This window comes from Haloferula sargassicola (assembly GCF_040362925.1).
Classification (GTDB): domain Bacteria; phylum Verrucomicrobiota; class Verrucomicrobiia; order Verrucomicrobiales; family Akkermansiaceae; genus Haloferula; species Haloferula sargassicola.
In genome coordinates this window covers 1-55,651 of record NZ_BAABRI010000005.1, presented here as the reverse complement: position 1 = coordinate 55,651, position 55,651 = coordinate 1, and the positions used below count along the sequence as shown (strand labels likewise).

The 55,651-nt window shown below is 64.8% G+C and carries 53 protein-coding genes, 1 tRNA gene and 1 pseudogene (1 of these 55 cut by a window edge); 20 read left to right on the top strand and 35 right to left on the bottom strand.

Annotated features, from left to right (window positions below):
- The 4 genes from ispE to ABXH26_RS05270 all read right to left on the bottom strand — a co-directional run.
- Positions 1–127 carry the 5' portion of a 4-(cytidine 5'-diphospho)-2-C-methyl-D-erythritol kinase gene (ispE, locus tag ABXH26_RS05285; protein WP_353566002.1) on the bottom strand. Its footprint begins 707 nt before the window's first position, so the window shows 127 of its 834 coding nt (coding positions 1–127); its start codon is at positions 125–127; its stop codon lies off the left edge, out of view.
- 7 nt (positions 128–134) lie between these two features.
- The gene (locus ABXH26_RS05280) at positions 135–740 is read right to left on the bottom strand and encodes a purine nucleoside phosphorylase YfiH/LACC1 family protein (protein WP_353566001.1); all 606 of its coding nucleotides are present in this window, start codon (positions 738–740) and stop codon (positions 135–137) included.
- Positions 741–875: 135 nt separating this feature from the next.
- Entirely contained in the window at positions 876–1,334 is a 459-nt protein-coding gene (locus ABXH26_RS05275; protein WP_353566000.1) for a MarR family winged helix-turn-helix transcriptional regulator, read from the bottom strand.
- Positions 1,335–1,470: 136 nt separating this feature from the next.
- Positions 1,471–1,866 (bottom strand): hypothetical protein, encoded by a 396-nt coding sequence (locus tag ABXH26_RS05270; RefSeq protein WP_353565999.1) that lies wholly within the window; start codon positions 1,864–1,866, stop codon positions 1,471–1,473.
- Between the two features lie 120 nt (positions 1,867–1,986).
- Between ABXH26_RS05270 and ABXH26_RS05265 the strand changes: the two genes are divergently transcribed.
- A tRNA-Ser gene (locus tag ABXH26_RS05265) sits at positions 1,987–2,077 on the top strand.
- Positions 2,078–2,233: 156 nt separating this feature from the next.
- Here the strand turns inward: ABXH26_RS05265 and ykgO are convergent.
- Positions 2,234–2,398 (bottom strand): type B 50S ribosomal protein L36, encoded by a 165-nt coding sequence (gene ykgO, locus ABXH26_RS05260; protein WP_353565998.1) that lies wholly within the window; start codon positions 2,396–2,398, stop codon positions 2,234–2,236.
- 168 nt (positions 2,399–2,566) lie between these two features.
- Between ykgO and ABXH26_RS05255 the strand changes: the two genes are divergently transcribed.
- Entirely contained in the window at positions 2,567–3,673 is a 1,107-nt protein-coding gene (locus ABXH26_RS05255; protein ID WP_353565997.1) for an aldose epimerase family protein, read from the top strand.
- 115 nt (positions 3,674–3,788) lie between these two features.
- On the opposite strand, the gene ABXH26_RS05250 is transcribed toward ABXH26_RS05255, so the two are convergent.
- The 4 genes from ABXH26_RS05250 to ABXH26_RS05235 form a co-directional block, all read right to left on the bottom strand.
- Positions 3,789–4,457, bottom strand: coding sequence for a response regulator transcription factor (locus ABXH26_RS05250; RefSeq protein WP_353565996.1), 669 nt, complete (start codon positions 4,455–4,457; stop codon positions 3,789–3,791).
- Complete coding sequence (locus tag ABXH26_RS05245; RefSeq protein WP_353565995.1) at positions 4,454–5,920, bottom strand: sensor histidine kinase; 1,467 nt, start codon at positions 5,918–5,920, stop codon at positions 4,454–4,456. Before ABXH26_RS05245 ends, ABXH26_RS05250 begins: the two co-directional genes overlap by 4 nt.
- 31 nt (positions 5,921–5,951) lie before the next feature.
- A complete protein-coding gene (locus ABXH26_RS05240) occupies positions 5,952–7,358 on the bottom strand; it encodes a hypothetical protein (RefSeq protein WP_353565994.1) in 1,407 nt (468 codons plus the stop codon).
- Between the two features lie 136 nt (positions 7,359–7,494).
- Positions 7,495–8,469, bottom strand: coding sequence for a helix-turn-helix transcriptional regulator (locus ABXH26_RS05235; protein ID WP_353565993.1), 975 nt, complete (start codon positions 8,467–8,469; stop codon positions 7,495–7,497).
- Positions 8,470–8,522: 53 nt separating this feature from the next.
- On the opposite strand from ABXH26_RS05235, the gene ABXH26_RS05230 reads away from it, so the two are divergent.
- Positions 8,523–8,894: a WYL domain-containing protein gene (locus ABXH26_RS05230; protein ID WP_353565992.1), complete on the top strand. Its 372-nt coding sequence runs from the start codon at positions 8,523–8,525 to the stop codon at positions 8,892–8,894.
- An 8-nt stretch (positions 8,895–8,902) separates the two neighbouring features.
- Here the strand turns inward: ABXH26_RS05230 and recF are convergent, their stop codons facing one another.
- Positions 8,903–9,970 carry a DNA replication/repair protein RecF gene (gene recF, locus ABXH26_RS05225; RefSeq protein WP_353565991.1) on the bottom strand — a complete coding sequence of 356 codons (1,068 nt, stop codon included), beginning with the start codon at positions 9,968–9,970 and terminating at the stop codon, positions 8,903–8,905.
- Between the two features lie 245 nt (positions 9,971–10,215).
- On the opposite strand from recF, the gene hisS reads away from it, so the two are divergent.
- From hisS to aspS, 3 genes are all read left to right on the top strand, one after another.
- Complete coding sequence (gene hisS / locus ABXH26_RS05220) at positions 10,216–11,544, top strand: histidine--tRNA ligase (RefSeq protein ID WP_353565990.1); 1,329 nt, start codon at positions 10,216–10,218, stop codon at positions 11,542–11,544.
- A 51-nt stretch (positions 11,545–11,595) separates the two neighbouring features.
- Positions 11,596–11,970, top strand: a complete 375-nt coding sequence (locus ABXH26_RS05215; RefSeq protein WP_353565989.1) for a GxxExxY protein — start codon at positions 11,596–11,598, stop codon at positions 11,968–11,970.
- A gap of 66 nt (positions 11,971–12,036) precedes the next feature.
- On the top strand, positions 12,037–13,842 hold the full coding sequence (aspS, locus tag ABXH26_RS05210; protein WP_353565988.1) for an aspartate--tRNA ligase: 1,806 nt from the start codon (positions 12,037–12,039) through the stop codon (positions 13,840–13,842).
- 157 nt (positions 13,843–13,999) lie between these two features.
- Here aspS and ABXH26_RS05205 read toward each other — a convergent pair whose 3' ends face one another.
- Complete coding sequence (locus ABXH26_RS05205) at positions 14,000–15,979, bottom strand: DNA gyrase/topoisomerase IV subunit A (RefSeq protein ID WP_353565987.1); 1,980 nt, start codon at positions 15,977–15,979, stop codon at positions 14,000–14,002.
- Between the two features lie 119 nt (positions 15,980–16,098).
- On the opposite strand from ABXH26_RS05205, the gene ABXH26_RS05200 reads away from it, so the two are divergent.
- On the top strand, positions 16,099–18,420 hold the full coding sequence (locus ABXH26_RS05200) for a glycosyl hydrolase (protein ID WP_353565986.1): 2,322 nt from the start codon (positions 16,099–16,101) through the stop codon (positions 18,418–18,420).
- A gap of 49 nt (positions 18,421–18,469) precedes the next feature.
- Entirely contained in the window at positions 18,470–19,942 is a 1,473-nt protein-coding gene (locus ABXH26_RS05195) for an SGNH/GDSL hydrolase family protein (RefSeq protein WP_353565985.1), read from the top strand.
- A 427-nt stretch (positions 19,943–20,369) separates the two neighbouring features.
- Here ABXH26_RS05195 and ABXH26_RS05190 read toward each other — a convergent pair whose 3' ends face one another.
- From ABXH26_RS05190 to modA, 3 genes are read right to left on the bottom strand one after another with little or no spacing between them, the layout of a single operon-like run.
- Positions 20,370–21,452, bottom strand: coding sequence for an ABC transporter ATP-binding protein (locus ABXH26_RS05190; RefSeq protein ID WP_353565984.1), 1,083 nt, complete (start codon positions 21,450–21,452; stop codon positions 20,370–20,372).
- Positions 21,449–22,117, bottom strand: a complete 669-nt coding sequence (gene modB, locus ABXH26_RS05185) for a molybdate ABC transporter permease subunit (protein ID WP_353565983.1) — start codon at positions 22,115–22,117, stop codon at positions 21,449–21,451. The genes ABXH26_RS05190 and modB overlap by 4 nt, the downstream gene beginning before the upstream one ends.
- Positions 22,114–22,863 carry a molybdate ABC transporter substrate-binding protein gene (gene modA, locus ABXH26_RS05180; protein WP_353565982.1) on the bottom strand — a complete coding sequence of 250 codons (750 nt, stop codon included), beginning with the start codon at positions 22,861–22,863 and terminating at the stop codon, positions 22,114–22,116. Before modA ends, modB begins: the two co-directional genes overlap by 4 nt.
- 24 nt (positions 22,864–22,887) lie before the next feature.
- On the opposite strand from modA, the gene ABXH26_RS05175 reads away from it, so the two are divergent.
- Positions 22,888–23,346, top strand: coding sequence for a GNAT family N-acetyltransferase (locus ABXH26_RS05175; protein WP_353565981.1), 459 nt, complete (start codon positions 22,888–22,890; stop codon positions 23,344–23,346).
- Here the strand turns inward: ABXH26_RS05175 and ABXH26_RS05170 are convergent.
- Positions 23,343–23,822: a hypothetical protein gene (locus ABXH26_RS05170; protein WP_353565980.1), complete on the bottom strand. Its 480-nt coding sequence runs from the start codon at positions 23,820–23,822 to the stop codon at positions 23,343–23,345. The two genes, ABXH26_RS05175 and ABXH26_RS05170, sit on opposite strands and share 4 nt — an antisense overlap.
- 54 nt (positions 23,823–23,876) lie before the next feature.
- On the opposite strand from ABXH26_RS05170, the gene ABXH26_RS05165 reads away from it, so the two are divergent.
- Positions 23,877–24,104 carry a hypothetical protein gene (locus ABXH26_RS05165; RefSeq protein ID WP_353565979.1) on the top strand — a complete coding sequence of 76 codons (228 nt, stop codon included), beginning with the start codon at positions 23,877–23,879 and terminating at the stop codon, positions 24,102–24,104.
- A gap of 2 nt (positions 24,105–24,106) precedes the next feature.
- Here the strand turns inward: ABXH26_RS05165 and ABXH26_RS05160 are convergent, their stop codons facing one another.
- The 17 genes from ABXH26_RS05160 to ABXH26_RS05080 form a co-directional block, all read right to left on the bottom strand.
- Positions 24,107–24,328, bottom strand: coding sequence for a TOBE domain-containing protein (locus tag ABXH26_RS05160; RefSeq protein WP_353565978.1), 222 nt, complete (start codon positions 24,326–24,328; stop codon positions 24,107–24,109).
- 6 nt (positions 24,329–24,334) lie between these two features.
- Entirely contained in the window at positions 24,335–25,486 is a 1,152-nt protein-coding gene (locus tag ABXH26_RS05155) for a hydroxymethylglutaryl-CoA lyase-like TIM-barrel protein (protein ID WP_353565977.1), read from the bottom strand.
- Between the two features lie 5 nt (positions 25,487–25,491).
- Positions 25,492–25,797, bottom strand: a complete 306-nt coding sequence (locus tag ABXH26_RS05150; RefSeq protein WP_353565976.1) for a (2Fe-2S) ferredoxin domain-containing protein — start codon at positions 25,795–25,797, stop codon at positions 25,492–25,494.
- A gap of 20 nt (positions 25,798–25,817) precedes the next feature.
- Positions 25,818–26,309 (bottom strand): ferritin, encoded by a 492-nt coding sequence (locus ABXH26_RS05145; RefSeq protein WP_353565975.1) that lies wholly within the window; start codon positions 26,307–26,309, stop codon positions 25,818–25,820.
- A 43-nt stretch (positions 26,310–26,352) separates the two neighbouring features.
- The gene (gene nifB / locus ABXH26_RS05140) at positions 26,353–27,645 is read right to left on the bottom strand and encodes a nitrogenase cofactor biosynthesis protein NifB (RefSeq protein WP_353565974.1); all 1,293 of its coding nucleotides are present in this window, start codon (positions 27,643–27,645) and stop codon (positions 26,353–26,355) included.
- Entirely contained in the window at positions 27,642–29,036 is a 1,395-nt protein-coding gene (locus ABXH26_RS05135) for a nitrogenase component 1 (protein ID WP_353565973.1), read from the bottom strand. The genes nifB and ABXH26_RS05135 overlap by 4 nt, the downstream gene beginning before the upstream one ends.
- Positions 29,033–30,418, bottom strand: coding sequence for a nitrogenase iron-molybdenum cofactor biosynthesis protein NifE (gene nifE / locus ABXH26_RS05130; protein WP_353565972.1), 1,386 nt, complete (start codon positions 30,416–30,418; stop codon positions 29,033–29,035). Before nifE ends, ABXH26_RS05135 begins: the two co-directional genes overlap by 4 nt.
- 46 nt (positions 30,419–30,464) lie before the next feature.
- Positions 30,465–31,838 (bottom strand): nitrogenase molybdenum-iron protein subunit beta, encoded by a 1,374-nt coding sequence (nifK, locus tag ABXH26_RS05125; RefSeq protein ID WP_353565971.1) that lies wholly within the window; start codon positions 31,836–31,838, stop codon positions 30,465–30,467.
- A 30-nt stretch (positions 31,839–31,868) separates the two neighbouring features.
- Complete coding sequence (nifD, locus tag ABXH26_RS05120; protein WP_353565970.1) at positions 31,869–33,536, bottom strand: nitrogenase molybdenum-iron protein alpha chain; 1,668 nt, start codon at positions 33,534–33,536, stop codon at positions 31,869–31,871.
- Between the two features lie 37 nt (positions 33,537–33,573).
- Positions 33,574–34,398, bottom strand: a complete 825-nt coding sequence (gene nifH / locus ABXH26_RS05115) for a nitrogenase iron protein (protein ID WP_353565969.1) — start codon at positions 34,396–34,398, stop codon at positions 33,574–33,576.
- 336 nt (positions 34,399–34,734) lie between these two features.
- Positions 34,735–35,655 (bottom strand): ADP-ribosylglycohydrolase family protein, encoded by a 921-nt coding sequence (locus tag ABXH26_RS05110; RefSeq protein WP_353565968.1) that lies wholly within the window; start codon positions 35,653–35,655, stop codon positions 34,735–34,737.
- Positions 35,655–36,419: an NAD(+)--dinitrogen-reductase ADP-D-ribosyltransferase gene (locus ABXH26_RS05105; protein ID WP_353565967.1), complete on the bottom strand. Its 765-nt coding sequence runs from the start codon at positions 36,417–36,419 to the stop codon at positions 35,655–35,657. Before ABXH26_RS05105 ends, ABXH26_RS05110 begins: the two co-directional genes overlap by 1 nt.
- A gap of 41 nt (positions 36,420–36,460) precedes the next feature.
- Positions 36,461–38,125: a sigma 54-interacting transcriptional regulator gene (locus ABXH26_RS05100; protein ID WP_353565966.1), complete on the bottom strand. Its 1,665-nt coding sequence runs from the start codon at positions 38,123–38,125 to the stop codon at positions 36,461–36,463.
- Between the two features lie 224 nt (positions 38,126–38,349).
- A complete protein-coding gene (locus ABXH26_RS05095; RefSeq protein WP_353565965.1) occupies positions 38,350–39,585 on the bottom strand; it encodes an NnrS family protein in 1,236 nt (411 codons plus the stop codon).
- Positions 39,586–39,887: 302 nt separating this feature from the next.
- Positions 39,888–41,105, bottom strand: a complete 1,218-nt coding sequence (locus ABXH26_RS05090) for a radical SAM protein (RefSeq protein WP_353565964.1) — start codon at positions 41,103–41,105, stop codon at positions 39,888–39,890.
- Positions 41,102–42,169, bottom strand: a complete 1,068-nt coding sequence (locus ABXH26_RS05085) for a radical SAM protein (RefSeq protein WP_353565963.1) — start codon at positions 42,167–42,169, stop codon at positions 41,102–41,104. Before ABXH26_RS05085 ends, ABXH26_RS05090 begins: the two co-directional genes overlap by 4 nt.
- Before the next feature lie 90 nt (positions 42,170–42,259).
- Positions 42,260–42,940, bottom strand: a complete 681-nt coding sequence (locus ABXH26_RS05080; protein ID WP_353565962.1) for a prepilin-type N-terminal cleavage/methylation domain-containing protein — start codon at positions 42,938–42,940, stop codon at positions 42,260–42,262.
- A gap of 192 nt (positions 42,941–43,132) precedes the next feature.
- Between ABXH26_RS05080 and ABXH26_RS05075 the strand changes: the two genes are divergently transcribed.
- The 9 genes from ABXH26_RS05075 to ABXH26_RS05035 all read left to right on the top strand — a co-directional run bounded on the left by ABXH26_RS05075 (position 43,133) and on the right by ABXH26_RS05035 (position 51,431).
- Positions 43,133–44,620: a prenyltransferase/squalene oxidase repeat-containing protein gene (locus ABXH26_RS05075; protein ID WP_353565961.1), complete on the top strand. Its 1,488-nt coding sequence runs from the start codon at positions 43,133–43,135 to the stop codon at positions 44,618–44,620.
- Positions 44,621–44,789: 169 nt separating this feature from the next.
- The gene (tal, locus tag ABXH26_RS05070) at positions 44,790–45,749 is read left to right on the top strand and encodes a transaldolase (RefSeq protein WP_353565960.1); all 960 of its coding nucleotides are present in this window, start codon (positions 44,790–44,792) and stop codon (positions 45,747–45,749) included.
- Between the two features lie 92 nt (positions 45,750–45,841).
- The gene (locus ABXH26_RS05065; protein ID WP_353565959.1) at positions 45,842–46,327 is read left to right on the top strand and encodes a hypothetical protein; all 486 of its coding nucleotides are present in this window, start codon (positions 45,842–45,844) and stop codon (positions 46,325–46,327) included.
- 8 nt (positions 46,328–46,335) lie between these two features.
- Positions 46,336–47,358 carry a M23 family metallopeptidase gene (locus ABXH26_RS05060; RefSeq protein WP_353565958.1) on the top strand — a complete coding sequence of 341 codons (1,023 nt, stop codon included), beginning with the start codon at positions 46,336–46,338 and terminating at the stop codon, positions 47,356–47,358.
- Positions 47,359–47,375: 17 nt separating this feature from the next.
- Positions 47,376–47,834 (top strand): RidA family protein, encoded by a 459-nt coding sequence (locus ABXH26_RS05055; RefSeq protein ID WP_353565957.1) that lies wholly within the window; start codon positions 47,376–47,378, stop codon positions 47,832–47,834.
- Positions 47,831–48,619 carry a TatD family hydrolase gene (locus ABXH26_RS05050; protein WP_353565956.1) on the top strand — a complete coding sequence of 263 codons (789 nt, stop codon included), beginning with the start codon at positions 47,831–47,833 and terminating at the stop codon, positions 48,617–48,619. Before ABXH26_RS05055 ends, ABXH26_RS05050 begins: the two co-directional genes overlap by 4 nt.
- Positions 48,620–48,679: 60 nt before the next feature.
- Complete coding sequence (locus tag ABXH26_RS05045; RefSeq protein WP_353565955.1) at positions 48,680–49,879, top strand: RimK family alpha-L-glutamate ligase; 1,200 nt, start codon at positions 48,680–48,682, stop codon at positions 49,877–49,879.
- Positions 49,876–50,982, top strand: a complete 1,107-nt coding sequence (locus ABXH26_RS05040; protein ID WP_353565954.1) for a succinylglutamate desuccinylase/aspartoacylase family protein — start codon at positions 49,876–49,878, stop codon at positions 50,980–50,982. The genes ABXH26_RS05045 and ABXH26_RS05040 overlap by 4 nt, the downstream gene beginning before the upstream one ends.
- Positions 50,979–51,431 (top strand): ATP-dependent zinc protease family protein, encoded by a 453-nt coding sequence (locus ABXH26_RS05035; protein ID WP_353565953.1) that lies wholly within the window; start codon positions 50,979–50,981, stop codon positions 51,429–51,431. Before ABXH26_RS05040 ends, ABXH26_RS05035 begins: the two co-directional genes overlap by 4 nt.
- 164 nt (positions 51,432–51,595) lie before the next feature.
- Here the strand turns inward: ABXH26_RS05035 and ABXH26_RS05030 are convergent, their stop codons facing one another.
- Entirely contained in the window at positions 51,596–52,993 is a 1,398-nt protein-coding gene (locus ABXH26_RS05030) for a peroxiredoxin family protein (protein ID WP_353565952.1), read from the bottom strand.
- Between the two features lie 346 nt (positions 52,994–53,339).
- A complete protein-coding gene (locus tag ABXH26_RS05025) occupies positions 53,340–53,882 on the bottom strand; it encodes a hypothetical protein (RefSeq protein ID WP_353565951.1) in 543 nt (180 codons plus the stop codon).
- Between the two features lie 350 nt (positions 53,883–54,232).
- Between ABXH26_RS05025 and ABXH26_RS05020 the strand changes: the two are divergent.
- Positions 54,233–54,820 (top strand): annotated as a pseudogene (locus ABXH26_RS05020) (IS110 family transposase); the annotation flags it as partial.
- Positions 54,821–55,157: 337 nt separating this feature from the next.
- Here ABXH26_RS05020 and ABXH26_RS05015 read toward each other — a convergent pair.
- Positions 55,158–55,370: a hypothetical protein gene (locus ABXH26_RS05015; protein WP_353565950.1), complete on the bottom strand. Its 213-nt coding sequence runs from the start codon at positions 55,368–55,370 to the stop codon at positions 55,158–55,160.
- Between the last annotated feature and the right edge of the window lie 281 nt (positions 55,371–55,651).

Here is a 55,651-nt window from a genome sequence, read left to right as displayed (position 1 = left end):
CGATTTCCAACCGATCGGCGAGACCATCAAGACGCACCATCAGGGACTCCAGCTCGTGAAAACCGTCATCGCGGCGTCCGAGGACCCTGAGGGAAAGATTGAGCTTGGCGGACGCTTCGAGGATCACCGCGTCATCATGCGAGGCTTCCGCAGCGGATCAATGCCAACATCCGCCCGGTCATGCCCTTTTCCATCCGGTAGCTGTAAAACCGCCCCGGATCGCTGGCGGTATCGCACCCGACATCACGGAACTCGCCGATGCCCGCCTTTTCCGCCTGGCGGACGATCTGTTCGGCGAAATCGATCTCATAATGGGGCGGGCGGATGCATGGCGACAAGACGCCCACCAAATCGGCCGGATCCGTGCCGAACCGCTCCCTCATCGCCGCTACGGCTGTCGCAAGAATGCCAAGTTCCGTGCCCTTCTTGCCGGAGTGCAGCAGCCCCACCGCGCCGCTCCGCCGGTCGGCCAGCCAGATCGCACCGCAGTCGGCCACATAGATGCCCAGCAGTTCCCCTTTGGCTTGGGTGATCAAGCCATCCACCCCGGGCACCACCGGCAGACCATCGCCTGCGGGCTTGGTCTCGGCCCCCGGCACCCAGGCCACGCGCGCACCGTGAACCTGCTCCGCGCGCCACCAGAAGGGTGCACCGAACCGGCGGGCGACCTCCGCCTTGTGGGCGGGCAGCAAACGGGCCAAGGCGACATCGCGGTCCACGACCACATCAATGCCGGGCACGCGCTCGATCCAAGCCGCCTCCACGCCGGGGGCCTTGGTCAAGGGATCGAGAAAAGAAAAATCAGCCTCCGCCACGGGCAAACCGTAGCGGAGGCTGTGAAAACCGACAAACGGGGGGTATGTCAGCGCGGGATGTCAGGCGCGTTCGCGGCTCTTGAGCGCACGCTTGGTGTGCTCGACCGCTTCGGCCTGGTCTTCGTCCATCTCCGAAAGGACACCGGCGAGATCTTTCGCGATTTCCTTGCGCATGGTGGACACGAGTTCGACACCCTTTTGCGTAATGCGGACCATAATCTTGCGACGATCCTCGGCCGCGTGGACACGCTCGACGTAGCCGAGCTTTTCCAAACGATCGACGAGACCGGTCGCTGCCGCGGTCGAATGACCCATCTTCTTGGCAATATCCGACATGGTCAGATATTCCTCGCTCGCGAGGTAAGCCAACAAGAAGAACTGCGGGAACGACACGTTACCCTTGTTGAGGCTGTTCGAGAGATTGAGGATGCAGCTACGCTGCGTGAAGAGGACGAAGTCGGCTAGGCGGTCAGCATCGGCATTTAGGGATGGGCTGTCGCCCGGGGTGCTCAGTTTCATGGCTGGTTGTAGTGTTCATGGTTCGGGACAAGTAAGGGAGCACAGCCTTTGCGGTGCGGAGACTAGCAACGCCTGCCAACGATAAGCAAGGTTTAATTATAAAAAAACAGGTGCTTTGACCGCCTTCCTGCAAAAATTAGCGGTCCGGCGTCGGCAGCGGGGGAATGGACGCTTCCGGCGTGGGTGTGTAGTCCCGCTCCACCTCCAGCGTCGGACGGGCGTAGACCGCGTCGCCCGCCTTGACGTCACCGGCCTTGATGTCTGCCGCCGCGAACCTCCCCAGATGCTCGCCGCTGACCGTGAGGGAGGCGGAGCGACCCGCCTCCCCTTGCGTCGTGAGCAAAAGGTCGCGCCCCAGCACGGTGTCGCCGTAAGTCTCGATGAGCACGAAACCTTCGCTGGCATGAAGCGACGCCACTTTGCCCACCAGGCGGGGTGCGGTGGGCGAAACAGGCTCCGATTCCGGTTCGTCGGTCCCGCAAGACCACAAGGCGAAGGAGAGAAGAAACAGCCATCCGAAGCGACGCATCATTGCCCTTCACCCCACACCAGCACCGGGAGATTCGCAAGTCATCCGCCGAAGCGGAAAAACTTCATCGACCCCATTGACGGAACTCCTCCGCTGTGATTCAAACCCCGCGACCCCAACTACGGATCGGTGGCTGAGTGGTCGAAAGCACACCTTTGCTAAAGGTGCGTACCTCAAAAGGGTACCGAGGGTTCGAATCCCTCCCGGTCCGCCACGCCCCCTGTCCAATTCGTTGGACAGGGGGCGTGGCGTTTTGAGCGACTTCCAGGCAACACGCTGGCTCGCCCGGCCCCAGAGTCCGGTGAGGGGATGCGGGCACGAAAAAGGCGGCCCGCGGGCCGCCTTTCGAATCAAGTTCGGAGGTTTCCGATCACTTCACGCCCTTCTTGGAGAGGCGGGTGCCCTTGGTCGCGCCCTGGCGTGCCTTGAACTTCGGGTTCGTCTTGCAGATCACATACGTCGTGCCCTTGCGGGAAACCACCTGGCAATCGGCGTGGCGGCGCTTGGCGGAGGAGAGCGAGGAAAGAACTTTCATGGTCGGAAAATGACAGGAGTGGGTCCCTACAGGGGCAACGAGCCCGGCGCGGGGCCGCGGAAAATAGGATTTAGCCCTTCCTTGTAAAGCCCATTCTTCGGAAATACCAAGGTTTGGCATGGAAACGCCTTGGCAGGCCCGGCATTGTCACGAATTCTCCGGGAGTCCATGAGTTCGACCGGCATCGCATCCTCCACCCACCTCCGCTCTTTTGGAAAACTGTCCGACGGCCTCGAGGCCAAGCTCGTGACCCTTCGCAACTCCCACGGACTCACCGCTTCCATCACCAACTTCGGTGCCGCCTTGGTCGGCGTGCTGACGCCCGACCGAGATGGCGAATTCGCCGACATCACCCTCGGTTACGACACCGCGGCCGGCTACGAAACCGACTCCAATCCCTACCTCGGCGCCACGGTCGGCCGCTTCGGCAACCGCATTGCCAGCGGCACCCTGACCATCGACGGCCAATTCCACCAGCTCGCCACCAACAACGAACCCGGCGGCATCCCCTGCCACCTCCATGGCGGCACGGTGGGATTCAGCCGGCGGCTGTGGGACATCCTCGAGGCGAGCGAGACCCGCGTCGTCCTCCGCTACGATTCGCCCGATGGCGACGAAGGCTACCCCGGCGCGCTGACCGCGACCGTGACCTACGAACTGAGCGACGAAAACGAATTGATCTGGGAGGCTACTGCCACCACCACCCGCATCACCATCGTCAACCTCGTCCACCACAGCTACTGGAACCTTTCCGGGAATCCGGAAAAGGACATCCTCGACCATGAACTTCGGCTGGCCGCCTCGCGCTACCTGCCCACCGATGACGGCCTGATCCCCACCGGCGAGCTGAAGCGGGTCGAGGGCACCCCGCTCGACTTCCGCGAAGCCCGCCGGATCGGCGATCGCATCAACGAGGATCACCCCTGCCTCAAGCGGGCGAGCGGCTACGACCATGCCTGGATCCTCGACAAGGCCTGCGGCGGCAACCCGGTGTTCGCCGCGGAAGTCCACCACCCGGCGACCGGACGGACCATCGAGATCTTCACCAACCAGCCCGCCATCCAGGTCTATTCCGGCAATTTCCTTTCCGCCGAGTGCTTCCGCCTGCCTCATCAGGGAGGCAAGGGCGGCATCGCCTACCCCTTCCGTAGCGGTCTCTGCCTGGAAACCGAGAACTACCCCGACGCGCCGAACAAGCCCCACTTCCCCTCACCGCTCCTCCACCCCGGCGAAACCTACCGCCACATCGAGGTCCACCGCTTCTCGGTGAAATAGGAGGTGGGACGTCCCCGTCCCACGAACCCCGGCAGCCTGACCTTTCCTCAAACGAGGCACCACCTCCCGGACTTTCCCCACACCCCACCCTCGCGGGACCGGGACGTCCCGCCTCCTATTCCGGCATCCGATAGCCTGCGCCGCGCACGGTCCGGATCCACTGCGGATCGCTGGGATCCGCCTCGAGCTTCTTGCGCAGGTTTAGTACGTGCTGATCGAGCGTGCGCGATTCCGGATAATACTCCAGCCCCCAACAGCGGTTGAGCAGCTCATCCCGACTCACCACCTCGCCGCGGTGACGGTGGAGCAGCTGCAGCAGCTTCACCTCCCGCAGCGTCAGCTCGACCTCCGCCGGCCCTTCGGCCCGCAAGCATTTGGGAAAAATCCGCCACGGGCCGAAGGCGATCTCCGCCGGCGACTCCGGCCGCGCCCGCCGCACCACCGCCTGCACCCGGGCCAGCAGCTCGCGGGCCCCGAAGGGCTTGCGCACGAACTCATCCGCTCCGAGTTCCAGCCCCAGCACCACGTCGATCTCCTCGGACTTGGCCGACAGGAAAATCACCGGCACCCGCGGATCGGCGGCGCGGATTCTACGACACACCTCGTAGCCATTCAGCCGCGGCATCATGATGTCCAGCAGCACCAGGTCACTCCCGCCCTGCTGCCAGCAGTCCCAGGCCATCGCGCCATGCTCGGCCGCCTGGACCTGATAGCCCTCGCCCTCGAGCAGGGTCGTCACCGCCTCCCGCGTCACCGCATCATCCTCCGCCAGCAGCACCTTCATCCGGCCCTCCTTTCCGCCAGCGGGATCTCCAGCCGGAAACACGCGCCGCGAGCCGCCGACACCATCATCAATCGCCCCCCCAGCTCCCCCGCCAGGCTGCGACTGATGGCGAGCCCCAGCCCGGTGCCGCTGACCCCTTCCCGCGTGCTGCTGCCGCCGCGCACGAAGGGCCGGAAGACCCGCCGCTCCTGGCCGGCGGGAATCCCCGGACCGTCGTCCGCCACCTCCAGCCTCAGCCGACCCTGAACCTGCGCCAGACGGACCCGCACGGCCGAGCCCGCACCGGCATATTTCTCGGCGTTGGAAAGCAGGTTGACCACGATCCGCCCGACCGCTTCCGGATCGGTCGCCACGTGGCAGGTGTCCGGGCGTTCCCAGCTCAGTGACATGTCCTTTCGCGCCAGCGGAAACCGGAAGCCCTCCACCACCTCGCCGAGCGGCGCGACCAGATCGACCTCCCGCAGCTGCCGCGTGCGATGCCGGCCACGGGAAAAGATCAGCACGTTTTCCACGATCCTCGACAACCGCTCCATTTCCTCGCGCATCACCCCCAGCCGCGGGGAAACCGACCGCCCGCCACGCGCCGCGTCGTCGATCGCCAGGTCGGCGTTGAGCATCAGATTCGTCAACGGCGTGCGCAGCTCGTGCGACACCTGATTGGCGAAGCTCACCTGCTCGGCCGCCCGTTTCCAGGCACCGGCTTGCGCCCAGGCCAGCCACCCGCCGGCGAGCATCACCACCCCCGCCGCCACGAAGCCGCCGATCAGCAGCGGCAGCTGGTAGCGGATCTGCCGCTCCACCGGATTCCAGATCCTCAGAGTCCACGCCCCGAAGCTCGAGAGCTGGCGGATCGACTCGTCCGCGTCGCCCCGCGGCGTGGCGGATTCCTGCGGTGCCAGCCATTGCCAGGAGCCTCCGAGCTCCGACTCACCACGGCCGAGCCTCGCCTCCCGCCGCACCACCTTCGCGGTGCGCTCGGGATCCAGCACCATCACCACCGCAGCGGCACCATTTCCCCGCACATAGGCCCGGCGGCCATCGCCTTCATCCATCCAGCCGGAACCCACCAGCGCCTGATCCGGGAAAACCCAGGCATCCTCGGTTTCCGCGTATTTCCCCAGCAGCGGCGGGCTTGTCAGCGTCTCTCCGGCGAGCCACTGCGGCTCCTTTTTCGACGAATCCAGCCGGTAAACGCTCCGCACGCCGGCGACCGATCCGTCTCTAGGGTCCTCGCCCGCCAGAAATGCCTGCGCCCGGGCATCGAGCGCCTCCTCCCAAAGCGCTTCCAGCCGCGCCACCTGCCGGGCGCCGCGACCGAATTCCTCCTCCCACCAGCCTTCGCTTCCCGCCACCGGCACGCGGAGCTGCTGACGTGAAATCCGCCAGCCCGTGACCGCCAGCACGACGGCCAAGGCGCAGGAAAGCCCCAGCGTCGCCGCCACTGCCAGTCGTCCCGACATCATCGCTCCCATCATCCGGTTCGCCGCCACCTTGTCACTCCAGTTTCACGAAATACATCAATCGGTGGGCCGCATCCGCCACCCCGCCTTCGAGGAACTCCCCGCCCACACCGACCAGAGTCCAGCCGCAGCACTGCACCGGCAGTTGGGTCTGAATCATGGAATGACCGAACTCAGGCATCGTCATGTCCACCCGCCATTCTCCGCCGTCCTCGATGCGATGGAGGGCGGTATCCCCCACCTTGGCGACCGATTCTATGGCCAGGTGTATCCTGCCGCCCTCGACCTCCGCTTCGAAGCTCACCCCGATATTCCGGGTTTCAAAGGATGTCGGGGTCGCCGCCATGGCTGCCCCCACGGCCGGCTCCACCACCTGCCGTTCCTCCTTGGTGGCGATGCCCGCTTTCTCACCACGCTTGTCCGCCTCTTCCCACTTGCGGGTCACTTCCCATTTCATGCCCGGAATGTACTCCGTCGGGTAGCAGTATTCCTCGATCTGCTCGGCGGTCGTCCGCCCCTTGGCTGCGAGCCATCCATCGAGCGACCAGGCCAGCGCGGCGGGGTCTTTTGAAAACACCTCCCATGCCTGGAGCGGATCGACCCCGTCCGGCGCGTTCAGCCATTCCCAGGCCTTGGTATGATCGACCCGCAGCACCCGCAGCTTGATCCTCGATGGCAGGCCGCCTTCGGGCTCCACCGGCTCGGGATCGACCCTGGCCCGCACAAACACCAGGCGCGTGGCGCTGGATCGGGGTTCCTTGCTGCGCCCCCACAGATAGCGCCCTCCCTTTTCAAACATCAGTTGGGTGGGCTCCTCGATGCGTTGCGTTTTTTCACCGAAAGGATCAGGCCACACCGATGGTCCACCTGCCGAAGCCCGCAAGCTGCCGAAGGTGGGGATGAAGACATCGCCGGGCTCGCAGGTGCGTTCCGCGATCGGACTGAATGGCCGGCCGCGCGACAGGATCCGGACGAGCTCCGCCTCCCACGCCAGCTTCCATTTTCCGTCCTCCTCGACCGCCCAACCATTGAAACTGTGGCCGCAATTCCGGGTCTCGAAGGAAGTCGGGAAGGGCCACGCGCCTTTGCCTCCGGGCAGCACCTCCGTCGCGTAGATCTGCTCGAGGATCTGGTCGGAGAACAGCTTGCCGCCGTCCGCTCCCGCCACCCAGGCCGTGTGGTCGAGCACCGCGCTGCCATCGCGCACCCACTCCGCCACCGTCTGGTGGAGCTGTTCATCGCTCGGCTCGCCCGCCTCGTGCTCCCAGCTCATGAGCTTGGCCGAATCCACCAGCAGGTGCTCGAGCATGAACTCGCAGCGCCGCGGCTCCCCGGCGGGTGAATTTTCCGACTTCGGATCCTTGCGGGAAACGAAGGGATTGTCCTCGGCGGCTAGCAGTAGCGAGGACAGCCCCAGACATGCGATCAGTCGTCTTTTCATCCCCATCATGGCGACACATACCGCCATTTCCTGCGCCAAAGGTCTGCAAAGCTTCTGCAAAAAGTTCGCAAATCGGAGGTGGGACGTCCCCGTCCCACGAACCCCCAGCCCCCGCGGGAGGGGGACGTCCCGCCTCCTATTCCCCCATCATCCGCACCTCATCGGCCACCATGGCCCTAAGGGCGGCGGGCTCGAGCACCTTCGCCCTGCTGCCGAAGCTGAGGACCCACCGCACCACCTCGGGCAGCGAGCCGACCTCGAAGCGAACTTCCACCCGCCCGCCGTCCCCATCGAGCACCTCGATTTCCTGGGTCGGATGCCAGCGCCGCTCCTGCGCCAGCCTCGCGGCATAGCCCTCGAGCCGCACCTTCACCACCTGCGGATCGTCGCCGCCCCACACGCCGAAGCTTTTTGCGAGATAGGCCGGCCCGTCGAAGCCGGCCGGCCGCCCGAAGCGCTCCTCCAGCACGCGCAGCCTCGTCATCCGGATCAGCGCGAAGGTGCGCAGCGCCGCGCGATCGGGGTCGTGGGCGATCAGATACCACCCACCCTCGACCTCGCCGAGATGGAGCGGCCGCACCTTCCGCGGCTCGGCTTTTTCCGCCGCGAGCTTCCGGTAGTGGAAGGAGACGATGCGCTGTCTCACCACCGCGTCCGCCAGCTGTCCGAAGCGCCGCACGTCGTGGCCGCGGACTTCCGGCACCTTGCGGGAAAAGGCGGCGTCCACATCGTCCCAGCGCAGATCGATCCGCTCGCCGAGCGCCGAGGCGAGGCGCCCGAACGCCACCCGCAGCTTGTCGGCCAGCTCAGTCCCGCGGATCGATTCCAGCGCGGTCCGCGCGAGGAACATCGCCGCGATTTCCTCCTCCCCGATCTCGAACTGCGGAAAGTCCGACACGTCCCCCGTGTAGCGGTAGCCGTGGCCCTGCTCGTCGTATTCGAGCGGCAGCCGGAAGTTGTCGCGCATGAAGGTGATGTCCCGCATCACCGTCTTCGGGGTGACCTCCAGCTCCGCGGCGAGCGTCGAGCAGTTCGGCATCCGCCCGCTCTTGATGGCCAGATGGATGCGATGCATCCGCTCGAAGGGGCGGCGGGTGTGGCGGGCGCTCATTTCCTCCATCCCCTATCGGAAATCGTCCGAATCATCCAGCCCTGCCCCCACGGATGTCCTACCCCCTGCGTCAGGGTGCGATCATGAAAAGCCTCAGCCGCCGTCGTTTCGCCACCCTCCTCGCTGCCTTCGCCGGACTCCCCGCCGCCGCCCGCTGCGCGGAAACCGGGGCCCGCAAGATCGCGCCCGTCTCACCGGTCCGGCGGTCGGACGACCCGGTGGTGTCGACCTTCCTCCGCGCCATCACCGATGAGGAAACGATCGCGATCTACTATCACGGCGGGACGAACCCCGGCGCCCTCCGTCGTTTCCGACCGATCTCGATCTATCGCGTCGAGGACGGCGCTGCCATTTACGCCCACGGCTATTGCCAGCTCCGCGGCGAACCCCGCACCCTCCGCCTCGACAAAATCCGGCTCGCATAGGGCACCCGCTACGAGGCCCGCAGGGAGCCGCCCTCGACCGCGAACCGCGCCAAGCCCTCCAGCTCGGGCGTCTCCTTCAGCCAGTCGAGATAAGTCGTCGTGATCCACTTCTGCGCGCCCGTCGGCAGCGCCCGCATCAGCGCGTTGCGGCGGGAAACGTCGAGCTCGCCGAAGACGTCGTCGATCAGCCACACCGGCTCGCGGCCCGCCCGCTCGCGCAAGACCCCGCCCTGGGCCAGTTTCAATGCCAGCGCCAGGGTCCGCTGCTGGCCCTCGCTCGCGTAGGCCGCGGCCGGCATGCCGTTGACCGTCAACTCCAGCTCGTCGCGATGCGGCCCGACGAGGCTGCGCCGCTGCCGGAATTCCTTTTCCCTGACCTGCTCCAGCGCCGGTCCCAGCTCCATGCCGCCGCCGGGCAGGTAGCTCATCCCCGCCAGCTCGTCCTTGCCGGCGATCGTCCGCTGCCGCTCGGCCACCACCTCGGTCAGCCGGCCGGAAAGATCCGCCCGCACCCGGCGCAGCACCTCCGCCGCCGGGATCATGATCGCCTCATACGATTCGATCTCCCTGCGCCGCCGCTCGCCGTCCTTGAGCAGCAGGTTCTTCGCCTTCAGCGCCCGGCGGTAGCGCGCCAGCGCCCGCCGGTAGTCCGGGGCCACCTGGCTGCCCATGAAATCCAGATACCTCCGCCGCGACTCGCCGCCTCCGCGAACGAGGTCGAGATCGTCATTTCCCATCCACACCAAAAGCCCGCCGTCCTCGAGGTAGCCGCCCTGGCTCGGCCGCTCATCTCCCTCGACCACATGGCGGGTCGGCACGCGGGGCCTCCAATCGATCCGCCGCTCCATATCCCAGGCCTCGCCGGCGATCCCGAAACCGCCGTGGCCGCCGATCCTCGCCAGCGTCTGCATCCGGCTGGTCCGCGGCGAGTGCAGCCGCACCAGCACGCACACCGCCTCCAGCACCGAGGTCTTGCCCTGCGCGTTCTGCCCCGTGAACACGGCCCCCGCCTCCGGCACCTCGATCCCGAGGGCGTCGAAACAGCGGAAATCCATGGCTCGCAGCGATCGCAACATCCGCGGCGACCATGCCCGGATTCGGCTGTTAGCCAATCCCAACCTCCCGGTGAATTACCGCTGCCGGGAGCTCGGGATCAGGATGAATAGGATTCGGATGATGAATGGGATGTTTCAGAGACGCTAAAAAAGCCTCCGAATTGAAATCCCCACAAAAAACTCCGGATCCCATTCATCCTGCTCCAAAACCCCCAAGAGCCCGCCATTTCCCCCTCAGAATCCCGCCTTGAAAACCCGGCCGCGGCGTGCATCCTCCCCGCCCCTTCCACGGCGACATCATGGCAGCCCTTCGTTTCCAAGCCCTTCCCGGCTTCCGCGACTTCACCCCGCGGGAGTGCGCCGTGCGCAATTACCTCTTCGAAACCTGGCGCTCGGTCGCCCGGAAATACGGCTTCGTCGAGTACGACACGCCGGTCCTCGAGGACACCCAGCTCTACCTGAAAAAATCCGGCGGCGAGCTCTCTTCGCAGCTCTTCCGCTTCGAGGACCAAGGCGGACGCGACGTCTGCCTGCGCCCGGAGGTGACCGCCTCGCTCGCCCGCCTCGCCGCCCAGCACCAGCGCGATTTCCCGAAGCCGCTCAAGTGGTTCGAGATCGGCCAGTGCTTCCGCTACGAGAAGCCGCAAAAGGGCCGCGGGCGCGAGTTCTACCAGTTCAACGTCGACATCCTCGGCGAGGCCGGCCCCGCCGCCGATGCCGAGCTGATCGCGCTGGCGATCGACACGATGCGCGCGTTCGGCTTCGTCGCCGGCGAGTTCCTCGTCCGCGTCTCCGACCGCCAGGCGTGGCTCGACTTCGCCGCGGCGCGGAACGTCCCCGACGATCGCATTCCCGAGTTCCTCCAGATCATCGACAAACTCGAACGCGAGAAGCCCGAGGTCACCGCCGAGAAGCTTGCCGCCTTCGGCATCGAAACGGAGGCCGTCACCTCATTCATCGCCAAGCCCGAGAACGCCTCGTCGGCCTTCGACGCCATCCGCGCCGACCTCGAAGCCCGCGGCCTCGGCGACTTCGTCGAGCTCGACCTCTCCATCGTACGAGGCCTGGCGTACTACACCGGCGTCGTCTTCGAGGTTTTCGACTCGAAGAAGTCCATGCGCGCCGTCGCCGGCGGCGGTCGCTACGACACGCTCGTCGACACCCTTTCCGAAGGAAACGTCGACCTGCCCGCGACCGGCTTCGCGATGGGCGACTACGTCATCCGCAACCTCATCGAGGAAACCACCGACCCGCGGATGCAGCTTGAAACCCACCTGCTCCGCCAGGGTGCCGCCTGCGAGATCTATCTCGTCCTCGCCGATGAAACCAAGCGCCCCGAGGCCCTCAGCCTCCTCGCCGAACTGCGCGCCGCCGGCATTTCCTGCGACCTCCCCTTCGGCAGCGTCAAGATCGGCAAGCAATTCCAGAACGCCGAAAAGGCCGGCGCCCGCTTCGCCCTCGTCATCGGCTCCGAACTCCCCGAGCTCACCCTCAAGGTCCTGTCCTCCCGCACCGAGGAAAAGTGCCACGTCCTCGGCCTCGCCGACTGGCTCACCACCCGCCTCCAACAACCCGACGGCCCGCTCTTGGCCTAGCAGGCTGCAGGGCGATCATCGCAGGATGCACTTGATGGAAAGGATGGACGGATGGATTTGGAAACGGAAACCAAGACGATCATCGGCATGGCCTACGAGGTCATGAACGAGATCGGCTGTGGGCTCCGGGAGAAGGCCTATGAGCGAGCACTCGTGCGCGACTTCCAGCTGCAATCCATCGCCCACGACCAGCAACGCCAGTTTCCCGTCATCTACAAGGACACCGTCATCGATACCCTGATCCCCGACCTCATCGTTTTCGATAGGATCATCATCGACACCAAGACCATCGAACACATCACCTCGCGGGAGATTGCCCAGATGCTCAACTACCTCCGCATCACGCGTCTTCCCGTCGGTCTCATCATCAATTTCTATCACCCTAGGGTCCAGATAAAGCGAGTCCACCTCTCGCCTAAAGCCTAGACCACCATCTCGTTCATCCTTTCCATCAAGTCCATCCTGCAACCGGTCCCCAGGACTCCTCTTCCCATGCGAACCCACCACTGCAACGAACTCCGCTCCTCGCACATCGGCGAAACCGTGACCCTCATCGGTTGGGTCAACTCCGCCCGTGACCACGGCGGCGTCATCTTCATCGACCTCCGCGACCGCGAGGGCTTCACCCAGTGCGTGTTCCGGCCGGAGGAAAACGCCGACGCCGCCAAGCTCTCGCACCAGCTCCGCGAGGAAGACGTCGTGCAGGTGATCGGCAAGGTCTCCGCCCGCCTCGAAGGAACGACCAACTCGAAGATCGCCACCGGCGAGATCGAGATCGTCGCCACCGAGCTGGTGATCGTGAACAAGGCCGATGTCCTTCCTTTCCAGCTCGACAAGGAACTCTCCAACGAGGACCTGCGGATGAAATACCGCTACCTCGACATCCGCCGCACGCGCATGACCACCAACCTGCGCACCCGCCACCGCGTCACCAAGTCGACCCGCGATTACCTCGACGAAAACGGCTTCTGCGAGATCGAGACGCCCATCCTTTCCAAGTCCACGCCGGAAGGCGCGCGCGACTTCCTCGTCCCCTCGCGCCTCCAGCCCGGCCACTTCTACGCCCTCCCGCAGGCCCCGCAGCAGTACAAGCAGCTGCTCATGGTCGGCGGCATCGAGAAGTATTTCCAGGTCGCCAAGTGCTTCCGCGACGAGGACCTCCGCGCCGACCGCCAGCCGGAGTTCACGCAGATCGACCTCGAGGCCTCGTTCGTCGATCAGGACGACATCATTTCCCTCGTCGAGGGCCTGCTCGGCCGCATCTTCAAGGAGGCCCGCGGCGCGGAAATCCCGGCGTCCTTCGATCGCATCACCTGGAAGACCGCCATGGACATCTGGGGCTCCGACAAGCCCGACCGCCGCTTCGGCATGGAGTTCGTCGACCTCACCGACGACCTCAAGGATTGCGAGTTCCGCGTCTTCTCCGGCGTCGTCGCCTCCGGCGGCGTGGTGAAAGCCATCAACGCCAAGGGTTTCGCCGACATCTCCACCGGCCAGATCGACAAGCTCACCAAGCTCGCCCAGGCCGCAGGCGCCAAGGGTCTCGCCTACATCCAGGCGCGCGGTGACGATCGCGAAAGCTGGCGCTCGCCCTTCGTCAAGCGCATGACCGACGCCGAAATCGAGGCCCTTCGCAGCAAGCTCAACATCGAAGCGGGCGACCTCGTCCTGTTCGCCGCCGACGCCTGGGAACCGGCCTGCGACGTCCTCGGCCGCGTGCGCCTCGCCGTCGCCGAGATGCAGAACCTGCTCGAAGGAAACGAAGAGCTGAACTTCCTGTGGGTGACCGAGTTTCCGCTGCTCGCCTGGGACGAGGAAACCGGTCGCCACGTCGCCGTCCACCACCCTTTCACCCGCCCGATCAAGGAGGACGAAGCCAAGCTGATCGCCGGCGAACTCTCCTGCGAACTCCGTGCGCAGGCCTACGACGTGGTCCTCAACGGCCACGAACTCGGCGGCGGCTCGATCCGGATCCACGAGGGCCCGCTGCAGTCGGCCATGTTCAAGGCGCTCGGCATCACCGAGGAGCAGGCGGCCGAGGAGTTCGGCCACATCCTCGACGCCTTCCGTTTCGGCGCCCCGCCGCACGGCGGCCTCGCCCTCGGGCTCGACCGCCTGGTGATGCTCATCTGCGGCGAGGACAGCATCCGCGAAGTCATCGCCTTCCCGAAAAACAACAAGGGCAGCGATCTCATGTCGCAGAGCCCCGCCGAGGTCGATCCGAAGCAGCTCCGCGACCTCCGCATCCAGACGGTCAAGAAGCCCGGAACCTCCTCCGTTTCGCCGGCAGGCGCCTGACGGATCAGGCCCCCTAGACCGCGGCGATTCATCGCCGCTTTCCAGCGAGGCGATTCATCGCCGTGCTCGACAAGGCCCGGGCAAGCCCCGGGCCTTTCCTTTTGGTCCGACCGCGAGCACGTCCGTCGAGGCCCGCCAGAAAAACAACGACCGCGCCTCACGCTCCGACCTCGGGATCGAAGTCCTTCGGTGCGCGGACGACGCGGTCGGCGTTGAGCTTGGTGACGATGTTGCCGCGGCTGCCGCGGCTCTTGATACCGATCTCGCCGAAGTTGAACGGCCGCGAGACGTTGCGCAGGCGCAGGGCGGGCTTGAGGTGGACGATGAGCAGCTGATCCGCGCTCTCCTCCTCGCTGCGGTGGACCGCGAAGTAAAAGATCCGGCTGCCCTTCTTGCCGCCGGTCAGGTCGTACTCCTTGTCGCGGGTGGTGCCGCCGACGCGGAAACGTTTCGCCATCAGCGGTCCCTCGCGGCCGTCGCGGTAGATCATCGAGTAAATGAGGTCCTCGTCCTTGCGATAGACCTCCACCCGCAGCGGGCGCTGGCCGACGAAGACCTTCTCCGCGACCTTGGTCACCTTCATGGTGCCGTCGGCGGTGAAAATGATGATATCGTCGAGCGTGGAGCACTTCTCGAGCGGCTTCTCCTTCTTCAGCCCGTAGCCGGCGAAGCCGTTCTTCTCGTCGAGGTAGAGCGTCTCGGTGGCGAGGATGACCTGGGTCCGGTCGACCCGCTCGAAGGAGGAAACCTCGGTCTTCCGCTCGCGGCCCTTGCCGTATTTTTTCCGGATCTCCTCGAACCACTTGATCGTGAACTTCGTCAGGTTGCGGAGGTTTTTTTCCGTTTCGGCGATCGCGTCCTCGAGCGCCTTGATTTCCTCGTCGGCCTTGAAGCTGTCGTACTTCGAGATGCGCTTGATCTTGATCTCCGTCAGGCGAATCAGGTCGTCCTCGGTGACCTCGCGCTTGAGGAGTTTCTTGAAGGGCTTGAGACCGTCGTCGATCGCCTTCAGCACCGCTTCCCAAGTCTCGCATTCCTCGATGTCGCGGTAGATGCGGTTCTCGATGAAGATCTTTTCCAGCGAGCTGAAATGCCACTTCTCGTTGAGCTCGCCGAGCTTGATCTCCAGCTCGCGGCCGAGCAGGTCGCGGGTCTGGTCGGCGCTGCGCCGGAGGATCTCCGACACGCCCATGAACTGGGGTTTCCCCTCGACGATCACGCAGGCGTTCGGCGAGATGCTCAGCTCGCAGTCGGTGAAGGCGAAGAGCGCGTCGCGCGTCGTTTCGGCGTCCACACCGGAAGGGAGGTGGACGAGGATGTCGGCGGTCGCGGCGGTGTTGTCCTCGATCTTGGAAATCTTGATCTTGCCCTTGTCGCCGGCGTTGACGATTGAGTCCATCAGGGCCCCGGTGGTCGTGCCGAAGGGCACCTCGGTGATGCGGATCAGGTTCTTTTTCTCGATCTCCATCCGCGCCCGGACCCGCACCTTGCCGCCGCGGAGGCCGTCGCGGTAGTCGCTGGCATCCATGATGCCCCCGGTCGGAAAATCGGGCAGCAGCTCGAATTCCTGCTTCCGCAGCGCGGCGATGCAGGCGTCGATGATTTCGAGGAAATTGTGCGGCAGCATCTTGCACGCGAGGCCGACGGCAATGCCCTCGACGCCCTGCGCGAGGACGACCGGGAACTTCGACGGCAGCGTGACCGGCTCCTTGTTCCGCCCGTCGTAGCTGGGCGTCCACTCGGTGGTCTTGGGATTGAAAATGACGTCGAGCGCGAACTTCGTGAGCCGCGCCTCGATGTAGCGCGGGGCCGCGGCGCCATCGCCGGTGAGCGTGTTGCCCCAGTTGCCCTGGGTGTCGATGAGCAGGTCCTTCTGGCCGAGGTTCACCGTGGCGTCGCCGATCGCGGCGTCGCCGTGCGGGTGGTACTTCATCGTGTTGCCGATGAGGTTGGCGACCTTGTTGTAGCGCCCGTCATCGAGTTCCTTCATCGAGTGAAGAATCCGGCGCTGGACGGGTTTTAACCCATCAACAAGGTGCGGAACCGCCCGCTCGAGAATCACGTACGATGCGTAGTCCACGAAATAGTCCTTATACATCTCGCCCAGCGAGACGTGTTGATCGGGGTCGTGACTCATGGGCGGGATGCTTAAGGTTTCCTAAGGACCCGGCAAGGGGGAAGTCCGCGGGCGGCTTGCCGTTCGCGGCGGGGTGGCTTAGGTCGTGGGCGCGGATGATGGAGCGTGCGGGGCAGTGGATGCAAGCGGGGCTTGGCCTGATGGCCGGGCTTTCCCCCCTGCATGCCGCATCCCCGGACTGGCCGGTGGCCCCGATCGAAGCCAAGCCGTGGCGGCAGCTCAGCGCGGTTTCGCTGGCGGAAGGCCTCCTGCCGGACCTCGGCCAGCTCAGCGCCGAGGGCTTCGGCGGGGTGGTTTTCCCCGCCTGGCACGAGGATCCCGATCTGTGGATGCTGCAGACCCGCGAGATGGCCGCCGAGGCGCAGCTGAACGGCCTCGGCTTCGACCTACGGCTCAACGATTTCCCTCGGCCCGACAGCGCTCTGGACGAACTCCGTGTCCGGAAAGTGGAGCCCTTTCAGCAGGCGGTCTCCGGCGGCCAGGAAGTGCGCATCGACCTTCCTTCGGCCGAGATCGACACCATCGGTGCCTGGCCGCTCCAAGGATCGCCGACCGACCTGTCGAGCTTCGTTCAGAAGGATGGCACGCTGGTGTGGAATGCGCCGCCGGGCGACTGGCGCATTTTCGGGCTGGCCCTGCACAAGGCCGACAAGGAACTCGACCCGTTCTCGGACTACTCGATGGCCCTGTGGCTGGATTTTCACGAAAAGCCGCTCGAAGAAGATGGCGTACCCGCGGCCCGGTCGAAAGTCTTCGAGCGCAGCGCCACCACCACCGGCGATTGGTCGCCCGAGTTCCACGAAACCTTCATCAAGCTCCGTGGCTACGACCTCCGCGAGCAGCTCCCGGCGCTTCTGGGTGACGGCGATCCCGGCGTTTCCCAACGCGTCACCAGCGACTATCGGGAAACCCTCGGCGACCTGCATTTGAAGGCCCTGGGTGCCTGGCATGAACGGACGAGGGCCGAGGGCTCGCTGAGTCGCTCGGTATTGCGCGGAAATCCCGGCCATCCCGTGGATCTTCACGCCGTCGCGGACATCCCGAGCGTTCTCTCACCCGAGGACCCGCCCTTCGCCGCTTCGGCCGCCCATTTCGCGCTCAAGCCGCTGGTGAGCGGCATCGTAGCGGGCGGAAAGACCGCGACGCCCGATGAAATCCGCCGCCAGTGCGAGGCGCTGTGGATCAAGGGCGCGAACCAGATCGTGCTCGGCCCCATCAATGAAGCGCTGGAGCCCGGCATTCCGGCGCTGACCGCCTGGATCACCCGTATCCAGACGATTCTTCAAGACGGCGCGCCCGACCCGGACGTGCTACTGTACTTCCCGTATCACGACTTTCTCGCCACCCGCGGAGGGCTGCCGGACGATCCCGACGAGCGGCTCGACTGGATCGCCGCCAGCGGCTTCGGCCATGCCCTGCGGGTTTTTGAAAAGGCGGGCATCGAGTGCGACATCGTGAGCGACAAGCTCCTCGCCACCGCCACCGCCGCCAACGGCCGGATCATCCTCGGCGGCCTGAGCTACAAGGCCGTCATCCTGCCGGAAGTCCGCCGCCTGCCCGAGACGACCGCCGCGGTGTTGCGCGATCTTTCCCGCCGCAGCGGACGGATCGGCATCCTCGGCGACTGGCCCACCGACGTGCCCGGTTTTCCCTCGCCGGACATCCGCCGCGGCACCCTCATCCAGGCTCTGGAAAACATCAGCCGGCCTGAGGAAAGCGACGATCCGCTCAAGCTCGCCGCCGCCTTGGGGATCGAGGGAGAACCGCTGACCCGCTTCGGATTGCGTGCCGTCCGCCGCATTCATGCGGAGGGAAATCACTACTGGATCGTCAATCCGACGGATGAGTCCATCGACGCCACCTTCGAGCTGGCCCGCCCCGCCGCCGCTGCGGTGATGCTCGATCCGACCCTGCCCGATCGGGCCGGTCTCGTGAGCACCGCCACGGGCGGAAATCGGGTCGCACTGCAGCTCTCGCTCGCTCCCCATGAGTCCCGACTGGTCCGCACCTATCGGCAAGCGCCCCCCGATCTCGCTGCCTGGCCGGAGACGATGGAGGCGATCGACCTCCGGGGTCGCTGGCAGCTGACCTTCCCCGGCGGGAAAACCACCGAGCTGCCATTGCTGGGTTCGTGGCGCACCTTGGCGGACCCGGAAATGGCGCGCGCCGGATCACCGGTGAGCTACCGCCTTGAGTTCGAAGTTCCCGACGGATCGGACGCGTGGCTGCTCGATCTGGGCAAGGTCGCCCATGTGGCGGAGGTGACCATCGATGGTGGCGATCCGGCTCCGGTCTTCGGTTGTCCCGCGGTGATCGATCTCGGCTCCCTGCCCGCCGGGGCCCACCAGCTCGAGCTCTCCGTTTCGGCCCTGCCGGGAACCGACGCTGCCGGCCTCCTCGGTCCGGTCCGCCTGTTGCCGCTCGTGAAAGGGCGGAACTGACCCCAAGGAAACGGCTTTCCCCCCCGGCGAGCGGGGCTAGGTTCGCCCCATGATCCGCGCCACCCTTGCCGCCGGCCTCGCGCTGGCATTCATCCCGACCGCCCGCGCCGCCGAGCAGATCGTGACCCTCGGCGATTCACTGACGTTCGCTTATGAGGCGGAATTCGGGTTCCGGGTGAAGATTCTCAATCCTTCCACCTTCAGTTTGGAAACCCACGGAGACGGGTTTGACACCTATCGTCCCGGGAAAGTCCGGAACTGGATCGAGACCTTGAACCACGCCACCTACCGTCACGACTGGTTCGACATCGGCACCCGCCGGACCTTCACCATTCCGTTGGTCAGCGGCACTTTCCTCCTGCGCCACGAATACAACTGGGCCATCCCCGGAGCGAGGGCCGCGGACCTCCATGACTTCATCAGTGGCAACAAGTCGTTCACGGACATTGCCAACTCGTCGGACAGCGGAGACAGCGGCCTTTCGGTCGGTGAAGCCATGGTGCTGGCAGGCATCGATGACAGCGATTTCTCCCTCACCGAGCTGCGCACCCAGGTCCAGAGCCAGGCCGAGCGACTGACCTATTTCGTGGGCGGCAATGACATGCGTGGAGTCTACGGCGGCATCTACAATGCCACCCTGACTCCTGCCGAGATCGAGGCTTTCGTCAGCGGCTTCGTTTCCGACTCCACCGCCGTGATCGATCAAGTCCAGACTTGGAACCCGGGCATTCCCATCGTCATCGTCGCCGTCCCGCACATCGGCATCACCCCGGAGATCCGCGGGAAATACCCGACCGATCCGGTGAAGACCGGCTACGTCACCGACGTCACCCGCGACCTCAACCAGCGCCTCAAGTCGCTGGCCGACTCCCGGGGCCTGGGTTTTGCCGACATCTTCGGACCCACCCTCGGGCTTCTTGACGGCACCGCCCCATTCACCATTCACGGCATCCCCTTCACCAATGCCGGCAGCGTCACCGGGGACCTGGACTACGTCTGGCTCAACGGCGAGTTCAGCGCGAATTTCCACCCCAACACCAACGCCCAGGCCGTGATCGCCAACGTGATCATCCACGCCTTCAACACCACCTACGGCGACGAGATCCCCTTGCTGACCGCCAGCGAAATGCTCGGTGGCTTGCTCGGCAAGAGTGCGGCCCAGATCGACATGAGCTTCGCCAACTGGATGACCGGCTTCCAACTCACGGGCCTTGGAGAAAGCGACGACAGCGACGGCGACGGCATCCCTGCCGTGGTCGAATTCGCGCTCGGCCTGGATCCCACCTATCCGGACTCGGATTTCGTGTCGCTCGAAAGCACCGGATCCGGCTACGAACTCCGCTACCCCATTCGCCTCCCTTCCACCACCGAGGTAACCGTCGATGCCGAAACCGGTCTCACTCTCGACGACTTCACACCCGTCACGCCAAGCCCTACCGTCGCGGCCGACGGCTATGCTCATGCCCCCCTGCCAGGGGACAATCAGGCCTTCATCCGCCTGAACGCCAACACATCTCCCTAACAGTCGCCCGCCTCCGGCGTGCGAACGGAGCGGCTGCCTGCGGCTGCCGGACAGAGCGGCCGCTGCTGAACCGCTCTCGTCGCTGCTTCGAGTCCCCCCGAGCTCGTCAACTCAAGGGACCACTCGGCCGATTTCATCATCGGCGCTCCATTCGAGCCTCCCGCTTGCGAACGGAGCGGCTGCCTGCGGCTGCCGGACAGAGAGGCCGCTGCTGAACCGCTCTCGTCGCTGCTTCGAGTCCCCCCGAGCTCGCCAACTCAAGGGACCACTCGGCCGATTTCATCATCGGCGCTCCATTCGAGCCTCCGCTTGCGAACGGAGCGGCTGCCTGCGGCTGCCGGACAGAGAGGCCGCAGCTGAAGAGCTCTCGTCGCTGCTTCGAGTCCCCCCCAGCTCGCCAACTCAAGGGACCACTCGGCCGATTTCATCATCGGCGCTCCATCAAATGCACCCTTGGTGCCTTCACCGAAGCCACCACCCGGCTCCCCTCCTTCAGGGCCATCTCCGCGCAAGCCTCCCGCGTCAACAGCGCCACCAACCTGAACCCACACTCGACCTCCACCCTCACCATCACTCCTTGGCCGCAAAGCTCTCGCACCAACCCTGCCAACCGGTTCCGCGGACTGGCCGGCGAATCATCCGGAGCCGACAAGCTCACATCCTCCGCCCGGATGCCCACCATCACCTCCCGCATCCCGGTCTCCGGCGCCAGCGCCTTCAGCATCACCTCACCGCACCGCACCCGCGCGATGCCGTCTGCGACCGACTCCACCACTCCGGGCACCATCGTTTCCACCAGCAGAATGTCCGCCACCTCCGCACTGCCGGGCCTCGCGAACACCTCGGACACCGGCCCCTGCTGAACCAAACGCCCGCCCGACATCACCGCGATGTCGTCGCCCAGCGCCTGCGCCTCGTCGCGGTCGTGCGTGACCAGCAGCGCCGGAATCCCCGCCTCCCGCAGCCAGCCACGCAGCTCGCCGCGCAGGCGCAGACGGGTCGGCTGGTCGAGCGCTGCCAGCGGCTCGTCGAGCAGCAACAGGCCCGGCCGCGGAGCCAGCGCCCGCGCCAGTGCCACCCGTTGCTGCTGCCCGCCGGACAACTCGCCCGGATAGCGCTTTTCCAGATCCTCCAGCCCCAGCCATTCCAGCAGCTCGGCCACCCGCATTGCCCTGTTAGAGCGGCCCCTCAGGCCATACCCGACATTCCCCGCCACCGTCAGGTGGGGAAACAACGAGTAGTCCTGCGGCACCAGCCCGACCCGCCGGTGACGCGCCGGGACGTGGATGCTACGGTGGGCATCGTACCAAACCCGGCCGTCGAACCGGACCGACCCCGCCACCGGCCGATCCAGTCCCGCCACCGCCCGCAGCAGCGTCGTTTTTCCCGATCCCGACGCTCCGAAGAGCACCGTCACCGCCACCTCCGGGCGGGTCGCGAAATCCTCCACCCGGATCACCGGGCCACCCGGAAACCGACGCTCGAAACTGGCCTGGAGGACGGCATTCATGCGCGACCTCCGCGGGTGAGTCGCTCACTGAGCGCGACGGAAATGAAAGCCAGCACCGCCGACACCGCGGCGAAACGCCAGGCCTTTCCATCCTCGCCGAGCTGGACGAGGTTATAGATGGCCACCGACAAGGTCGTCGTTTTCCCAGGGATGTTGCCGGCGATCATAATCGTCGCCCCGAACTCGCCCAAGGCCCGCGCAAACGCCAACAGCGTGCCCGCCAGCACCCCGCGCTTCGCCAGCGGCAGGGTGACCGTGAAAAACACCCGCCATTCCCCCGCTCCCAGCGTCCGCGCCTGCTGCTCGAGCCGGCCGTCCACGCCATCCATCGCCGCCCGCGCCGCGCGGACCAGCAGCGGCAGCGCCATCACGGAGAGCGCCAGCACCACCGCCTTCCAGGTGAATACGACCTCGATGCCGAAGGTTTCCCACAGCCAGCTCCCCAGCGGTCCGCGGCGACCGAAGAGCTGCAGCAGGATCAGCCCGGTGACCACGGGCGGCATGACCAGCGGCATCGAAACGAGGGTCTCGACCAGCGTCTTTCCCGGCCAGCTCCGGCGCGAGAGCAGCCAGGCGACCGCCACCCCGAAGGGCAGCACCAGCAGCGTCGCCAGCACCGCCATTCCAGCGGTGAATCCAACCAGGCGCCACTCCTCCGAAGTCATTCCGCGAGCACCGTGAACCCGAATTTCTCGAATGTCACCCTCGCCGCGCCGCCCTCCAGCCACTTGAGGAAACGCCGGGCCGACTCCGCATGCCGCGAGTCGGACAGCAGCGCCACCGGATACACGATCTCCGGTCCCTCATCGGCCGGAATCTCCAGCGCCACCTTCACCTTGTCCGAGATCGCCGCATCCGTCTTGTAAACGATCCCCGCCTCGGCATTTCCCGACTCCACGAAGCCCAGCGCCGCACGCACGTTCTCGCCCGGAACCACCTTCGATGAAAGAGCGGCCCACAGGTGTTGCGATTCAAGCCAGGCCTTCGCATACACCCCCGCCGGCACCGCTTGAGGATTCCCCAGCGCAAGTCGGCGGACCGCTCCACCCGCAAGATCACCAGCAGCCTCGATGGCGGGGCCATCGGGCGAAGTCACCACCACCAAGGTGTTTCCTAACAATGACTTCCGGGTCTCCTCGACGATCAGCTTCTTCAAAGCCAGCCGATCCATCTGCCGCGTGTCCGCGGAAAGGAACACATCCGCTGGCGCGCCGGCCTCGATCTGGCGGGCGAGCGTGTTCGAGCCGGCGAAGTTGAACACCACCGTGTCGCCCGTGTTCCTTCCATAAATCTCCCCCGCCTCCTGCAGCACCTGCGTCAGGCTGGCGGCGGCAAAAACGGTGATCTCCTCCGCGGCCGAAATTAACGGCAGCAGCAGGAACGCGACGAGGATGGACTTCACGGAGGGCATGGGGGTTGCTAGGCAAGACATCGCATGGGTGAGGAACTTGGCAAGATCCGGCGGGCGGGGAAAGACGACATCCCGGTTTTGGGAGGCTTGCTTGGCCATCTGTTCGCGCAGGAAGCGGAGTTCGTGCCGGATCCGGAAAAGCAGGCCCGCGGGCTGCGCATGATCCTTGACCAGCCGGATAGCGGTCTCCTGCTGGTTGCCGAAACGGCGGACGGCGTGGTCGGCATGGTGAGCGTGCTGTTTTCCATCAGCACTGCGGAAGGCGGACGGGTGGGATGGCTGGAGGACATGATCGTGGATCCGGCGCATCGCGGAACCGGAATCGGACAAAGACTCTTGCGGAGCGCCATCAAGCAGGCGCGCACAGCCGGCTGCCTGCGGCTGACCCTGCTTACCGATTCCGACAACATTGCCGCGGTCTGCTTTTACACCCGCGCGGGCTTCATCGGCTCTCCGATGATCCCGCTGCGGATGAAACTCTAACCGACGGCGGTTTCCGGCCCGACGATGGTGCTGCCGATCGACATCTTTGGCGCCGCCCACAACCATTTTGCCTTCGGCGTCACGCGGCCACCAAGCAGCCGCAGCGCCTCGCCGGAATTGCATCCGGTGGGCTTCAGCCCCTCGCCGTTTTTCTTCAGCACCTCCATGTGAACCAGCAACTCGGTGTCAAACTCGCGGCTGATGCCGCAAATGCGGATGACCCGGGAAGGGCAAGTGTCGGGATCACCCGCGTCCCACAGCAGCAGCTCGGTTTTTCCCTCGGCCGGCGACCCACGGCGCACGGCGGCGATCAGGTCGGCGGCTTCGAGGTTCCACTCGCCGTTCGGCGTGTCGGGCATGTCCATGATGTGGCGGGCGATCGGCCCGTCGGGACCGGCCAGGCGGACTTTGGTCAATTCGCCGGGCTGCCACATGCCATCGGGCAGCGCGGTCGCTTGGGTCAGGTAAAAGGCCATCGTATCAGAGGTTCAGGTTGTGCCCTCACGGGCGGTGTGGTTTCTTAGGCGTTGATGAGGATGTTGAAACGCCTGCGCTATCTGCTCGCCGAGGGCTTCGAGGTCGGGAATGTCTGCGGCATCGATGCTCCTGCTGGATCGGGCGGCCCCGGTCGTGGCTCGATCACCTACGTGGTGACCGCCGAGACCGGCTCGCGGCGCTTGCGCACCGAGGAGTTCCAGCTGGGCGCCGGTGAGGCCAGGCGCTGCGCCCGCCTCTACCTGCGCTCGATGCGGCGCTGACCTCAGTGCCCGCCGCAGGTGCAGCGGCAGACCGAGACGTTGGTCGCCTTGACCAGCGCGCAGGCTTTGTCGCCGGGCGAGAGAGCGAGATCCTTGACCGAGTCGCTGGAGACGATCGCGGCGACGTCGCCGGCTGGCGTTTCGATGACGACCTCGGAAACAATGTCGCCGATTTTCACCGATTTGACGGTGCCGCTGAGTTCGTTGCGTATGGAATTGGGCATGTTGATTCAGGTGGTGAAAAGTCCGTCGGCCGCCATCAGCGCGGCCTCGTTGGGGGAGAGCACCGTGTGCCGGCGGCGGCAGAATTCGCGCAGCCGCTCGGCCGTTTCCGCGAGCGTAGCGGGATCGAGCAGGATTCCGCTGCCGCCGGCGAACTCCCGCAACGCGCCTGGTCCGCTCTGGGCGCCGAAGTAGAGTCGCGACGGCAGATGGCCAACCGATTCCGGCGCAAAGGCCTCGTATGTCCGGCGGTCGCGCCTCAGACCGGTGAGATGGATACCCGAGGCGTGGGAAAAAACCGCCTCGCCCACCACCGGAGCCTGCGCCGGCAAGACGCGCTGAGTGGCCTTGGCGGTGAAGCTTGAGAGGGCGCCGAGTCCGGCAAGCTCAATGCCCGAGTCGCAGTGGCAGGCCACGCTCAAGGCGGTCGCCACTTCCGCGAAGCACGCATTTCCCGCCCGCTCGCCGAGACCATTGACGGTGGTGCTCAGGCATTTCGCGCCGTTCTGCCAGGCGACGATCGTATTAGCAGTGGCCATGCCGAGGTCGTTGTGGGCGTGGATCTCGACCAGCTTGCCGCCGAGGTTCTTCAGCACGTTGCGTGTCATCACCTCGGTCAGCTTCGGGTTCAGCACGCCCACCGTGTCGGCCAGCCGGAGACGTATCGCCGGAGACTCGGCCACGGCGTGGCAGAAGTCGGCGAGGAAACAACGATCCGCCCGCGAGGCGTCCTGTGTGCCGACCGTCACGTAGTCGAAGCGCCCCGCCGCATCCTCGGTCAGGTCGCGCAGCGTGCGCAGCACCCACGCATGGTTCTTGCGCCAGGCCTGCAGGTGGATGTTGGAGACGGGAAAGGAAAGGTGAACACCCTGCACCGGACATTGTGCGGCGGCGTCGAGATCGTCGGGACGAGCACGGCACCACGCGAGCAACCAAAGGTCGGGCACCGCCCCGGCGACCTCGGAAATCTGCCGCCGCGCCGTTTCGCCGGAGGCGGGAATGCCGACCTCCAGCTCACGCACGCCGATCGCCGCCAGCTGCCGGGCGAGCTCGACGCGGTCGGCATCGGAGAATCCGACGCCCGCCGCCTGCTCGCCATCGCGCAGCGTGGTATCGACGAACCACGCACGCGACTTCCGGATCTCGGCCAGCGGATTCATGGCATTCAGGAAACGAGGTAATCCTCGGCCACCTCGCCGTCCTCGAAGGCATCAAGGATGGCATCAATGGCCTCCTCGGTGATCCGGCCGTACGTATGGCCGGACGGGTAGTCGATGATCACCGGGCCCTTGGTGCATTGGTTCATGCAGCCGGTCACGGAGACCTCGATGCCTTCCAGCATCCGGTCCTGGATCTCGTTCTGGAGGTAACTCAACAGGTTGATCGATTCCTTCTTGTGGCAAACGCCCTGCGGCTCTCCCCCGGCACGGAAGCTGGCGCAGACGAACAGGTGATGGTCGGGAACATTCATGATGGTGAGTTGGTTGGAAATTAGTCGGCGAAAATCCGGGGGACGTGGCGGTCGAGCGTGGCCATCGCCCCGGCGCAGTTCGCGCGCTGGGCGAGGGTGAGAAGTTTCCCGGTCCAGGCTTCTTCCTCGACCTGCTCCTCGATGAACCAGTGCAGCATGACCTGCGAGGGATAGTCCCTTTGCTCCAGCGCTGCCTCGTAGCAGCCGTGGATGCCGCGGGTGTTGGCCTTCTCCAGCTCGACGACGTACTTCGCGACGTCGATCAGGTCGGAGAACTGTTGCCGCGGCGCCTCGACCGCTCCGAGAATCGGCTGGACGCCTCGATCCAGCAGATGGCCGTGGATCTTTTCGGTATGCTCGGCCTCCTCGGCGGCCTGCTTTTTGAAGAACTCGGCGAAGCCGGAGTAGTCGGCGGCCTCGCACCAGAGCGAAAGCGCGAGGTAGGAAATGGAGGCGAAGCGCTCATGCTCGGCCTGGCTCTGGAGGGCATCGATGACGGAGGTGGTGGACATGATTTCCGATTTCGGATTTAAAACTTCAGATTTTCTAACAGTATCAACCGCATCCGGTGCCGGTGCCGGAGCAGCCGTCGCCGCAGCTGGTGAACCGGCGGCGGAGCGAGGTCGGGATTTCCTCGTCCTCGTAGATCGCCTCGAGTCCTTCCTCGATCAGGCCCTCCATCTCGATGACGGCCAGGCCGAACCCCTCGATGATGCTTTTCGGCCGCGGGCCGCAGGCGCTGACGAGGATGGCGCGGCAGTCGCGCAGCTCGTGGGCGAGTTCCTTCCAGCGGTCGTCGCCGCCGCCATGCGGCGGCAGACGGCGAACGTCGATGATCTCGTACTCGTCCGACTCCTCGTGGTGTCCGTAAATGATCACCTTGTCGGCCTCGCCGAGGTGCAGGTTGACCAACATTCCTTCCTGGGTGGCGACGGCGACGAAAGGGCGCGACTTGTCCATGGGCATGTCTTTCTCGGTGTAGGATTGCAGCGTTTCAGCGAACTCCAGCGAGCGGTCTTCGTTGAGCAAGCCGACCGCGTCGGCACGGCAGCGGGCACAGTGGCTCATCTGCGAGAGGTTCTCGCCGGATTGCAGGCGCACACGGGCCATCATGATTCCGTCCGGCTCGGTGAGGTTTTCGAAAGGCGTGTCCTCGACCGGGCATAGCGGGATGCAGTTCATCAAAGCCGCGCCGAGGTCCTTGGTGACCTTCGCAACCCGCGGGATGTGGTGATCGTTGACGCCGGGGATGACGATCGAGTTGACCTTCACCGCCACCCCGCGCTCAGCCAGTTTGGCCACGGCTTCGAGCTGGCGGTCGATCATCAGCTGCGCGCCTTCCTCGCCCTTGAGCGGGTGGTCGCCATCGCGCACCCAGCGGTAAACCAGCGCACCGATCTTCGGATCGACGGCGTTGATGGTGATGGTCACATGGGTGACATCGAGTTCCGCGATCTCGTCGATGTAGGGACCGATGTGCAGGCCGTTCGAAGCGAGGCAGAGCATCATTTCCGGAAACCGGCGGCGGACGAGGCGCAGCGTTTCCATGGTCTCGTAGGGATTGGCGAAGGGATCGCCCGGACCGGCAATACCCATAACTTCGATGGTGGGGATCTTTTCCTTCATCTCCCCGAGGTAGGCCAGTGCCTGGACCGGTGATAGCACCTTGCTGGTGACGCCGGGGCGGCTCTCGTTCACGCAGTCGAACTTCCGGTTGCAGTAGTTGCACTGGATGTTGCAGCGCGGGGCGACCGGCAGGTGGATGCGGGCGAACTTATGGCTGCCGCCGATCGAGTAACACGGGTGGCGGTCGGTTTGGAACCGCTCGGGATGGACGCGGGTGCTCATAGGTAGGAGTAGCCGATGGTGGAGGTTGCTTGTTTGTGCTCGAGCAGCGCGTTGGCAATGGAATCGAAAAGCGTCTGCGCGCCGCGGTAGCCGAGGTGGAGGACGCGCTGGCCGCCGATGCGATCGTGGATGGGAAAGCCAGTGCGGATCAGCGGGATGCCCAGCTCGCGGGCCAAGCCGTAGCCCTTGCTGTTGCCAACCAGCAGGTCGGGCGCGAGCTGGTGCGCCTCATGCGAGATGTCGGCGAAGTCCGCGCCGTCGCGGATCCGGACGTCGGCCGGCAGCTCGGGCACGGCGGCCCGGAGCGCGGTCTCGAAGTTGCCGGTCGTGCCGCCGCAAGCGACGAGAACCGGCTGCACGCCGATCTCGCACAGGAAGGAAACGAGGCCGATCACCAAGTCCGATTCGCCGAAGACGATCGCGCGTTTGCCAAAGGTGATCTTGTGGGCATCGACCACCGAGTCGACCAGCCTCCCCCGCTCCGCCGTCAGGTCGATGGGGGTTTCCTTGCCGGAAATCCGAGCCAATGCGTCGAGGAAGTCGTCGGTCGCGGAAATCCCGACCGGCAGGGTCAGGCCGACCTTTTCGACCCCGAAGCGCTGCTCCAGCAAACTCCCCGCGGACCTCGGCTTGCCTCGCAGCGAGTCGCCGAGTTCGAGCGTCGCACGGGCCCCGGCCATGGCGCGGATCGCCTCAATGCCAGTGCCGCCGGCGGGCAGCGCCTCGTAGTCGACCCAGGTCGCACCATCGAGTGTGTCGCTGTAGTCGGGCAGCATCGTGACCGCGAAGCCGAAGCATTCGGCGAGTTCGTGCAGATGGCGCAAGTCGGCGGTGGAAACCATGCCCGGCAGCAGGTTCAGGCCACCATGGGGCACGGTCGTCTCGGCGAGCTGATCGACCAGCGCGGTCACGCAGTCATGGAAGCCGTCGATGTGTGAGCCGCGGTAGCTGGCCGTGGAAACCTGGACGACCGGTGGCAGGTTCGCGACCTTCTCGCGGCAGCCGGCGACCAGGCCCGGCATGTCCTCGCCGATGGTTTCGCTGAGGCAGGTCGTCGCCAGGCCAATTAACTCGGGCCGGTACTGGCGGGAAACGTTGGCCATTCCGGTTTCGAGGTTCTTCGCCCCACCGAAGACCGCCGTGTCCTCCGAAAAGTTCGAGGCGGCGATGTCCATCGGCTCGCGGAAATGGCTGATGAGATATCTGCGGATGTAGGTCGAGCAGCCTTGGGATCCGTGCAGGAAGGGAATCGCACCACGCACGCCGCGATAAACCAGACAGGCCCCGAGTGGCGTGCAGAGCTTGCACGCGTTGCGGGTGGCCGCGGTGCAGTGGGACAGGTCCGGATTGACCGGCGGCTCGTCGCACAGGATGTCGCATTCCTCGATCATGCCGCTTCGGTTTGATTGGAGGTTTTCCGCTTGGCGCGGCGCGGGACGAACTTCCACACAGGACTCATCACCGAGGCATGGACCTCCTTGGCGAAATTGAGCATCCCCTCGAAGCCCGCCAGCGCCTCCTTACGCTCGTGGTTGTGGTCGCAGAACCCGATGCCGAGCTTGTAGGCGATCGGCCGTTCCTTGACCCCGCCGATGAAAAGATCGACGTCCATCTCCAGGCAGAACTTGGCAAGTTCCAACGGATTGGAATCATCGACGATGACCGTGCCGGGATCGCACAGCTCCTTGAGTTGCGCGTAGTCCTGCGGGTTGCCCGTTTGCGAGCCGACCAGAACCGTACGCATTCCCAGCGTGCGCAGCGCCCGCACCAGCGAGAAGGCCTTGAAGGCGCCGCCGACGTAGACCGCCGCCTTCCTCCCCTTGAGGATTTTCCGGTAACGGCGCAGCTCCGGCTGGATCCTTGCCAACTCCATGCTGACCAGACCGCGGGCACTCTGCATCAACTCGTCGTCGCCGAAAACCCCGGCGGCCTCGTAGAGTGCGGCCGCGGTGTCCTCGATGCCGAAAAACGAGATTCGTTGGAACGGGATGCCGTACTGCTGCTCGAGCCGCTTCGCGAAATGGAGCATCGACCCGGAGCACTGCACCAGGTTCAGCTTCGCGCCGTGGCAGCGGCGGATCTCGTCCACCCGGCCATCGCCGGTAATGCACGAGACGACCTCGATGCCGATGCGCTTGAAGTAGTCCTTCATCAGCCAGGTCTCGCCCGCGATGTTGAATTCGCCGAGCAGGTTGATGCTGCGCTTGGATATGCCAGCAATGTCGCCGCTGCCGACAAGCTGGTAGAGCGCGTCGCAGGCGGCGCGGTAGCCGTCCTTCTTGGTGCCGCTGAAGCCCGGGCTTTCCACCGGAATGACCGGAATGCCGGCCTCGGCGGCCAGCTCCCTGCAGACCGCGCCGACGTCATCTCCGATGATTCCCGTCATACAAGTCGAGTAAACGAAAGCGGCCTTCGGCCTGCAGGCGGCGATCAGCTCGCGCAACGCTGCGGTGAGCTTCTTTTCCCCGCCGAAGATCACGTCCTTTTCCTGGAGGTCGGTGGAGAAACTGTTGCGGTGGAGCTGCGGCCCGCTCGATTGCGCTCCGCGGATGTCCCAGGTGTAGGCGGCGCAGCCGATCGGGCCGTGGACCACGTGGAGCGCGTCGGAGATCGGGTAGAGCACCACCCGCGAGCCGCAAAAGACGCACGCCCGCTGGCTCACCGATCCCGCCACGCTTTGCTTGCCGCACGAAATCCCGGTTGCCCCCTCCTCGCCCTTGCGCAGGACCTGGGAGCGGCGTTCTTCGAGGATCTCGATGGATTCGTGGGACATGACAGCGGGGCGTTTTCGGTGAGCGAACGGGCAATGAGACGTCGGGTTACTGAACCAGCTCGAACCACTCCTCGGGGCAGGTCTCATCCCGGTGGTCGAGCAGCGCGTCGCTGATCTTCTCCACCAGGTGCATCGCCCCGCGGTAGCCGACGGCCGGGAACAGGCGGTGGCCGACGCGGTCGAGCACCGGGAAGCCGAAGCGGACCAGCGGAATGCCCTCGGCGCGGCCGATGAACTTGCCGTAAGTGTTGCCGATGAGCAGCTTGACCGGATCGGCCTTGATGCGCTCGTGCAGCTCGAAGAGGTCGGCGGTCTGCCGGACCACCGCGTCCGGATACTGGTCGCCCAGGATCTCGGCGATCTTCCGTTCGAAGGCCTTGCCGGGCGAGCCGGTGAAGACGTACTTTGGATACAATCCCAGCTCGACCGCGAAGCGGGTCATGCCGATCACCACATCGGGATCGCCGAAGATGGCGACCGGGACATTGTGAAAATACTGGCCGATGTCCGAAATGACATCCAATAGGCGGCCGCGCTCGGCATCGATGCTGGCCGGCACCTCGACCTCGGCGATACGGCGCAGCGTGTCGATGTAGCGGTCGGTGTTGGCGAGGCCGATCGGGGCGTCGAGCTTCTCAAAAGGCACCTCGCATTGGTCGAGAAGCTTCTGGGCAGGCGGGTAGGCGGTGAACTCGCCGAGGGCGAGGGTTTTCACCGCATCCCCCATCCGCTTGACCTCCGCGATCGGGGTGCCTCCCTTCGGATACATCTCGTAAACGCCGGTCTGCGGCAGGTCGAGCACATCAGAGGTGTCCGGGCAGATCGTGTATTTCACGCCCAGCTCGTCGGCCAGACGCTTCAGCTCGCGCATGTCGCTCGGGTCGAGCCAGCCGGGCATGATGTTGACCGCATCGCTCGATTCTCCGGTCTTCTCCGCGAGATAGGTCACGAAAGCGGTGCACATGTTGGCATAGCCGGTGACGTTCGAGCCGACAAAGCTCGGCGTGTTCGCATGGATGACCGTCTTGCCTTCCGGGATCTTCCCCTCGTCGCGTGACTTCTTGATGATGGTCGGGATGTCGTCGCCGATCACCTCCGACAGGCAGGTCGTGTGGACGGCGACCACTTCCGGATTGTAGATCGAGAAGATGTTCACCAGCGCCTGCTGGAGGTTGGCGAGGCCGCCGAAAACCGAGGCTCCCTCGGTGAAGGAACTGGTGGTCGCTGCGACGGGCTCTTTGAAGTGACGGGTCAGGTGACTGCGGTGATAGGCGCAGCAGCCTTGGGAGCCATGGCTGTGCGGCATGCAGCTGTGGATGCCTAGCGAAGCATACATTGCGCCGATCGGCTGGCAGGTCTTGGCCGGGTTGATCCGCAGCGCGCCGCGTTCCGAGACTCCGGCTGTGGTAACGTCTAACATGGTCTTGTGGGGTTGAAGTTGCGGTTGATTTCAGGCGACGACCGCAGCGGGTTCCCCGATCTTGCGGTCCTTGACCCACGGCGGGACCACGTAGCCCCAGACCTTACTGGAAAGCATCCGGTCCACTTCCTTGTAGAAGTTCGCCGCGCCGGTGAAGGCCGCGTAGGGACCGCCGTAGTCGTAGGAGTGCAGCTGCTTGCAGGGCACGCCCATCTTCTCGACGATGTACTTGTCCTTGATGCCGGAGCCGATGATGTCGGGCTTCCAGGTCTCGATCAGCTTCTCCAGCTCGTGGTGGCTGATGTCGTCGATCACCAGAGCGCGCTTCTTCATTTCCTTCATCATCCCCTGGTAGTCGGAGAAGCTGAACCCGTTCGCGATCATCTTGGCCTTGGCCTCGGGCGAGATCCGCGGGCGGAAACGTTCGGGATCGGGATCGACGTGGAGTTCCTCAATGTTGCGGCTATCGGCATCGACCTTGATGCTCGGCAGCACGTCGCGGCCTTCGTAGTCGTCGCGGTGGGCGAACTCGTAGCCGGCGGAAATCGTCTCCATGCCGATGTCGGCGAACAGGTCCTGGTAATGGTGGGCCCGGGAACCGCCAACGAACAGCGCCGCCTTCTTGCCTTGGTGGCGCGCCTTGACCTCCAGGCGAACCTCGCGGATCGCCTCCATTTCCTGGGCGATGACCTCCTCGGTGCGGGCGATCAGGTTCTCATCGCCGAAGTACTGGGCGATCTTGCGCAGCGACTTTGCGGTCGAGTCGGCGCCGATGAAGTTCACCTTGAACCACGGGATGCCGAACTTCGTTTCCATCATCTCGGCCATGTAGTTGATCGAGCGGTGGCACATCACGACGTTCAGGTCCGCCTGGTGGCAGCTGGTGATTTCATCGTAGGTAACCCCGCCGGACAGTGTGGCCAGCACGCGCACGCCGCACTTGCGAAGCAGCGTGTCAATCTCCCAGGCATCACCGCCGATGTTGTATTCGCCGAGGATGTTGATCTTGAACGGCGCGTCGGCGTCCTCACCGACCGGTGCGTCGTCGAGGCCGATCATGTGCTTGAACACGCCGTTGTTCGCGATGTGGTGGCCGGCCGATTGGGAAACACCCTTGTAGCCCTCGCAGGAAAAGCCGAAGACGTTAATCCCGAGTTCCTTGCTCGCCTCGCGGCAAACGCTGTGGATGTCGTCACCGATCAGCCCGACCGGGCAGGTGGCATAGACCGAGATCGCCTTCGGCTTGAACAGCTCGTAGGCCTCGCGGATGGCGGCTGCCAGGCGCTTCTCTCCGCCGAACACGATGTGGTCCTCTTGCATGTCGGTGGTCATGCAGTACTGGAGGAAGTTCGCCTTCCCCAGCTCGCTGGTGCGGGCGAGGTTGCGGCGGGTCTGCCAGGAGTAGTAGCTGCAACCGACCGGACCGTGGGTGATGTGGAGGATGTCGTGAATCGGCCCGATGACCACCCCGCGGCAGCCAGCGTAGGTGCAGCCGCGCTGGGTGATGATGCCGGGGATCGTGCGGGTGTTTGCGCCGATCACGAGCGGCGAGTCCGGGTCGTTCTCGAGGATCTGCTTCGAGCGCTTGCGCAGCGTTTTGGCCGGCAGGCCCTCCAGCATCTGCTCGCGCAACGCGTCGGGCGAGACGCCCTCGATCGCGCTGAAGGCGCCGTCTTCGGTGGTGGAAATGTCGCTCATGGCGGTTCGTGCGGTTGGGGCCCGTGCGGGCCGGGGTTCAGGCAAAAAGACCGTATTCCATCAGCAGCGCCTCGAGTTCCTCGATCGCCAGCGGGTTCGGAATCACGAGCTTCTTGTTGACCTCGATCGCCTTGGCCAAGGCGCGGTATTCGTCGGCCTGCCTGGCTTCCGGGTTCCACTCGATGACCGTCTTGCGGTTGATCTCGGCGCGCTGCACGTCGTTGTCGCGCGGGACGAAGTGGATCATCTGCGTGCCCAGGCGGGCGGCGAAGTTCTCGATCAGATCCTTCTCGCGATCGACGTTGCGGCTGTTGCAGATGAGGCCGCCGAGCCTGACCACGCCGGTCTTGGCGAACTTCACGATGCCCTTGCAGATGTTATTAGCGGCATACATCGCCATCATCTCACCGGAGCAGACGATGTAGATCTCCTCCGCCTTACCCTCGCGGATCGGCATGGCGAAACCACCGCAGACGACATCGCCGAGGACGTCGTAGAAGACGTAGTCGAGCCCGACCTGCTCCTCGTAGGCACCGAGCTGTTCGAGCATGTTGATCGAGGTGATGATACCGCGGCCGGCGCAGCCGACGCCCGGCTCCGGGCCACCGGACTCCACGCACAGGGAGGCGCAGTAGCCCTCCGAGCGGATGTCCTCGAGTTCCACGTCCTCGCCTTCCTCGCGGAGGGTGTCGAGCACGCTGCGCTGGGCCAGGCCGCCGAGGAGGAGCCGGGTGGAGTCGGCTTTCGGGTCGCACCCGACGACCATGACCTTCCGGCCCATTTCGACCAGGCCGGCGACGGTGTTCTGGGTGGTGGTGGACTTGCCGATGCCACCCTTGCCGTAAATTGCGATCTTTCTCATGATTCGTATCCGGTTTGAATTACTAATTGTGTCGTAGTTTCCGCCTTCCGCTGCCGGGTGCGGCATGCGATTCCCTTAACTCGCAGGATGCCAGTGCCGGATTTCCGGAAGAATTTCCCGTCGATTCCGCACAACCCCCTGATCCTCACACGGGAAAAAATCCGATGCCCGGCTGACACACGCCGCGGCCGCGGAACGATTTCCTACCGGAATGTAGGAACCCGTTTCCTCCCCTACCCCGATGTCGGGAATCCAGGCCGATCTCCCATGATCGGCAAGGCCATTCCGGACGCGCCCGAGGGGAGCTTCTGACACGCGGAAAACCTCAGGCCGGACTTAGGAGCAGCGACCGAGCAGCGTCAGGAACAGATCCGTGCCACGCATGAGCTCCCGCCAGTCCTGCGGGATGCCATTCTTCCCGTGGCGGATCCCGGCGATACCCCCGGCAAGACAGGCCGTGGTGTCGGTATCGTGGCCGAGGGAGATGGCGGCTCGGACAATCGAAGCGTAGTCGTTCCCCCGGCAGGCATGGCGGGCGGAATGGAGGGAATCGACGACGTAGCCGGTACCGCCCGGAGGAAGATCGGCGGCCGGGAGAATGACGGATTCCAATTCGCGGCGAAACTGGGAGCCTGACGTGTAGATCCCGCGGAGGCGCGAAACGGCGGCGGCCCAGGGATCGTCAGAGCCAAGCATTTCAAATCGCGCCCACAGACAGTAAAGCGAGCAGCAGACCTGCGATCGAGGGTGGCGGTGGGTGACCAGCGACTGCTCATGAGCGAGGGCGACGAGATCCTCATCAGGCCCGGTAAACAGCAATGCGGCCGGCAGCACGCGCATCATCGAGCCGTTGCCGTTGTTGCGTTCGCCATGCAGGCCGGACTCGTGAGGCGGCCTGCCGCTGGCAAAACGCGACAGGGCGCTGCCGGTCTGGATACCGATGTCGAATACCCGCCCGCCGACCGCCATGTAGCCGTAGGCCGACCATTTGAGCAGGCGCATGGCGAAGTCATCGATCGACCATTGAAAGCACTCCAACAGCGATGCCATCAAACACAAGGCCTGGGCTCCATCGTCCGACCAAGTCCCCGGCTTGATGTGGGCGTAGCTGCGCGGGAAGCCCATCGGCGGGATCATGTCGATCTCCTCAAAAGGCGGGATTTCCTCCGGCGGGTGGAATTCGTAGGGCACGCCGAGCGCGTCGCCGACCAGCAGTCCCCAAAGGCCGCCTTCAATCTGTCGGATCCGTTCAGCCATCAGTAGAGCAGCTTGCGGACGCGGTATTCGCCGCCGATGACGAGATGTTCTTCCTCGCCCTTGAGGATGCTCTCGGGCAGCAGGGTGCTGAAAAAGAAAACCTTCGACAGCGGCACCCGCACCTCCCAGACGGTCGAGCCGAACTCCCAGGCGCATTCGCGGTCGGCGGTGAAGGACGAGATGTTGTTCATGCGGACGACCGGACGCTTGGGATCGGAGTCGTCGACCAGGCGGTAGGCCTGCCCGTCGAAGGTCCCGCGGTAAAGCGTGAGCCAGCGTTCGCCGGGATTTCTACGATGGATCTCGTACTGGCAGAACTCGAACAGCAGGTCGAGCTGCTGTTCGATGGCGTTGGTGCGCGCGCAACCTCGGATCCGGTCACGGGCATAGCGCTCAAAATTCTCCCGGCTCTGCCCGAGCGAACCCTGATGGAAGGTGGGCGCGATGCCGAGGCGGCTGTGGACCCAGCCCTTGAGCACGGCGCCCTCGATGGTGTTCGAATCGACCGCCCAGCCACGGATGAAGCGGACGTAGCTGTTTCGCAGACTACGGCGGGCGGCGGCGCGGTGCTCCTGCCATTGGTGCAGCGCGAACTGAACCGAGGCGTATTCGTGGAAGATTTCACCACGCCGCGCGGGAGAGACCTCGTTTTCCAAGATCTCGAACAAGCGGCGGTGCTCCTGTTTCACGCGACCGATGTGCAGCGGAGAGGGATCGTCCTGGAAACCGACGGAGGCCACCGTCCACGGTGGGCGGTTGCCCATGGAGAACAGGTTCGGTGGCGGCTCCAGTTCCACGCCGTCTTTTACTCACGGTAATCGGCCCAGTCGATCCCATGCTTCTTCACCCGCAGCCCCATGACACGCTCGGTGAGTTCGAGCTGACGGGCGGCAGCGGCCATGTTGCCGCGGTGGGTCTTGAGCGCATCGATGATCATTTCCCGCTCCACGCCATCGAGCGCGGCTTGGAGGGTCGAGCGGTTCGGCGCATCGTTGGCGGTCGGAACCTGGAGAGTCGGTGGCAAATGGTAGCCGTGGATCACCTCCTCGGTGGTCAGGAGGGTGGCGCGCTCGATGCAGTTTTCCAGCTCGCGGACGTTGCCGGGCCAGTGGTAGCTCATGAGCATGTCGATCGCCGGCGTGGAGATGCGGCGGATCTTCTTGCCGTTGGCCTGGTTGTATTTCTCCACGAAAAAGTCGGCGAGCTGGAGGATGTCGGTTTTCCGTTCGCGCAGCGCCGGGACGAAGACCGGGAAGACGTTGAGCCGATAGTAGAGGTCTTGGCGAAACTTCCCCTCCTCCACGAACTCCTCCAGCGGACGGTTGGTGGCGGCGATCACGCGGACATCGCAACGCAGCGTCGCTGTGCCGCCGACGCGCTCGAACTCGCGCTCTTGGAGGATACGCAGCAGCTTGGCTTGCGTCTGGAGCGGCAACTCGCCGATCTCATCGAGGAAAATCGTGCCGCGATGGGCGAGTTCGAAGCGCCCCTTGCGCATTGCGACCGCGCCGGTGAAGGCCCCGCGCTCGTGGCCGAAGAGTTCGCTTTCCACGATGCCGTCGGGCAGGGCCGCGCAGTTGATCTTCACAAAGGCCTTGCCCTCGCGCTGACTGCGCCGGTGGATGGCGTGGGCCACCAGTTCCTTCCCCACCCCGCTCTCACCGCGGATGAGCACGGTCGAGTTACTGGCGGCGACCTGCTCGATGGAATGATACACGATCTGCATCGCCCGCGAGTTGCCGATCATGTTGTCGGGCCGCAGGTGACGCTGGACCTGGTCCTGGAGCTTCTCGTTTTCGAGCCGGAAATACTCGAGCTGCTCTTGCGCCTGTCGCCGCAGATGGACGGCCTGAGCGATGAGCTGTGAGACCAGCGAGTAGAGTCGCAGGTCGGACTCCAACAGCTCACGGCTGGTGCAACGGCCGACGAGGTCAAGCGTGCCCATCACCTCGCCCGAATGGATCACCGGCACGCCGATCAGGGCGGTCTTCGAGCCGGAAAAGCAGACCGGTTTGGTTTTCGCCACCTCGGCAGCGGAGAGGTGGCGCTGCGGCAGACGGACATCGGGAATGACGATCGTTTCCGCTGTTTCCATCACCCGCTGGGAGAGGTAGAGGTCGGCCGCATCGAGGTCCGGCGCGATGTCCCGCGGCGAGAGGCCGCAGCTGGCCTCGACGCGATTCTCATCGGTCGCGCGATTACGGATCCGCAGCGTGGCGCGAAACAAGGACAGCGACTCGGTAATCCCGGCGAGCGCCTTGTTGAGGTCGTGCGTCAAGTCATCGCCCTCCTGCAACGAGCGCGCAACGTCGAACAGGATGCTCAGCTCTTGGATGACTCGGCAAATGGAATCGGAAACCGGCTCCAACTCCGAATTCGCCGGGCCATCGTGGTAGTAGCCGCAATCACGCTCGCAGTCGAAGCCCTCCTCGCCGGGCTTCGGTCGGCACGGTCCACGTTCCTTGACCATGGCTGTTACCCAGCAAAATATGCACCAAGCATATTCTCTGATACGAATCGATCAGGAAACGGAGGACGCACCACCTCCCTTTCGGATGCGCCCCACTCATTGATGGCTCGGATTCCTTGGAGACAAGCCCGCGAGCGCATCCCGGGCCTCCAAACGCTTTGGACGTGATCGTCGTCACAATTGGGACCGCAGTAACTCTCGCGAATTCCGTTTCCGACCGGTGCTCACGCACCTCGGCGGAGATCGAGGTTCGGGAGTCGCCAGCCCGAACGCCCGAACGAGGGCTGGAGCAGCTTGATGGGCTTGGGTTTGGCAAACTCGAGTCGCAGGCGCCAGGCCCAGAAGAGCATGGTGATCGTCCAGAAGCTGGCGGCGTAGATGTAGTGGGAAATCCGGATCTTCGGCACGAACTCGGGCGTGATCCGGGTGGCGGCGACGAGCAGCAGCAGCGCCCACACGGCATGGAACCATTTCATCGGCGACTGGAGCCGGTCGTGACGACCACCGTGGCCAAGCACGACGCGGGTGGCGACGCCGATCATGATCAAGCCGGTCGCCCCGATGAACATGCCGTGCAGCAATCCGATCCGCAGCGGCACGAACCAGCCGGCGGCGATCCAGCCGGCCAGCGCGCAGGGGACGACCCAGCGCAGGCCGCGCCCGACGGCATTGACCCCGCCCCAGCCGAGCCAGCCGGGGACGGAGAAGGCGATCGAAACGCCGACCACCGCCGCGCGCAGCCACATTCCGGGCCGGAGCAGTCCACGCGCCTCGACCTCGAAGCTGTAGATCATCAGCAGCCCGGCGATGACCGAGATGAAGAACGGCCGCCACCAGCCCCGCGGGATCGATCGGCTTTCGTCGAGCGAGTGCGGCGAGGATTTGCCGAAAAACCGCGGCAGCAGGTAGGGCGCCACGCCGAGGATGGGCAGCCAGAGGAAGCCCTGGAAAAGCATCAGCCGCCAGAACGAGTGCCACAGGGGTGAAAGGTGGACGACCGAGTGGATCGCCAGAGCGAAAGAGCCGATGCAGGCGCCGACCACGCCGAGGACGGCAATCGGAAAGCCGGGAGGCGGCACGTCCTTGCGGCCGAAAACGAATCGCACCCCAAGGCTCGCCAGCACCCCCGCCAGCCAGAACCCGGTCACCGTGTCCGCCGCCGGCACCTGCCCGAGCATGAGCAGGGTGATGATGGCGCCTGAAGTAGTTGCGTGCGCAACTACTTCAGGCGTGGTCCAAGGAAACGAGCCGAGGAGGCGGGGGCCGGCGGTGCCGAGAAAGCCGACGATGAAGCAGCCGCCGAAGCCGACGACCATGAGTCGGGCGTGGGCCTCGAGCGGCCATGCGGCGAGGATGCCGCCGAAATGGAGCGGCCACAATGCGACGCCGAGGATCGACGCGAGGATCCCGAGCGGAAAAAAGACGCGATGGGGTTCGTTGGCGAGGCGGGCGAGTGGCATGGAATCAGAAAGAGAAAGTTACCGCAGATGGACGCCGAAGAACGTCGATGCGGCGAGGATTGCGCCAACGGCACTAGTCATCCGGATGATGAACACGACAGATGGACGCCGAGGAACGTCGACGCGGCGAGGATCGCGCCAACAGCGCGAGTCATCCGGATGATGAACACGACCCTCCTCCCAACTCCCCGGAGATCTGCGTTGATCCGCGTTCATCTGCGGTTCGAAACTGCGGTCCGATCTTCCATTTGATGAGATGAATGAGTGGGGAACGCGCCGGCTAAAGCCAGCGCTCCGAGGGTTCAGACGGCGGTTTGGAGGGCGGGGGCGATTTCCTCGTCGGTGAGGTAACAGGCCGGGTCGCTGCCGAAGTAGTCGGCGTTGACGAAGGCGGCTCGTGTGCGGAAACCCCCGCCGCAGCGGTCGAACCAGTGGCAGTCGCCGCAGCGGCCGTGCATGCGGATTTTCCGCTCGGCGGGGGTCAGGGCGCCGAGGGAGCGGATCTCTTCGAGCACCGCGGCGGAGGGTTCGTGTTCGGCGCTCCAGATTTTGGAAAAGGGGACCTGCTTGACGTTCCCGAGCTGGACGTCCTGCCAGAACTGATCGGGGTGGACGTTGCCCTGGGTGTCGATGTTGGCGATCCCCCGCCCCGAGCTGTTGGCGCCGCCCCCGTTCCATCCCAGGAGCTGCTCGGCTTGCGCGAGATTCGGGTGATTCTCACGCCGCATGCGGACGAGGAGATAAGCTCCATCCGCGGGCTGGGTCACGGTGAGGAGTTCGCGGTTCAAGCCGCGTTGGTTCCAGTCCTCGACCTTGGCGATGAGCGTGTCGATGGCCTTGCGGGATTCGACGGCATCAAGGAGCTGCATTTTCCCGCCGCGACCGGCCGGGACGAGGTGGTAGAAGCAAACGCGCTGGATTTCCTCCTGCTCGATGAAGTCGAGGATGGCCTCGATGTTCTGGACGTTGTGACGGGTGAGCGTGAGGCGCAGGCCGGTTTTCTGGCCGACTTCGTGGCAGTTGCGGAAGCCGCGGACGGCGGCCTTGAAGGCACCTTCCTTCCCGCGGAACTGGTCGTGGACCTCGCCGATGCCGTCGAGCGAGATGCCGACGTAGGCGACGTTGGCGGCCTTGAGCGCGGCGGCCTTTTCAGGGGTGATCAGCGTGCCGTTGGTGGAAATGGTGAGCTTCAGGCCCGAGTCGGAGGCGAGGTTGACGAGATCGAGGAAGCGCGGGTGGATGGTCGGCTCACCGCCGGAAAGCAGTAGCGATGGGATCTGATAGGCGGCCAAGTCGGCGACGACGGCTTTCATCTGCTCCCAATCGAGCTCGCCGGGATACTGGGTGGCCATCGAGTCGGAGTAGCAGTGGACGCAGCGCAGGTTGCAGGTGCGGGTGATGTTCCAGACCACGATCGGCTTGCGTTCGCGGGCGGCGCCGGGGGCTTGGTGGCCGTGGCCGTAGCGGAGGTTGTCGGCCGGTTGGGCCTGGCCGGTCCAGAGTCGGGTGAGGTTGATCATGGCTTTGCTGTCGGTTGGTAAAGGCAGGAAGGATCCTCGGCGAAGGGGTCGCCGGTGACGCCGTAGGCGCGGGAGCGGGAGCCGCCGCAGATCTTGCGGAACTCGCAGCGGCCGCACTTGCCGCCGAGCGCGTCGTTGTCGCGCAGGCTGACGAAAAGCGGATGCTGCCGGTAAATCTCGGCCGGATGGGTGAGGCGGACGTTTCCGCAGACCATCGGCAGGAAGCCGCTGGGGCTGACCTCGCCGGTGTGGGAAATGAACATCACGCCGCGGCCATCGCGGATGCCGAGTGGCGAGCGCATGCCCTGGCGGCCCTTGTCGCCGCCTTTTCCCCGCTGGGCGAGCACGCGACGGAAGTGGTGGCCCTCGGTGGTCTTGATCGCAAAAGGCGCGGTGCCGACGAGGTCGGCCATCTGCTCGAAGATCCGCTCGATGTCCTGCGGGCTGGCCATTTCCTTGGCCCCGGCGCGGCCCGTCGGGACCAGCAGGAAGACGCTCCACATGGCGGGCTTGAGCTGGAACATGAGGTCGCGGAAGGCGTCGAACTCGGCCAGATTACCGCCCGTGAGCGTCGTGTTGATCTGGACGGAAAGCCCGGCCCGGTGGGCGCGATGGACGGCCTGGAGGGTGCGGTCGAAGGTGCCGGTGACGCCGCGGAAGGCATCGTGAGTGGCGGCGCTGGCGCCATCGAGGCTGAGCGAAATGCGGTCGATCCCCGCCTCGCGGATCTTGTGGAAATCCGTGTTCAGCAGCCGCGGCGTGCCGGAGGGGCTGAGGCCGACGCGGAGGCCGAGGTCGGAGCCGAGGCGGGCGAGTTCGAGCACATCGCGCCGCATCAGGGGATCGCCGCCGGTGAGGATGAGCATCGGCGGCCGCAGCTCGGCGAGCTGGTGCATCAGGCGGCGGGCCTCATCGGAGTCGAGCTCGTCGGGGTGCCGCTGCGGCTGGGCCTCGGCGCGGCAGTGGCGGCAAGCCAGCGCGCAAGCCCGGGTGACCTCCCAGAAGACGAGGAAGGGGCGATCGGCGAAGGGATCTCCAGAAGCGTCGTTTCCGAATGCAACCATGGCGCAGGGACGATGTCCCCGCGCCATGGAGAGCGACCACGCCCGGAGCGCGATCTACCGCGCATATCCTGCGCGGTTGGGAGCAAAAAATCAGAAGTTCTTCACGTCGTCCGAACCGGCGAACATGTCGGCCTTTTCCCCGTCCTTGCCATAGGACCAGATGACGTATTCCTGATAGCGCGGTTTGGCATCCGACCATTCGGCGAAGCCGTCCGTGTTGAGAATCTTGTCGTTCACCCCGCCGGTATCCTCGTCCTCGAAGGGAGGCGTGTTGACGGCGATCATGAGTTCCTTGCCCCACAGGTCGTAGATCTTGGCATTCTTGCGGTAAACGCCGTCCTTGGGCTGCTCGACGTAGTCAGGCTGGATGTAGGAGTTGTCCTTGTAGTTGAGTTCGCGGCCCGCGATGAAATCGCCGCTCGGATCTTCCGGTTCCGCGTTGTCATCGTGGCCGACCAGTGCTCCGAAGAGCATCTCCGTGCCGTTGTCTCCGTCCGGCACGCCATAGAGCACGTCGCGGCCCGAGTCCTTGTTGCGGTCCGGGATCGGTGGCGTGTGATAATCCACGGCAAACATTTCGATGCTGACCGAAAGGTCGCGCATCTGCTGCAACTGCTTGGCGTTCTGAGCTTTGGACAGGCCGCGCTTGGCCCCCATGAAAGCGAGGGCGGCGAGGGCGGCGATGATCACGATCACCACGAGCAGTTCAACAAGCGTGAAGCCGGGGCGGCGGCGGGAAGGAGGAATCATGTGGGTCTTGGGCCGTTTCATGAGGCTGGAGCCGACGCTACACGTCACCCCCGGTGCGTCCAGCCCCCATTCTCCCGCTGTCACGTCGAAACATCCCCTGCAAAATCCGCGCGCCGAAGGTCAATATGACGGGGACGCGACGGTTTTTCGGCTGGTCAGCCCCCCTGCCCGCCCTAGATTTTCCTTCAGCACCTTCCCGCACGTTTTTCCGACATGAGCCTGCACGCCCAACTCAGCCCCGAAGCCCAGGCACGACTCCATGCCCAGAAGCGGAATTCAACGATTTCCTCAATCGTGATCTCGCTGTTGGTGGTCGTCCTGCTCGGCTTGATTCTCGCCTTCATTCTTCTTCCGCCTCTTCTCCGCGAGGTTCCGGTGATCGTCAGCTACCAGAGCAATTCGACCACCGAGGAAAAAATGGAGACCAAAAAGCTGACCAACAGCGTCCAGCGCAAGCCGTCCGCCCCCTCCTCGGCGATGTCCAAGGTGATCGCCGCCAACACCACCTCCCCGACCGCCGTGCCGGTGCCCGACATCGACGTCCCGGAGCCGTCCCTCGATTTCGGCAATGGCGATGATTTCGGCGACGGCTGGGGCTCCGGAGGCGATGGCGGGGGCGGAGGCTTCGGTTCGATCCCGGCAACCATGAAAAAGCGCTGTTCACCCGAGGATCGGATGCAGCGCCTCAAGGAGAGCGGCGGAACCCCTCAGTGCGAGGATGCCGTGGTCAAGGGACTCGACTGGCTCAAGAACACCCAGGCCTCGGACGGCTCGTGGGGCGGCAAATACCGCTCGGCGGACACCGGCTTCGCCGTGCTCGCCTTCCTCGGCCACTGTGAGACGCCGCTTTCCGAAAAGTATGGCGAAACCGTGCTCAAGGGCATCACCTGGCTGGTCGATCTGGGCATGAAGCAGAACGGCCGCCTCAACGTGAGCGGCGAGACCAACCCCTACCCCTACGAGCACGCCATCGCCACCTATGCGCTGGGCGAATCGACGACGTTCTGCCGCCAGCTCGGGATCAACATTCCCAACCTCGACGACGTCACCCAAAAGGCCGGACAATACATCCTCGACCACCAGCACAGCTCCGGCGGCTGGGACTACGGCTACCGGGTCGATGGCGACCGGGGCGGCGACCTCTCGGTTTCCGCCTGGCAGATCCAGGCCTTGAAGGCGTGCAAGCACACCGGGCTCGACTTCAAGAACATGAACAAGGCCGTCCGCGGCGCCCTGAGCTATGTGAAGGAATGCCAGGTGCGCGACGGGGGCTTCGGTTACCGGCCCTCCGAGAATAATTTCTCGCCCTCCGGCTACGCCTCGCTGACCGGTGCCGGCATGCTCGCCTATCAGATGTGGGGAAAACCCTCCGTCTCGGAGGTCCGCAACGGAGCCGGCTACATCCGCAAAAACTCCAAGTTCGACTACAACGGCGCCCGGGCCGACCTCTACGCCCACTACTATGAGAGCCAGGCGATGATCGCCCGCGGCGGTGAAGACTGGAAGATGTACAACAGCATGTTCCGCGATCAGGTGCTCGGCGGGCAGGAGGCCGATGGATCTTGGAAGCAACCGGGCCGGGGCACCATCGACGGTCACGCCGCGGAGCACTACGGGAACCGCCACTACCGGACCTGCCTCTGCATCCTGATGCTCGAATCCTACTACCGCTTCCTGCCGGCCACCGGCGAGGGTCACTGAGCCCTCGGCACGCCCGATTTCTCAGCACGGCTCCCCGACACGGGAGCCGTCTTTTTTTTCGACGAAATGCTGGAAGGAAAGCGTTCATATCGAACCGCGGAACAATTCATCGTTTGCCGGGATTTGCCCTAGCCAGCCGGGAAAATCCGGCCTACCTCCCCCATCAGCCATGAGCGCGAGCCAACTCGATCAACTGAAGCAATTTACGACCGTCGTCGCCGACACCGGCGACTTCGAATCCATGAAGGTCTACAAACCGCAGGACGCGACCACCAACCCTTCGCTGATCCTTCAGGCGGCAGGCAAGGAGGAATACCGCCACCTGGTGGAGAAGGCCGTTTCCGAACTGAAGGACGGCGGACTCTCCGGCGACGAGCTGGTGGAGGCCATCATCGACCGCATCCTCATCCTCTTCGGCCTGGAGATTCTCAAGATCGTGCCCGGCCGCGTCTCGACCGAGACCGACGCCCGCCTGTCCTTCGACACCGAGGGCACCATCGACAAGGCCCGCGAGCTCATCGCGGGCTACGAAAAGGAAGGCATTTCCCGCGACCGCATCCTGATCAAGATCGCCTCCACCTGGGAGGGCATCCGCGCCGCCGAGATCCTTGAAAAGGAAGGCATTCACTGCAATCTCACCCTGCTGTTCTCCTTTTGTCAGGCCGTGGCCTGCGCCGAAGCCGGCGTGCAGCTCATCTCTCCCTTCGTCGGCCGCATTCTTGATTGGTACAAGGCCTCCACCGGCAAGGACTACCAAGGCGAGGAAGACCCGGGCGTGCAGTCGGTGCGCGAGATCTACACTTACTACAAGAAATTCGGCTACAAGACCGAAGTCATGGGCGCCTCCTTCCGGAACACGGGCGAAATCCTCTGCCTGGCGGGTTGCGACCTGCTCACCATCAGCCCGAAACTGCTCCAGGAACTCAACGATTCCACCGACACCGTCGAGCGCGCGCTGTCGCCGGATGGCTCGAAGGATGCCGACCTCGAGAAGGTCAGCTACGACGAGAAGACCTTCCGCCTCGCGCTGAACGAGGACGCGATGGCGACCGAGAAGCTCGCTCAAGGCATCCGGTCGTTCGCCGCGGACATCGTGAAGCTCGAGGAGCTGGTGAAATCGATGCTGTGATCCGGAAGCACACGGATTTTCGCGAAAGCCGCCGCCTCACCGCGGCGGCTTTTTGCATTTCAATCCGGCCATATCCCGGCACAGTCCCCGCCATGCGATTCCTGCTGCTGGTGTTGCCCTTCCTGCTGGTCACGGCCCTGCCCTCGATGGCGGGCGGCCGGCGCAGTCACGACTCGTCGATCGTCTTCCACATGGAAACCGATCCCGGCGCGAACCCGAAGATGGTCTTCTCGCAGTTCGTGGCCGGCGAGGAGCGCGTGTTCAGCCGCGTGCCTGAAATCGGCACCTCCGACATCGCCGCCTTCAATCCCTTTCCCTCGAAGGACGGCGCCACCTATGGCGTGGTGATCCGGCTGAAGGCGGGGTCGAAGAATCGCCTCGCCGCCATCACGGCCGCCAACATCAACCGCTGGCTGGTCGCCCGCGTCAACGGCCGCGTGGTCGATGCGGTCATCATCGACCGCCAGATCGACGATGGCGAACTGGTCATCTGGAAAGGTCTTTCCAACGCCGAGATCAAGCAACTCGACGAGGAATATCCCCGCCTCGGCGAAAAGAAGCCGCGCGGCAAATCATGAGTCCCGCCATGCTCCGAACCGTCCTGCTTTTCATCCTCGCCTTCGCCTCCTGGTGCCCGGCGCAGACGCACTACGACCTGCCCACCGCCAACGATCACCTGTTCCGCAACGAGCCGGACAAGTTCTACATGTGGGTCGACCGCACCTTCGAGGGCGAGACCACCCGGCCGTGGGAGGGCGGAGCCTGGGGGCTCGTCCGCAATCCGGTGCGGGTCGATGACCAGGTCTACATGCTGCGTTTCCACGAAGGCATCGACATCGCCCCGGTCAAGCGCGACAAGGCCGGCAATCCGCTGGATCTCGTGATGGCCATCGCCGACGGCACCGTGGTCCACGTCTCCGACGTGCCGGGCCACTCGAACTACGGGCGCTACATCGTCATCGGCCATCCGGTCACCCCGCAGGGCCACGCCGTTTACAGCCTCTACGCCCACCTCGCGAAAGCTACGGTCAAAGTCGGAGACCCCGTCACCAAGGGCAGCGTCATTGGCCAGATGGGCTACACCGGCGTCGGCATCAACCGCACCCGCGCCCACACCCACCTCGAACTCGGGCTGATGATGAGCGACCAGTTCGAGGGTTGGTTCCGCCGCTACTGCGGGGGCACGAATTTCCACGGCAACTACAACGGACTGAACCTGATCGGCATGGACGTGGCCAAGTTCCTCAAGGCGCACCACGAGAATCCGGCCCTGACCATCCCCACCTTCGTCCGCAGCGAACCCGCCTACTTCAAGGTCACCGTCCCACGGAAGGGCACCCTGGATTTCGCCGAGCGGAACCCGTGGCTGGCCTACGGCAGCCTCACCGCCGACGGTCCTTCCTGGGAAATCTCCTTCACCGCGCTCGGCCTGCCCACCGGCATCGCCGTCAGCCAGCGCAAAGTCGACAAGCCGATCGTCTCCGCGGTGCGCGATTCGCAGGAGCCGCACCGCTACGCCACCCGCGGATTGCTGACCGGAAAAGGCAGCTCCGCGACGCTCGCCAGCAACGGCCGCAAACTCGTCGATCTCGTCACCGGCAACTTCTAAGCCCCGACTTCCCCTTCATGGACCAGACCCTCGCCCACCTCGAATCACTCGGCTACACCCTGCCCGAAGTCCCCGCCCCCGTCGCCGCCTACGTCAATTGCGTCCGCAGCGGCAACCTGCTCTTCCTTTCCGGCGGCCTGCCCATCAATGGCGACCGCAAGGTGATCGGCAAGGTCCCCACCGACGTGTCGCCCGAAGAGGCCGCCGAGGGCGCGAAAATCATCATGCTCAACCGGCTGGCCGTCATCCGCGACGAAATCGGCTCGCTCGACAAGGTCACGCGCATCGTCGCGCTGAACGGCTTCGTCAACTCCGAGCCCGACTTCCACGGCCACCCGCAGGTCGTCAACGGCGCCTCCGAGTTCCTGCTCGAAGTCTTTGGCGATCGCGGCAAGCACAGCCGCACCGCCCTCGGCGCCGCCGCCCTGCCGCTGAACGTCGCCGTCGAGATCAACATGATCGTCGAGGTCGGGTGATCGACGCCCACAACCACCTCCACCAGCTCGCCGATCCCGCCGCGGTCGTCGCGGAAATGAAGGCCGCCGGGGTCTCGGCCTGCATCGTCAACGGCACCTCGGAAGCCGACTGGCCGCAGGTGGCCGACCTCGCCGACGCCCACCCCGGCTTCGTGGTGCCGGCCTTCGGACTGCATCCGTGGTACGTGAAGCACCGTACTTCGGACTGGCTCGAGGTCCTTCGCTCGCTGCTCGAGCACCACCCGCAGGCCTCCATCGGCGAATGCGGTGTGGACGGCTGGATCGATGACGTCCCGCTCGACGACCAGATGGAAGTCTTCCTGCCCCAGCTCGCCCTCGCCCGCGAGCGCGACCTGCCGATCACCATCCATGCCCTCAAGGCTTGGGAGGCGCTCCACGAGGCCTTGAAAACCGAGCCACCGCCGCAGCGCGGATTTCTCCTCCACTCCTTCGGCGGCTCCCCCCAGCAGGCGGAGCAGTTCGCGAAAAAGGGTGCCCGCTTTTCGTTTTCCGGCCATTTCCTCCACGATAGGAAGGCCAAGGTGCTGGAAAGCTACCGCCACGTCCCGGCCGACCGGCTTCTGCTGGAAACCGACGCCCCCTCGATGCGCCCGCCGCAGCGATGGATCACCCACCCGCTCCCCGGCGACCGCAACCATCCCGCCAACCTGCCGGCGATCGCCAGCGGTCTGGCTGAAGCGCTGCAGCAGCCCTGCGATGAGCTCACCGAACTCTGCGACGCCAATGCCCGCAGCTTCTTCGGGCTGCCGCGGGATTCCGGTTGACCCTGCCGGGGACCGGTGATGATTGAGGTCTCACATCCTCACCCCAAGATTCTCGCGACCATGCGCATCGCCATCCTTTCCCGGGCTCCCCACTGCTACTCCACCCTGCGGCTGCACGAGGCCGCCGAATCCAAGGGGCATGAGGTGGAAATCCTCGACCCCACCCGCCTCGTCATCGACCTCAACCACGGCGAGCCCGACCTGATCTACAACGGCGAGCCGGTGCCGATCCCCGATGCCATCCTGCCCCGCATCGGCACCTCCATCACCCGCTACGGCACCTCGGTCGTCCGCCAGTTCGAGCAGATGGACGTGTTCACGCCGAACACCGCGGCCGGCATCGGCAATTCCCGCGACAAGCTGCGCTCGCTGCAGATCCTTTCCCGCCACGATGTCGGCATCCCGACCACCGCCTACGTCTATGACAAACGCGACGTGCAAGCCGCGCTCGAGCGCGTCGGCGGCGCGCCGGTGATCATCAAGCTCATCGAGGGCACCCAGGGCGTCGGCGTCATCCTCGCCGACAAGATCGAAATCGCGAAGGCCATCATCGAAACGCTCCACTCGACCCACCAGAACGTGCTGCTCCAGAAGTTCGTCGCCGAAAGCAAGGGCAAGGACGTCCGCGCCTTCGTCATTGGCGACCGCGTCGTGGCCGCCATCCGCCGCACCGCCCAAGGCCAGGAATTCCGCAGCAACGTCCACCGCGGCGGCATCGCCGAAAGCATTCAGCTCGAGCCCGCCTACGAGGAGGCCGCCGTGCGTGCCGCCCAGATCCTGGGCCTGCACGTCTGCGGCGTGGACATGCTGGAAAGCGCCACCGGCCCGCAGATCATGGAGGTCAATTCGTCCCCCGGTCTGGAGGGCATCGAGGGCGCCACCGAGCTCGACATCGCCGGCGCGATCGTCGATTACATCGCCGATCAGGTGAAGTTTCCGGAAATCGACATCCGCCAGCGCCTCACGGTCAGCCGGGGTTACGGCGTGGCCGACATCCACATCCCCGAAGGCAGCCAGTTTGTCGGCAAGACCCTCGACGAAACCGGCTTGCGGGACCTCGACGTGGTGGTCCTGACGCTTCGCCGGGGCGGCACCGTGATTTCCAACCCCAAGGGCAAACGCGTGCTCCAGGCCGAGGACTCGCTGCTCTGCTACGGGAAATCCAGCCAGATGAAGGAACTCATCGGCGATCGGCCGAAACGCCAGCGCCGCATCAAACCGCTGCCGACCACGCCCGTCACCGAGGGCACCACCACATGAATCCGCGCCACAGTCCGGCCCCCAAGTTCGTCCGCAAGTCGATCGCCCACTGGGGCGACCGGACGATCGAGCCCGGCCAGCGGCGACAGCTTCGGCTGGAGGCCGGGGAAAGCTTCAGCGGCACTCAGGTAAAGCTGCCCGTGCTCGTCTGGCGCGGTCCGCAGCCCGGCCCGGTGGTCGGCATCACCGCCGCCATCCATGGCGATGAAATCAACGGCACCGGCGCGGTCCTGCGCCTGATCCAGGAGCGCCCGCTGATCCCCGTCCACGGCTCGCTGCTGCTGGTGCCCGTGGTCAACATCCTCGGCTACGAGCGCCACAGCCGCTACACGCCCGATCGTCGCGATCTCAACCGCTCGTTCCCCGGCAATGCCGCCGGCTCGCTCTCCGCCCGCCAAGCGCGGCTCGTCTTCGACGAAATCATTTCCCGCTGCGACTACATCATCGACCTCCACACCGCCGCCGTCCGACGCACGAATTTCCCCAACGTTCGCGCCGATGTCGCCCGCCCCGAGGTCGAGCGCCTTGCCCGCGCCTTCGGCTGCGAAGTCGTCGTCAACGGCGTCGGCCCCGATGGCTCGCTGCGCCGCAGCGCCTGCGAGCACGGCGTGCCCACAATCGTGATCGAAGCCGGCGAGCCGTGGAAAGTGGAGCCCAGCGTGCAGGAACTCACCCTGCGCGGGATCGCCAACGTGCTTTCCGAGCTGGGCGTCGTCGATACCTGTCCGCTGCCTCCTCCCCATCAGGTGATCGTTGAGGAAACGCGCTGGGTGCGTGCGGGTTGCGGCGGTTTTTTACAGTTTCACGTGAAGCCCGGCGATACCGTCACCGCCGGCCAGGCCCTGGCCACCAACAGCGGACTTCTCGGGCGCCAGCAGGAGATCATCCTGAGCCCGCATGATGGCCTCGTGCTCGGCATGACCACCATGCCCGCCGTGGTGCCCGGCGACCCGGTCGTTCACATCGCCCTGCCCTCCACCGGCCGCCAGTTTCGACAGGTCGAGAAGGGCATTGCCTCGCTCCAGGGCGACGCCATCGAAAGCCAGGTCCGCGAGCACCTGGCCACCAGCTTCACCGTGGTTCACGTCGACGAGGAAACATGAAGACCCCGAAAGTCATCGGCTGGCGCGAATGGGTGGAACTCCCCGACTGGGGCCTGACCCTGCGTGCCAAGGCGGACACCGGCGCCCGGTCCAGCGCGATCGATTGCGCGGAAATCGAGCACCTGCCCAATCACCGCGTCCGTTTCACCCTGCGGCTCGACCGCAAGGGCCGGCGGGTGGTGACGCTCGAGGAACCGATCGCCGACATCAAAGTGGTCCGCAGCAGCACCGGCCACGCGCACGAGCGAATTTTCGTGGAAACGACCCTCGCCCTCGCCGGCAGGAAAAAAACGATCCTGGTCAGCCTCGTCTGCCGCCGGCGCATGATCCACCGAATGCTCCTCGGCCGCACCTCGCTGGGACCCGAATTCATCGTCGATAGCTCCGTCGACCACTGGGCTACGCCCAAAAAGAAGCTCGCCCGCCCTTCCAAGCGCCCGAAGGACTGACGGCCACCCAAAGGCCGGCGCCATGGGCTGCCGGGCTAGGCGCTGGAGGCCGACCTCAACCCAAGCGTCACCTCAGGTCCCTCCCTGCCTCCCTTTTCCGAATCCCCGGCCGACCGACGATCCGAGCCCTCACCGCGCTTCCCGTCCTAAGCCGATCTCCGACCTCACTCATTCAGCACCGCGTCCGCCGTGACTTCGGCAAAGGTGCCCACTGCTCCCACGTAATGGATCGTGCGTTCGCCGCCCAGCACATAGGCCAGGGGCCAGCTGCCGACCCGATACACCTTGCCCAGCTCATTGTTCGGATCGGAAAAATTCGGCCAGTCCACGCGCCCCTCGGCCTGCATCTGGCGCAGCGTTTCCCGCGGATCGCTGTTCACGCCCACCACTTCAAATGGCTGGTCCTTGAAGCGCGCATCGCGCCGCAACGCCGACACCCACTTCAGCAGCTCGCTCTCGCCGCCCAGCTTGGTGTTCCAGAAAACCAGCATCACCACCTTGCCCTCGAAGTCGGAGAGCTTCATCGGCCGCCCCCCGGAATCCACGCCATCCAGATCGGGCGCCTTGGTGCCCTTGCTAAGATTCATGATGATGTAGAGCTCCTCGTCCGCGAGCTTCGCCACCGTGGTCTGATCGAGCTTCACATCGGCGGCATCAATGATTGCCCGCCGCAGCATCGTCAGCCGCTCGCGCATCACGTGACCTTCGTCGCCCAGCCCCTTGGCCACCATCGCCACGCCCAGGGCCGCGGTTCCCGCCACTTTCTTGTCCGGGTTTTCCTTCTGGATCCGGCGCAGCAGGTTGAGCGCCTGCTGGTCACCCGCCGCCACCAGCGCCATGCACATGGGGGCCAGGTTCGGGCTCTTCACGTGGTTCTGAGCCACCGCAGCCTCCACGGTTGCGATTTCATCGCGAAAAAGGGGCTTCGCCACTCCCACCTCATCCACCTCGATCAACGGAGCCGCGAGCCGCATGAACCACGCCGCGGGCTCGATGGCCCATTCCTGCGCCAGATCCCCCCGGATCACCGTCCACATCCGTCCCGCCGCCTCCTTGGGCGATGGACGCTCGATCGCCTCCCGATCCTCCGTCGTCTTGGCCAGCTTGAGCTTGAGCCCATAGGCCTCCATCGACTTCTCATACGCCGTCCGCACGCTGGCCGCCTGCTGCGGAGATCCGGCCAGGGCAGGAGAAAGCAGTGCCAGAAGGGAAACCAAGATCATCGAGCGCATCCGCATGGCCTCAGACCCTAGTCGCCTCCCGCCGCCTGACAAGCCCCGGGCCTTGCCCGTCTCTGGGAGGCAAAGGAAGCCGGTGGAATTCTTCAAGCTCAGGCATACCCGGGCGCTCCCTCGCTTTGGACCAAACCCATCGATAGGACTCCCTCTGCGATCGGCCGGAGGATTGCGGGGCGAGTCGATGGCCGTGGCCGCACTCCTTGGAGGAGAGTTGTCCACGAGGATCCGACGCGAGAATGGGCCCGGACAATGCTCGTCGGAGCAACGCGTTGCCTGGAGCAACTCTCCGGAGGCCGAACCGATCGGCACCGGCTTCGGATCCATTTTCACCGTTCAAGGATCACGTCCATGGCCATCGAGCAGCTCCTCAGTCAGGCACCCGGTCTGCGTTCGTTCTGGAAGATCGCGTCCGTCGACCTCGATCAGATCGTCCCGTAGCGGAAACCCCGCTCCACCGGCGACTCGCACCTCTCCCGGCGCGGGCGAATCCCGGAGCGATTCGCCCCGCGGCCCCCGCGGAGGTCGTCAAACGGCCATCCGCCCCCGCCCGATCACGGCAAGTCGTTGACCCACAGACGCGGATTGAACCCGCAAGAGCGATAGCCATACCGCCCATCCAACCCGCCTGGGCCCGTTCAACAACCGATAGCTTCGGGGCTACCGCCCGAAGCTATCTTTGGGGTTCGCTTAGTTTGGTGTTCTGCTGTAGGTAGCTGAGAAGGTATCCGAACTTGCCCTTGGCGTCCAGATCTCGCTCAGGCGAAACGTCCTCTAGAAGCCGGACCAAATCGCAATTTCCAACAACCGCAGCCAGCGAGCAGTAGTCCCGATACTCTCTTCGATTCTTTCCCCCCGCGACATTCCAGATCACGTTCCGAAGTCGCTTACGATCCCGCTCGGTAAGCTGCGCTGCCTTGAGTCCTCGGATGAGACGCTCCTTGAGGTATCCTGATCGAAAATACCAAGGGTCGACCTCCAGAAAGAGAATCGCTTCATCAATCGCTTGGCGGTCGGAACCGCGCAAATCTGCCAAGAACTCATCCTCCCAAAGCCGATCAGTTGCGTAGCGTTGAGCATGCCATGCCGAGGCTGCATCCTCCCATGCTTTCCACGCCTTCGGCCCATGATTGCGGCAGGCGCAAGTCGAATGGATCGCCTTGTGATGCGCGTTCTCGATGCGCTCGACTTCCGCTATGGCCTCACGGGTGAGCATATTTCTGAAGCGATTGAGGTAGGGACGCCGGTCATCCGGCGCCCCCCTCGCAGATCCCGGCGTGCGGAACTACCGCACCGGGCTCCTCGGATGGACGCGCTTCGATTCCGCCACGCCGTTGGTTTCTGTTTCTGACTTCGTCGTTTACTCATGCTCTCCCGGTTTGTCGAGCCTCCCGCCAGCTTCAGGGCCATGGGGTTTCCAAGATCTTCGGCCGCGGCATCTTCCACCGCTCCCATGCCTCGGCAAACTCCTGCGCGGCTGGCTGCGGCGGTTCCACCATTTGAAGGCCAAGCGCCGGACGTGATGCAGCAGTTGCCACAGACGCACCGAGTTCCCGATCACTCCGAAGTAGCGGCTCGGTCACCACCTCCCCGCACGCGCTGGAGCGCGCCGTGCGCTGCATCGCGAAATCACAAGGCCGCAAGCTCTCCGACCTCCACGTCTGTTACGAGGCCAGCGGCTGCGGCTTCTGGATTGCCCGCAGGCTCCGGCAGATGGGCGTGCGTTGCGAGGTCATCGCCCCCTCGCTCATCCCCACGCGCTCCGGCGATCGCGTGAAAACCGACAAGCGCGACGCCGCCAAGCTCGCCCGCTCGCTGCGCGCCAATGACCTCGTCGCCGTCCCTATCCCCGACGCGCTCGACGAAGCCATCCGCGACCTCTGCCGGGCGCGCACCGACGCCGTCGACGATCTCCGCCGCGCCAAGACAAGCCTGCTCGCGCTGCTCCGCCGCCTCGGCTACCGCTATGACGGCAAGACCCACTGGACCCAGGCCCACCGCAACTACCTTCGCGGGCTCAAGCTCCCCGATGCCGCCCACCACCGATCCGAACCACCGTGCGGCCATGCCCCTCATCCTCCCCAGCTTCACCCAAGCACCGCCGCAAGCCGTGCCGTGGGAACGTGCGGCTGCGAACGACGGCTTTCACCGTAAAAGCGCCCATGCTTCGCCCCGTTTCCGGAAACCCCGCTTCACCGGCGGCTCGCACCTCTCCCGGCGCGAGCGAATCCCGGAGCGATTCGCCCCGCGGCCCCCGCGGAGGTCGTCAAACGGCCATCCGCCGCCGCCCGATCACGGCAAGTCGTTGACCTACCGACGTGGATTGAAACCGCAAGAGCGATAGCCCCACCGCCCGCCCAACCCGCCTGGGCCCGTTCAACAACCGATAGCTTCGGGGCTACCGCCCGAAGCTATCTTTGGGGTTCGGCTTTTGGTTGGTCGTATGGAGCGTCACGATTCGGGAAGCGAGCTGGCTGAATCCAAAGCGGATTCAGTGGTCGATGCCACTCGCGAAAAGTCGCGCCACGGGAATGGCAAAACGAAACAACCCTATCCCTGCGCCAGCGATCACAATGGGAAAAAGAACTCCCGACGTCGGGGCCCGTGAAAGCAAGAGCAAGATCGCCAGCAGGCAGGAATGCAGGATGAACCCCAATGAGATCAGCCGTACAATTAGGGCCGTAACCTTCTCGTATGTATTCATGTAGTTGTGGTGATAAACTTGGTCTTCGATTTCCTGCCGAACGTCAGAGTCTAGGCAACCCACTACGGGAGCCGCACTCCGATACACTGGAAAGGTTGCTAATTACGATCAAAATCCGACTCGAAGCGGGTAGTGGGGTTGCCTACGACGCCTTGTTGAACAGAGCCGCTGCGCGGCGACTCCGCGCTGCGGCGTTGAAAGGGTTGAAGCGATCTGTCAGGCTTGTTCCTGCTATGAAAAAAAGATGACGCGATCACTTCAGCCGCTTGGTATCAGGATTT

Coding starts and splice junctions, on each gene's coding strand:
- ABXH26_RS05275 (WP_353566000.1), bottom strand. CDS start 1,334: ATGAAACTGAGCACCCCGGGCGACAGCCCATCCCTAAATGCCGATGCT.
- ABXH26_RS05270 (WP_353565999.1), bottom strand. CDS start 1,866: ATGATGCGTCGCTTCGGATGGCTGTTTCTTCTCTCCTTCGCCTTGTGG.
- ykgO (WP_353565998.1), bottom strand. CDS start 2,398: ATGAAAGTTCTTTCCTCGCTCTCCTCCGCCAAGCGCCGCCACGCCGAT.
- ABXH26_RS05255 (WP_353565997.1), top strand. CDS start 2,567: ATGAGTTCGACCGGCATCGCATCCTCCACCCACCTCCGCTCTTTTGGA.
- ABXH26_RS05250 (WP_353565996.1), bottom strand. CDS start 4,457: ATGAAGGTGCTGCTGGCGGAGGATGATGCGGTGACGCGGGAGGCGGTG.
- ABXH26_RS05245 (WP_353565995.1), bottom strand. CDS start 5,920: ATGATGTCGGGACGACTGGCAGTGGCGGCGACGCTGGGGCTTTCCTGC.
- ABXH26_RS05240 (WP_353565994.1), bottom strand. CDS start 7,358: ATGAAAAGACGACTGATCGCATGTCTGGGGCTGTCCTCGCTACTGCTA.
- ABXH26_RS05235 (WP_353565993.1), bottom strand. CDS start 8,469: ATGAGCGCCCGCCACACCCGCCGCCCCTTCGAGCGGATGCATCGCATC.
- ABXH26_RS05230 (WP_353565992.1), top strand. CDS start 8,523: ATGTCCTACCCCCTGCGTCAGGGTGCGATCATGAAAAGCCTCAGCCGC.
- recF (WP_353565991.1), bottom strand. CDS start 9,970: ATGTTGCGATCGCTGCGAGCCATGGATTTCCGCTGTTTCGACGCCCTC.
- ABXH26_RS05215 (WP_353565989.1), top strand. CDS start 11,596: ATGGATTTGGAAACGGAAACCAAGACGATCATCGGCATGGCCTACGAG.
- aspS (WP_353565988.1), top strand. CDS start 12,037: ATGCGAACCCACCACTGCAACGAACTCCGCTCCTCGCACATCGGCGAA.
- ABXH26_RS05205 (WP_353565987.1), bottom strand. CDS start 15,979: ATGAGTCACGACCCCGATCAACACGTCTCGCTGGGCGAGATGTATAAG.
- ABXH26_RS05200 (WP_353565986.1), top strand. CDS start 16,099: ATGCAAGCGGGGCTTGGCCTGATGGCCGGGCTTTCCCCCCTGCATGCC.
- ABXH26_RS05195 (WP_353565985.1), top strand. CDS start 18,470: ATGATCCGCGCCACCCTTGCCGCCGGCCTCGCGCTGGCATTCATCCCG.
- ABXH26_RS05190 (WP_353565984.1), bottom strand. CDS start 21,452: ATGAATGCCGTCCTCCAGGCCAGTTTCGAGCGTCGGTTTCCGGGTGGC.
- modB (WP_353565983.1), bottom strand. CDS start 22,117: ATGACTTCGGAGGAGTGGCGCCTGGTTGGATTCACCGCTGGAATGGCG.
- modA (WP_353565982.1), bottom strand. CDS start 22,863: ATGCCCTCCGTGAAGTCCATCCTCGTCGCGTTCCTGCTGCTGCCGTTA.
- ABXH26_RS05175 (WP_353565981.1), top strand. CDS start 22,888: ATGGGTGAGGAACTTGGCAAGATCCGGCGGGCGGGGAAAGACGACATC.
- ABXH26_RS05170 (WP_353565980.1), bottom strand. CDS start 23,822: ATGGCCTTTTACCTGACCCAAGCGACCGCGCTGCCCGATGGCATGTGG.
- ABXH26_RS05165 (WP_353565979.1), top strand. CDS start 23,877: ATGAGGATGTTGAAACGCCTGCGCTATCTGCTCGCCGAGGGCTTCGAG.
- ABXH26_RS05160 (WP_353565978.1), bottom strand. CDS start 24,328: ATGCCCAATTCCATACGCAACGAACTCAGCGGCACCGTCAAATCGGTG.
- ABXH26_RS05155 (WP_353565977.1), bottom strand. CDS start 25,486: ATGAATCCGCTGGCCGAGATCCGGAAGTCGCGTGCGTGGTTCGTCGAT.
- ABXH26_RS05150 (WP_353565976.1), bottom strand. CDS start 25,797: ATGAATGTTCCCGACCATCACCTGTTCGTCTGCGCCAGCTTCCGTGCC.
- ABXH26_RS05145 (WP_353565975.1), bottom strand. CDS start 26,309: ATGTCCACCACCTCCGTCATCGATGCCCTCCAGAGCCAGGCCGAGCAT.
- nifB (WP_353565974.1), bottom strand. CDS start 27,645: ATGAGCACCCGCGTCCATCCCGAGCGGTTCCAAACCGACCGCCACCCG.
- ABXH26_RS05135 (WP_353565973.1), bottom strand. CDS start 29,036: ATGATCGAGGAATGCGACATCCTGTGCGACGAGCCGCCGGTCAATCCG.
- nifE (WP_353565972.1), bottom strand. CDS start 30,418: ATGTCCCACGAATCCATCGAGATCCTCGAAGAACGCCGCTCCCAGGTC.
- nifK (WP_353565971.1), bottom strand. CDS start 31,838: ATGTTAGACGTTACCACAGCCGGAGTCTCGGAACGCGGCGCGCTGCGG.
- nifD (WP_353565970.1), bottom strand. CDS start 33,536: ATGAGCGACATTTCCACCACCGAAGACGGCGCCTTCAGCGCGATCGAG.
- nifH (WP_353565969.1), bottom strand. CDS start 34,398: ATGAGAAAGATCGCAATTTACGGCAAGGGTGGCATCGGCAAGTCCACC.
- ABXH26_RS05110 (WP_353565968.1), bottom strand. CDS start 35,655: ATGGCTGAACGGATCCGACAGATTGAAGGCGGCCTTTGGGGACTGCTG.
- ABXH26_RS05105 (WP_353565967.1), bottom strand. CDS start 36,419: ATGGGCAACCGCCCACCGTGGACGGTGGCCTCCGTCGGTTTCCAGGAC.
- ABXH26_RS05100 (WP_353565966.1), bottom strand. CDS start 38,125: ATGGTCAAGGAACGTGGACCGTGCCGACCGAAGCCCGGCGAGGAGGGC.
- ABXH26_RS05095 (WP_353565965.1), bottom strand. CDS start 39,585: ATGCCACTCGCCCGCCTCGCCAACGAACCCCATCGCGTCTTTTTTCCG.
- ABXH26_RS05090 (WP_353565964.1), bottom strand. CDS start 41,105: ATGATCAACCTCACCCGACTCTGGACCGGCCAGGCCCAACCGGCCGAC.
- ABXH26_RS05085 (WP_353565963.1), bottom strand. CDS start 42,169: ATGGTTGCATTCGGAAACGACGCTTCTGGAGATCCCTTCGCCGATCGC.
- ABXH26_RS05080 (WP_353565962.1), bottom strand. CDS start 42,940: ATGAAACGGCCCAAGACCCACATGATTCCTCCTTCCCGCCGCCGCCCC.
- ABXH26_RS05075 (WP_353565961.1), top strand. CDS start 43,133: ATGAGCCTGCACGCCCAACTCAGCCCCGAAGCCCAGGCACGACTCCAT.
- tal (WP_353565960.1), top strand. CDS start 44,790: ATGAGCGCGAGCCAACTCGATCAACTGAAGCAATTTACGACCGTCGTC.
- ABXH26_RS05065 (WP_353565959.1), top strand. CDS start 45,842: ATGCGATTCCTGCTGCTGGTGTTGCCCTTCCTGCTGGTCACGGCCCTG.
- ABXH26_RS05060 (WP_353565958.1), top strand. CDS start 46,336: ATGCTCCGAACCGTCCTGCTTTTCATCCTCGCCTTCGCCTCCTGGTGC.
- ABXH26_RS05055 (WP_353565957.1), top strand. CDS start 47,376: ATGGACCAGACCCTCGCCCACCTCGAATCACTCGGCTACACCCTGCCC.
- ABXH26_RS05045 (WP_353565955.1), top strand. CDS start 48,680: ATGCGCATCGCCATCCTTTCCCGGGCTCCCCACTGCTACTCCACCCTG.
- ABXH26_RS05040 (WP_353565954.1), top strand. CDS start 49,876: ATGAATCCGCGCCACAGTCCGGCCCCCAAGTTCGTCCGCAAGTCGATC.
- ABXH26_RS05035 (WP_353565953.1), top strand. CDS start 50,979: ATGAAGACCCCGAAAGTCATCGGCTGGCGCGAATGGGTGGAACTCCCC.
- ABXH26_RS05030 (WP_353565952.1), bottom strand. CDS start 52,993: ATGGATCCGAAGCCGGTGCCGATCGGTTCGGCCTCCGGAGAGTTGCTC.
- ABXH26_RS05025 (WP_353565951.1), bottom strand. CDS start 53,882: ATGCTCACCCGTGAGGCCATAGCGGAAGTCGAGCGCATCGAGAACGCG.
- ABXH26_RS05015 (WP_353565950.1), bottom strand. CDS start 55,370: ATGAATACATACGAGAAGGTTACGGCCCTAATTGTACGGCTGATCTCA.